This is a genomic window from Shouchella shacheensis, assembly GCF_001484965.1.
GTDB lineage: Bacteria > Bacillota > Bacilli > Bacillales > Bacillaceae_D > Shouchella > Shouchella shacheensis.
This window is the reverse complement of the sequence record NZ_LLYY01000036.1, coordinates 1-44,297: the sequence shown is the minus strand read 5'-3', so window position 1 is coordinate 44,297 and position 44,297 is coordinate 1. Positions and strand designations below refer to the sequence as shown.

Genomic DNA, 44,297 nt, shown 5'->3' with positions numbered 1-44,297 from the left:
TAAGTAATTCCCGTCCTTTTATCGGTTTGATATACAATTGCAGGCATGTATAGATAACGGCGATCATGATTGTAGGTGTCGGTCTACTCGTTGTCTGGTTCTACGTCAAACTAGGGCTGATGTTTCCCGGTAAGACGTTTGTCGGAATGAATGAAACTTTATTTGGAAAATGGTTCGGCAAAATGATTTCTGTTGGCTTTGTTTACATGATGCTGCACTCTGCGGCTTCTCTGTTGTTCTACTCAGGGAATTTTATGGCACTCCATCTCTTGCCGGAAACGCCGATGGAAGCGATTGAGGTTGTCATGGCGATGGTGATGGTGATAGGTGCACGTCTTGGAATTGAGACGTTCAGCGGTACCGCTGAAATTTTCATTTTCTTTTTTTCGATTCTTTTTATCCTCTTGACCGTATTTCTTCTTCCTGAAATAAAGATTGAAAATCTCCAGCCCATCTTTGAAACGGACATGAAAGCGATGCTAAGAGCAACCTTTATCTCTGCAGAAAGTATTATATTTCCTGTGGTGGCGTTATTCATGATTTTCCCTGCGTTTGTGAACCAAACGAAAACCGTAGGAAAGCATTTTCTCACTGGGTATTTGATCGGGGGGCTTGCGATCATCGTCATTATCTTATTAAGCGTACCCGTACTTGGCGCTGATGTCACGGCCAGGCAACAATATCCAAGCTATGTATTGGCACGGAAAATCAATGTCGGCAACTTTTTTCAACGGGTTGAAGCGTTTTTAGCGCTCACGTGGTTTATCTTGGTCTATTTTAAAATGCTTCTTTACTTTTATGCAGGGGCATTAGGTCTCTCGCAAATCTTGAATTTAAAAGGGTATCGTCCTCTGACGTTCCCTTTAGGGATGATTGTCGTTGTTCTATCAACCATCATCTATCCTACTGTCACATATCAACAGAATTGGGATCGGGATATTTCAACGATGATTTGGTTTCTACTTGGGATAATATTGCCCCTTATTATGTTGACAGTGGGAATCGTTAAAAAGAAGAATAAACGCCCATAAATTGAAGAAGATCTTCAAGAAAGAGGTTTATTTATGAAGATAATCATGGGCGGAATGATGTAAATTGGCTAACAGCAGAAGCCTATTAATTCAACTAAAAGCAATTGAAAACCTTTATCGCACAAAAGGGTGCTAGGTAGGAAAAGATTATCTTCAATTATGAGAGCAGTCAGTTATGGCTGTTGCACAGTATGGTAGGACTATTTATTTTCATATTTGTGAAAAATCAAGAAGTAAAGCAAGCTTCGTACGCTGGTTCGAATGTTATTTTTATAAATAATTCGCTTATAAGTAAAATGGAAAGTAAGTTCTTTAAATATCTTTTCGAAGTGGAATTCTTAGGGGGAACCTTAGTAGAGGTTTCTAACAGTGTGTCTGTAAGCAGAAATTAGATATTAAAGAGAAGTTCGAGGGAATGATGGATTACCTTTTTGCCTTTTTCTAAAAAAAATATCGAACATTAATGTTTTTGTTAGTGTTCGTTTCAGATAATAACCGAGGGCTTAGTGGGAGTTAAATCCCGTAGAGGTTCGAGTCCTTTCAATAGCACCAACCCCAAATATAACAATACCAAGGGTTTCACGACCTTTGGTTTTTTTTTATGCGTTCAGATGGTTATGATGATGATAATGTGGTATTGTCAAAAGAGCCGGATTATCAGGAGCATAAGGGCGAGGAAATATAACTAAGCAACTTTAGTGGATGCCTAGTTATACATTTACCATACCTTGCGTAACTGAAGGGCCGTATTGTAGAACAACGATTAGATTTGTTATTAATTGTAAACGTCGCACAAGCTCGATATACGAAATGGCTCTGCAAAATAATAAGACTTGTCTAAACTATGGACGGCATGATATAAATCATTTATTAGTAAAAGAGAACCGAAAAATCATTAGTAAAACAGCTCCATATCGTTTTATTTAGGGAGGTGCCTGTTGTAGTGACACCTCATTTTTATCCTTATATCCACCGTGTTTAACTTGTCCGTTTTTTGCCCGGTTTGATTTGAATTTTTTTGATACGTTCTGATAAACTGATCTCTGAAACCCTCATTTTAATAAGGATTTGAGTCGTGCTTGATGTTCTTTGAATACTATATTTAAGTTTTGAAATGGAAGGTTCAATCGGTTAAAGTGGGGAAAGCGAGCCTTTATGAGGTTCGCTTTTTCTCTTTAAAAGGGAATCATGAGGATGTAGAGCGTAAACTAGCCCCTGGCGGATGGTGTAGATGGAGAATGTTTGTTACCAGAGGGAAGGGCTCTCGCTTTTCTCTACATAAAATTAAAAGGTTTTGCAAGAGAGGTGATCGCAGATGATCTCCATTGGGTTGACTGGATGGGGAGATCATGATTCGCTGTATGAGAGTGCTGGGTCGTCTGAGAAGCTGCAGACATATGCTGGACATTTTCCAATTGTCGAGCTGGATTCTTCGTTCTATGCAGTGCAGCCCCTCTCCAATATGAGAAAGTGGGTGCGGGAAACGCCGGCCTCGTTTCAATTTATTGTCAAGGCGTATCAAGGGATGACAGGGCACCAGCGCGGGGAGCCAACCTTTGAAACAAAGGAAGAGATGTTCACGGTATTTAAGGAATCGCTTAAGCCACTCATAGAGGCAGGGAAGCTAGCAATGGTCTTATGTCAATTTCCTCCCTGGTTTGATCTGCAAAAGAACCATGTGCAGGCCGTTCGCTATGTGCGCGAGCAGCTTAAAGGCTTCCCATGCGCGCTGGAATTTCGGCATCAGTCTTGGTTTTCGCCGCAGTTCAAGGAGCGAACGCTACAGTACATGCGTGAAGACAACTGGATTCACAGCGTTTGCGATGAGCCTCAAGCTGGAGCTGGCTCAGTGCCAACGGTGCTTGAGCCTACGTGTGTGGAGAAGACGCTTGTCCGTTTTCACGGGCGCAATGTACACGGCTGGAGTGGTCCAAGGAATGGCGAGAATTGGCGGGAAGTGCGGTATTTGTATCAGTACAATAAGCTTGAGCTCGAAGAATGGAAGGAAAAGATAGCGTATCTTAATGAACGCAGCAAGCATATTTATGTCGTTTTTAACAACAACTCCGGTGGACATGCGGCAGGAAACGCCCGACAGTTTATTGAGATGCTCGGCATCGAATATACGGATCTCGCGCCTCGGCAGCTCGACTTGTTCTAGAGAAAGGAACGACGGCATGGAATGGATACTGCTTGTTATTATGGGGCTCGTTGCTGGTACATTTGGCAGTTTGCTCGGACTTGGAGGGGGACTTATTGTTGTCCCTGCGCTCATTATGCTTGGCAGTCAATTTGATAGCCTGGCGTATACCCCTCCACAAGTGGCAGCGGGTACCTCTCTTTTTGTAATGATATTTACAGGGATCTCCTCAACGCTTTCTTATTTGAAGCAAAAAACGGTGGACTATAAAAGTGCCTTTCTCTTCTTTGTCGGCATCGCTCCAGGCACAGTGCTTGGCGTCATCGCCAGTCGCTTTGTGGATACGGAGCTTTTCTTTTTATACTTTGGGCTTTTCATGCTGGTGGTCGTCGGAAGTTTGTTTTTGCGCGGAAACCTTCGGCAGGGGAGCGGGATGAGCAAAGGGGTCACACGCAGCTACATTGATGAAACGGGCGAGAGACAAACGTATGGTTACCGTCCAAGCGTCGCCATTAGTCTCTCGGTTTTTATTGGCTTTGTTTCCAGTCTTTTCGGTGTCGGTGGTGGGGCGTTGGTCGTGCCTGTGATGATCGTATTATTCGGGTTTCCGGCCCGAACGGCAGTGGCTACCTCCATGCTCGTTATTTTCCTTTCGGCTGTATCAGGGTCCGTGAGTCATTTGGTTGCTGGTCATATCGCGTGGCTGTATGCACTCGCGCTCATTCCCGGTGCTTGGTTCGGAGGCCAGCTTGGTGCGTGGATGAACCGAAAACTATCAAGTGCCATGCTTGTTCATGTTTTGCGCGTCATGTTTTTATTACTGGCACTCAGGTTTGTGTATCAGGGAATCACAGGGAGCGGACTTTGACGAGTTGAGATGGTATCATTAATGGTAGAGAGATTTTTGGAGGGAGTCACACATGTCAAAGCGGCTGAAATTGTATTACAGTAACGATATTCACAGTGGCTTTGACTACTGGCCGAATATTGTCGGGCATGTGAGAAAAAACCGAGATGCTCTAACGCGTTTTCTCGATTTGGGTGACCATGCGGATCGCGTCAACCCGATGACTGAGGCGACGGCTGGGCTCGGGAACATTCGTCTTCTCAATGCGGCAGGTGTTGACTATGCGACGCTTGGCAACAACGAGGGCGTAACGTTCTCGAAGGAAATGACCCACGCGATGTATGAAGCTGCCAATTTTCCTGTCCTCGTTGCGAACATGATTGATACGAAGACGGGAGCTAGGCCTTCGTGGATGGAACCTTTTGCGACAGAGACGATGCCAAACGGAATAAAGGTAGGGTATATTGGCTACACCGCGCCAATGGTCGATTTCTACAATGAGATCGGCTGGACATTGGAGGCTAGCTTTGAGATTTTGGAGCGTCTTGTGGCAAAGTTGCGTCCCGAGGTCGACGCGTTGATTATGCTCTCCCATCTCGGTCTATTTCGCGATGAGGAGATCGCCAAGACGATCCCGGAGATTGATATCATTATAGGAGCCCACACGCACCATGTGTTAGAGAGAGGAAAGCGGGTGGGCCATACACTCATTACGCAGGCTGGTAAACACGGACGTTACTTAGGAGAGCTCAACCTTTTCTTCTCCGAGACCTCCCATAAACTGCAGCGAGCGGAAACGGAGCTCTTAGAAACGTCCGTGCTAGCACCTGATGAAGCAACGGCAGCCCTTTTGGCAGAGTTGACGGAGGAAGCGATGATGGCGCTCAATCAGCCAGCAGCAGAGCTCGCACGGCCGCTTCCTGTTTCCTGGCAAGAGGTATCGGAAGGGGGACAACTCCTCTGTGATGAGCTTGTGAACTGGTGTGAGTGCCAGCTTGGCATGATGAGTTCGGGCGTATTGCTTGAAACGTTGCATGCAGGAGAACTCACATATGGGGATTTGCACCGAATTTGCCCGCATCCCATTAACCCATGTGTCGTTGAACTGACAGGTGCTGAGCTAAAGTCGACAATTGAGCGCGCTCATACCGATGAAATACGAGAGCTCGAGCTTAAAGGCTTTGGTTTTCGCGGAAAAGTTCTTGGGGTCACGCTCTTTACAGGATTTGATATCGAACTCTCGCCGAGTGGGAACGTGATGGACATTCGCGTTTTTGGAGAGCCGTTGAAAAAGGAAAAGACCTATTTGCTTGCGACCCTTGACATGTACACCTTTGGTTTTTTGTTCCCGGATATTGCTGCTGCGAAAAAGAAGGAATACTTTCTCCCTGAGTTTCTTCGCGATGTTCTTCTTTCGATGGTAAAAAAACAAGCAATGTGATGCACGCATGCGCCCATTGCATCATAGTCTGTGAGGAATCAGATGAAAAGGAGTGGTCGTAATGGTGGAAATGTCGCCAATCGTCGTCAATGGAGAGCAGTTTGTAGCCATAACCGTGAAACTTCCAAAGACAAACTTCATGGCGGTTACGTGCGAAGCAGGCTACATTATGTGTGGGGCGCTTGATGTCGGCCTTTTAAATGAAAAGTTAGCGGATCGCGGAATTATGGCGGGGAGGGCCGTAGGCGTTCGTACCATCGAGCAGCTTCTTGACGCTCCATTAGAATCGGTGACATATGCGTGTGAAGACATTGGCATCAGCGCCGGGACAATGGGAAGAGACGCGCTTGTGAAAATGGCAAAGTCGCAGTAAGATGACTGTCCAAATATGAACTAGAAAAGGTGAAAGTAGAGATGAAGCAGTATTTGCAACTATGCGAGCACGTGCTAAAGGCCGGCTCGCAAAAATCTGATCGGACAGGCACTGGCACAGTGAGCACATTTGGCTATCAAATGCGCGTTGATTTGCAAGAAGGGTTTCCTCTTGTGACAACAAAAAAACTGCATTTACGCTCGATCATTCATGAACTTCTTTGGTTTCTGAAGGGAGACACGAACGTTCGTTATTTGCAGGAAAACGGTGTGCGCATTTGGAATGAATGGGCGGACGAAGACGGGGAATTGGGGCCTGTCTACGGAAAGCAGTGGCGCTCGTGGGAAGGGGCAAACGGGGAGGTTGTCGACCAAATTTCGGACGTGCTCCGACAAATTAAGACCAACCCTGATTCGAGGCGCCTGATTGTCAGCGCATGGAATCCGGCAGAAGTGGACCAAATGGCACTCGCCCCTTGTCACTGCCTGTTTCAGTTCTACGTGAATGATGGCAAGCTTTCCTGCCAGCTTTACCAGCGCAGTGCCGACATCTTTCTTGGTGTGCCTTTTAACATTGCTTCGTATGCCTTGCTGACGATGATGATGGCGCAAGCTTGCGATCTTGAGCCTGGCGATTTCGTTCATACGCTTGGAGACGCGCACTTGTATTCCAACCACTTGGAGCAAGCGAAGCTTCAGCTAACGAGAGAGCCGCGGCCACTGCCGAAAATGGTCCTCAATCCGGAAGTGAAGGACCTATTCGCGTTCACATTCGATGATTTCAAACTCGAAGGCTACGATCCCCATCCGCATATTAAGGCACAGGTGTCAGTATGATTTCTTTTGTGTATGCGATGGATCAGGAAAGGGCAATTGGCAAGAATAATGAGTTGCCCTGGTATTTGCCTGCGGACTTGCGCCATTTCAAGCAAGTCACGACCGGGCACACCATTGTGATGGGAAGGAAAACCTATCAATCGATTGGCAAACCGTTGCCAAACAGAAAAAACGTGGTTCTCACCCGCGATGCTAATTTTACAGCGGAGGGCGTGAAAGTGATCCATAGTAAAAAAGAGCTGCTGGATCTTGCCTCCAGTGAGGAAGAGACGTTTGTCATTGGTGGGGCTGAACTTTTTAAACTGCTTTGGGATGTAAGTGACAAGCAATATGTGACCGTGATTGAACATGTGTTTGACGGTGATACATTTGCTCCAGGAATCGATGAACGTAAATGGGAACTTGTCGAATCCGTGCGTGGGACGATGGATGAGAAAAATCGCTATCCTCACGAGTTTCGGACATATATAAGGCATTAGCTCGTGTAATTTTTTGGTCAAACTCCCAGCGCCACTGCATAAGAATTGTAGTGGAGGTGGTGGAAGTGAAAAAGTGGAAGACACAGCCAATCAAGCAGCAGCGACAAAGAGGGCCGCTTCCTTTTCGCTATGTGCTCCTCATTTCCTTGCTCGTTTTTGCCATACTTACAGTTCTAGGGCTTCGGTACGTCGACCAACAACTTCGTCCAGTTCTAACAGAAATTGCTAGTGTGGAAATCGACCGAATTGCTAACCATGCCATTCATGAAGCGCTCTCCCATCAGTTGGGGGACTATGATATGTCTGAAATGATTCTAATTGACGAAAACGGTACCTTCCAGGCTGACTCTCGTATGTACAATGAAGTTATGGGCAACGCGATTGGAGAAGTTCACAGTGTGTTGAATCAAATTCAAGCTGGAGAGATGAATAGCGAGGGGGGCGAAGGGGATATCGTCTATAGCATCCCGCTTGGCCGTGCGCTAAATAATGCGCTCTTAAACGATCTTGGTCCACCGATTCCGATTCGCTTTCAGACGGTTAGTGATGCGAAAGTTGATATGGTGGACGAAATAGAACGAGTCGGGATTAATAATACGAGAGTATCGTTAAGTATGGAAGTGGATGTAAGGGTGCAAGTGATTCTTCCTTTTAGCGTGGCAACAGAAAACGTAAGCGTCACGCTCCCTGCGGGTCTTGCGGTTATCCCAGGGGAGGTACCGAACTATTACATGGAAGGAGGGCAGGGCGGATCGATTCTCCCGCCCGCTCCAGCCATTCCTGCAGAAGAAATAGAACAGGAAGAAAATAACGGCCCGTAATCCATTGATGCTTGCCTAGATCTGTGGTAGGATCAGTTTGAAAAATGAATAGAACGCCTTGTCTAGATGATGAGGTAGAGGTGCAAAAATGAAGAGTATGCTTTCGGAGCCAGGCAGCGACGAGGGAAGCAGAAAGGCATTTTTGCCGAAGCAGGAAAGGGGCCACTCTTTTCTCAGCTGGGACGGCATTCAACAGGTGCCGGACTGCCACAAATAGTTGTGGAGAACTACAAGCGACGGGGCTGTTTGTTGCATGACAATGACAGAGTTCTTCTGTGATTGTCTTTTTTTTGTCTAGCTATGGCGAGTGATCGACCCGCCTGAACTTTTGTGACAACCTCTCTTGAAAGGAGAAACTATGACTGAAACGATCTATTCACTTATTCCACCAGTGCTTGCGCTGCTGCTAGTCATTGTAACGAGGCGTGTCTTTCTATCACTTGGCATCGCGATTCTCGTCGGGGCGCTAATGGCCTTTGACTTTCAGCCGTTCAAGGCGCTTGCAGGCATTTTTCAAACCATTGCCGGATTTATCTTTTCGTTTGAAGCCGTAGACGCACCGAGGTTTGGGGGTGTGGTGTCGGCAATCGCTGAAAGTGGATTTGCGCTCAACGACTGGGAGCTCTTGATTATGCTCTTCCTGCTTTTTCTCGGAATGCTTGCAAGCCTCGTCACCTTTTCGGGCGGCAGCAAGGCGTTTGCGGACTGGGCTGCAAAGCGGATGCAGACGCGTAAAAGCTCGCTTTTTCTACCGGTGATTTTAGGAATCGTTATTTTTATTGATGATTATTTTAACAGCTTGACGGTAGGAAACATCAGCCGTCCGGTGACTGACCGCTTTCGCGTGTCGCGGGCGAAACTTGCTTACATTGTCGACTCCACAGCGGCGCCTGTATGCGTCATAATGCCGCTCTCAAGCTGGGGGGCTTTTATCATCGGAACGATGGCTTCCATTCTCGCCACATATGGCATTACCGATTATAGCGGGTTCCAGGCCTTCCTTTATACGATCCCGATGAATTTGTATGCCATTGTCGCTCTTTCGCTTGTTGTCCTTGTGATCGTGTTTAATTTGGACGTAGGGCTAATGCGAACGCATGAGGAAAGAGCGCAGTCGACGGGGGCGTTAACCGATCCGAAAAAAGGTAGGCCTGCGGGGGATGTTGGCGAAACGGAGACACTCAAAGGCGGGCGCATTGGCCATTTGTTTTACCCGATTCTCGCCCTCGTTATCTCTACTGTTTCGCTGTTATTCTATACGGGAGCAGTGGGGGCTCGAGGAGATGGTGTGACTGTATCGCTCCTCTCGATGCTTGAGTATACAGACATCGGGCTTTCCCTTGTGATGGGAGGAATCATTGGTTTTGTGGTAGCCTTGCTTTCTATCCTGTTTGCTAAGCCAACAACCTCTAAGTTGAACGCTGCGCTCTTGGCTGGTCTGAAGTCGATGATGCCTGCCATTGGGATTTTGCTCCTTGCCTGGACAACGATTGAGATGATTGACCGTCTTGGGACAGGCGCGTACCTTGCTTCATTAGTGGATGGCAGCGTCGATGTACGCTTGCTTCCGGCAATGATTTTCGTTGTTGCTGGAGTCACGGCAGTTGCAACAGGAACCTCGTGGGGAACGTTTGGGATTTTGCTCCCCATTGCGGGAGAGATGGCGAACACCCTTGATGTAACGATGATCATTCCAATGTTTGCAGCGGTTCTCGCAGGCTCGATCTTTGGTGATCATATTTCTCCGATATCGGATACGACGATTTTATCCTCAGCCGGATCCGGGAGCGATCATATGGATCACGTTATGACACAGCTGCCGTACGCGATTCTAGCTGCTGTGATCTCCTTTTTCGCCTTTATTGGCCTGGGCTATGGTAATGTCTGGACAGGTCTTGCGACGGCATTCGTTTTGCTGCTAGTAGCGATTCTAATTCTTCTTGGCATCAACAAACAAGCAAAGAAAAGCGTTCCTTTTTAGGGCGCTTTTTTGTCTAGCTTCGGTGCCGACTCCGTTTCTTCACCAAGACCGGGCTTAATCCTGCCGTCGCTCCAGAACTTGTCGCTCGTGTGCAGGGCGCCTGCGCCTTTCTTGATCCAGCTGCGGCGGGTAGGAGCTCGAGATTTTTCAGTCCTGACACGAAATTCTCGCTCCTGCCCAACCCGCCTGCGCTTTTTCTTCTTTTTATTTTTTGACAAATAGGACGGGATTAATTATAATCAAGAGAATGTTCGACAATTCTCTACAATTTAATCACTTGAATGTTCAAATAGTTTTGATTCATTCGAGATAAAGTGTGGAATAATTCGAACTACATAGCACTATTATAGTAGCAAAGGAGTGATGAGACATGGCTCAAAGGGAACAATGGGGGACGCGTGCAGGGTTTATTTTAGCTGCGGTCGGTTCTGCCGTCGGACTTGGAAACATCTGGCGTTTTCCCTATGTTGCGTATGAAAACGGAGGAGGTGCCTTTTTAATTCCGTATTTGTTTGCCGTTCTTACAGCAGGAATTCCACTTCTGTTAATGGAGTTCTCAATCGGGCAAAAATACAGAGGCTCCGCACCGCTTTCCTATGCACGTTTGAACAAGAAGGCTGAGTGGATTGGCTGGTGGCAAGTCGCCATTTCGTTTGTCGTTTCAACGTACTATGCTGTTATTGTTGCGTGGGCGCTATCCTATGCAGTCTTTGCTTTTAATCAAAGCTGGGGGAGCGACACCGAGGCGCACTTTTTTGGTAATTATTTGAGCGCCACGGATGCTGGTGTTCTTGGAAGTTTAAATCCAAACGTTCTTATTCCATTAGTAATTGTCTGGGGAGCCGTTTTTGCCATTATGCTTGCTGGCGTGAAGAAAGGGATTGAGTGGGCAAATCGTATTTTCATCCCGTTGCTAGTTATTATGTTTTTAATTATTGTTATTCGCGCTCTCACACTTGACGGGGCCCTTGACGGGTTAAACGCTTTTTTTGAACCGAATTGGGAAGCGATGGCCGCTCCGGGGGTTTGGATCGCTGCCTACGGTCACATTTTCTTTAGCTTATCGATTGGGTTTGCGATCATGATCACGTATTCGAGCTATTTGCCGAAGAAAACAGATCTGAATAACAGTGGGTTTATTATGGCTTTTAGTAATTCAAGCTTTGAACTTCTCGCCGGGATTGGGGTCTTTGCCGCTCTCGGGTTCATGGCGGCGACTGCAGGAGTCGCCGTTGATGAAGTGGTGGCGAGCGGAATTGGGCTCGCGTTCATTGTTTTTCCGGAAATCGTAAACAACATGCCTGGGTTCGGCAGTGCCTTTGGCGTCCTGTTCTTTAGCTGTTTGGCCCTAGCAGGAATCTCGTCACTCATTTCGATTTCCGAAACGTATGTTTCCGGCGTGAAGGACAAATTTAACGTCTCCCGAACCACATCCGTCTTGATGGGCGTTGGTCTTGCGGCTCTTATATCGCTTGTCTACGCCACGCAAGGAGGGATCAATGTCCTTGATGCAGTTGATTACTTCATCAACCAATTCGGAATTGCTTTTGCAGGACTTATCTCTGTTGTCGTGGTCGCGTGGTTCTTGCGTAAGCTGCCAACGTTACAAAACCATATGAATGAGGTTTCTGATTTTAAAGTTGGGTCTTGGTGGAAAATTTGCTTGTTGTTCGTCACACCAATCGTTCTTGGGGTTATCTTTACGCTTAATTTGGTCGAAAACCTTCAGTCTAACTACGGTGATATGCCGACATGGTTCTTATTAGTAAGCGGCTGGGGTGTAGCTAGTGCAGCACTAATCGTCGGTCTCGTTTTCTCGGCGATCAAATGGCCAACAAGGACGCTTACGCCTAACCAAGATGAAGAGGAGGGCTAAAAATGAGCGCAAGTGCGATAGTGATGATGATTGTTGGGGTTGGCATTCTATGGGGGGGTCTGGTTGCAAGCATGCTCTATGCACACAAAGTCGGAAAACAAAAAAAACAACAACAGTAAAACGAGAAAGAACCGATGAACATGATGTTCGTCGGTTCTTTCTGAATTCGAGGGCTGCTCGCCGTCTCGTTTTTCCTGGTTATTTTTCCGCTTTTGCTGCGCGCTCCCACTGTTTTAGTGATGAATACGGGTCAAACGACCATTCGGTCACCCCGTTATCACGATACATGCCGTAGTGGAGGTGAGGTGGGAATTTCCCTTGTGTGCCAGGTTTCCCATAGCCGGAGCTTCCGCAATAGCCAATGACTTGTCCGGCTTCGACAATGGAGCCTTCTTCGAGTCCATCTTCAAAGCCACTCAAATGGGCGTAATAGTGATAAACATTGTCTAAATCGCGAATGCCGACGCGCCAGCCACCATAGGGGTTCCAGCCCATTGTCTCCACAATCCCGTAAGAAGAAGATTGAATGGGAACGTTGTAATTGGCAAAAATGTCTGTACCTTCATGGATTCGGCGCCCGCCCCAGCCACGACGATCGCCCCATGTGCTTCTGTAGCTGTAATTATGGTGCAAAGGCATGACAAACGAATGCTCATGCAAGTTAAGATGCTTATATTTTTTAAAGACCTCAGCATGTCCGGAGATAATGTTAACGGATTGCTCTCGCTCGTAAAAGTGCCAAAGCGCAATGCGAAAATCTTCCTTTGAATAGCCGTACGATTCTAAGAAACGGGCGAATGTGTAGAGAACGTCCTCATCATCCTCAAGGCTTGCAGTGCCGTCCCCATTCCCGTCTAGCCCAATGCCGTCAAAGAGACTTATCGAAATGGGATCTTCGTCATTTGGGTTTGGATTGATGGCCCCGACCCAATGCTCAGGCTCGTAATAAATCGATATGAGCCCCTCTGCCTCCGGGCGGTCGCGTAGTGCCTTCCGCAGTCCACGCTCATACGTATCAACGGCCGCTAGAAAATACCAGGGGACGCTCGTAATGGTTTCCATTTTTTGATACAGCGCCATGCGTTCACTGTCGAGTTGCTCCTGGTCCTGCTCCGAAGAAGCGCGGGCTTCGGGGATAAGAGATAGGAAAAGCAGAAGGAAGGCGAGGAAGGCCAAGCAAAAGCGTTTTAACACGGAATACCCCTTCCTTTCTTATTGATTGTGCTGTTAGTGTTGACTTCAGATAGTGGAAATACAACTGAAAATCGTTGGCAAGTTTATGAAAAAGGATGCAAATAGGGAGAGCGGAGTCATAGGCCTCTCTGGTCAGTGCCCCTGCGCCCTGAGTCTTATGAGAAATATGAGCTCGTACCTCTCTAAGAAGAAAAACTTGAGCATGGGCTTGGTCAATAGCTATTATTCGTGGTACGATTTATAGGAAGTAGAGCGATACTTTTTTGTGGAAAGGATGGGAAAGGCGAATGGCAAGCAATAGCAAAGAAACGAAAGAAGAACACCAACGCAAGCCAGAATGGTTGAAAATTAAGCTAAACACGAATGAATCGTATACAGGTTTAAAGAAAATGATGCGCGAAAAGAAACTACATACCGTGTGTGAAGAAGCGCGCTGTCCAAATATACACGAGTGTTGGGCTGTACGAAAAACGGCTACATTTATGATTTTGGGAGACATCTGCACCCGGGGCTGTCGTTTCTGTGCTGTTAAAACCGGATTGCCAACGGAACTCGACCTCGAAGAACCAGAACGTGTAGCCGATTCTGTTGAGCAAATGGGCTTAAAGCATGTCGTGATCACAGCTGTAGCACGTGACGATCTGAAAGACGACGGCGCCAGTGTCTTTGCAGAAACCGTGCGCGCGGTTAGACGAAGAAACCCGTTTTGCACGATTGAAGTGCTGCCGTCCGACATGTCTGGAAATGAAACCAGTCTACAAATATTGATGGACGCGCGTCCGAACATTATGAATCACAATATCGAGACCGTACGCCGTCTAACACCGAAAGTACGTGCTCGGGCAAAATATGACCGCACGCTTGAATTTTTGCGTCGTGCCAAAGAAATGCACGCAGACATTCCAACGAAATCTAGTCTTATGATCGGGCTTGGAGAGACAAAAGAAGAAATCATCGAAACCATGGATGATCTTCGGGCGAACGATGTCGATATTATGACCATCGGCCAATATTTACAGCCGACGAAAAAACACCTAAAAGTTGTTAAATACTACCACCCTGACGAATTCGCTGAACTAAAGGAAATCGCATTAAGCAAAGGCTTCAGTCACTGTGAGGCTGGACCACTTGTACGTTCCTCCTATCACGCCGACGAGCAAGTCAATCAAGCACAAGTAAATGAAGAAGCCAAAAAAGTCCAAAGCGAACACGTGTGATACGAAAAGCGAAGGCGGGTTGGGCAGGAGCGAGAATTTTGGAGGCCTGACAAAAGAAATCCCGGTATTGGATTTCGTTTTCAGGGCGAAAAATCTCGAAGCTCCCTACCCGCCGCAGCTGGATCAAGAAAAGCGAAGGCGCCCTGCACACGAGCGACAAGTTCTGGAGCGACGGCAGGATCAAGCCTGGTTTTGGCTTGATCTGGCGGTGTGAAGAAACCTCGAGCGAGTGGGCGCCGCAGCTGGACAAAGAAAAGCGAAGGCGGGCAAAATAAAGCAGAGAAGCGACAGCAATCGCTTCTCTGTTTTTTAATTGTTCTCCAATTCTTGATGTTTTTTCCTCATGATGTTCATATCGCGGTCTTTGTCTTCCTCGACGTTGCCTTGAGGGTGCTGTTTCATCTCCTCAATCGTTTCTTCAATCATGTTGGCGTAGTCGTTGTTATTAGAGGAGAGGGTTTGGTAGCGTTCAATATCATCGACCATTTCATGATCATCGGCAACATACACTTGGTAATAGCTGGGCAAGGCCGATAATGCCGTTCGCTTTACTTGGTCGGCAGCAAGTTCCTCTGATTTTTCCTCGTGGTCGGCGCTGTAAACGACGAGTGCGTATTTGTCCGTAATTAATGTAGCGGCTTGTTCAATTTCTTCGTTCGTAAGGACAAGACGTGAAATGCCATCAGCCAACATATCGCGGTCAAACGCCATGGCAAGTCCGTGTTCGTTATCCTCTTCGACTTCTGAACGATCATAGCGAGCGAAGCCGAAACTGTCGTTCATATGGTCGGTGTCGTAGGCAGTACCTCTTGCTGTTTGTCTAGGGTGATTGGTTTGAGTGATGGACTGACTGCTTGTGTTCCCGTCTTGTCCACATCCTGCTAAGAGGAGGAGAACGCTTAAAACGACGAACAGTGGTTTTTGAACAACTTTCATGTATGTGTAACCTCCTTTTACGATGTAGGGTGACCGAAATAATTGAGGCTTACCCGTGTAATAAATGGGAGAAGGAAAACAGGCGTAATCTATGATAAACTGGGGAAAAGCACGCTGAATCTGGGGTGAAAACATGGTAACGATTTATGGCGCTGAATTCGAGGTCCTTCAGAACGAGCGAAATGGCTGGGATGAGGAAGCTTTCAAAGAACGATATAGTGATATATTGAATAAATACGACTATATCGTTGGCGATTGGGGGTATAATCAACTGCGGCTGCGCGGGTTCTTCGATGACAAAAATAAAAAGTCGACCTTTGATAAAAAAATCAGCACATTGCCCGATTACTTATACGAGTACTGCAATTTTGGTTGCGCTTATTTTGTTGTGAAACGAATGAAGAAGCAGGACGGGAAAAAATAAGAAGCGGAGCGAGAGGGCTCCACTTCTGGTGAGATGCCCTTATTTGGGCGGGTGATGGTTTGGAAACTTTCTCGGGCGTCCTTCGTGAAACGCTTTGTCTTCGTAGTTGAAGGCACTGTAGCTACGCTGACCAGGCTCCCAGGGCGTTTGTTTGCTCTTAACAGGAGTGTCTTTTTTAATCGGAGACCCGTAAGGACCTTCGGGCGTATGTTGAGCGCTGACGTAATCATGCATGACTTCAACATTCGAAAAATCATGGTACGTATCGTCTTTGGATTTCTTCTCCATTAGCGAACACCTCCTGTATTTAGGTTTCTCAAGGGCAGAGTAGAAATGCGTTTTAAACATTTCCAACCAGCATGCCTGAATTTTAATAAAGAGGGAGAATGTGGATGTACTTTGTAGATCGCAAAAAGATGGAAGCGACGCTTTTGTATATGGAAAAGCTGACACCACTTATGGGCACTATGGACGACGATCAAACGATGAAGAATGCCCTTGCGTCTGAACGACTGGCGATGGTGATGATTGAGTCCGTCATCGATGTTGGCAATCAAATGATTGATGGCTTTATTATGCGAGACCCTGGCGGCTATGAGGATATTGTTGACATTTTGCATGATGAGTCGGTGATAGAAAAAAATCAGGCCGAGGAGTTAAAAACGCTGATTCGCTTTCGCAAAAAGCTCACGTATGAGTTTGTCGATCTAAAGCCAAGTGAAGTTGTCGCTGTGCTAAAGGAGAGTGCGTCAGGAATACAAGACTTTCCAGAGGCTATTCGTGCTTATCTGCGCAATGAGCTTGGCCCTGTCTCCGCTTTTTTGCCTTCGGAAGAAGAAGTCTAGACGCTCCTTTGGCTATCCTTTAAAATGGAGGGCAAGGATGGTGATTAGGGTGGCTGACACAACGCTCGTTTCTACGCGGGGCGTCATTTTAAACATGTTGAAGCGGAACCGTGAACAAACCGTTGCGGAGTTAGCAGTAGGCCTGAACGTTACCGAAATGGCTGTAAGGCGTCATCTGGGGGGACTTGAACAAGAAGGACTCATAGCCGGGGTGACCATACGTCAGGCGATAGGGCGTCCCAAGCAAAAATATAGCCTGACGTTTAAGGGAGAAGAGCAGTTTCCAAGGAAGTACGGAGACCTCTCTCTTGGGTTGCTGCAAGACCTTGAAGAAATGAGTGGAACAGACGTTGTAAACCAGCTTTTTGAGCGCAGAAAAGAAAAGCTGTACGAGCAGTACAAAGGGTTGATGAAAGGCTCGTTTGAAGAACGCGTGGCCGCCCTTGCGGCAATTCAAGATGAGAATGGGTACATGGTGGAATGGGAGCAGGCCGAGGGTACCATTACCTTTGTGGAGCGCAACTGTCCCATTGCCGTTATTGCCAAAGAGTTCCCGATCGCCTGTGTGTGTGAACGCAAGCTCTTTGAGGAGCTTTTAGATACGGAGCATGTCAAGAGAATTTCGTGCATTGCAGAAGACAATGGCGATACGCGCTGCGAGTACATTGTGAAACGCGCATAAGAAAGGCTCCTGCATGAAAAACGCCCTTGATCCTGCTATCACTCAAGGGCGTTCATTTTTCCCAAGAACAGGGGGAGACAGAATGTCAACCTATAAAGGCTATATGTTTGATCTGGATGGAACGGTCTATCATGGGAATAAAGCAATTGAGAGTGCCATCTCGTTCATTCAAGATCTTGCAAGAATGGAGATTCCCTACTTATTTGTCACCAATAACTCGACGAGACGTCCAGAAGACGTTGCTGTCAAGCTGAGGGAAATGGGCGTCTGGGCTCAAGCGAATCATGTGTACACCTCAAGCATGGCGACAGCCGCATTGCTTGCTCGGACCCATTCGAGTGCACGCGTCTTTGCCGTTGGTGAAGAAGGGCTCCTGCATGCTTTGCAGGGAGCAGGCATGAAGCTTGTAGAGGATCAACCAGATGTGGTTGTGATGGGGCTTGACCGCGACTTTACTTATGAGAAGCTAAGCCGTGCTGTTCGTTTTGTGCATCAGGGCGCTCGCTTTTATGCGACGAATCAAGACACCATGCTTACTACGGAGGCGGGGCGTGTGGCGGGCAACGGGGCGCTCGCGGCGGCGGTCGCCTTTGCAACGCAAACAGAGCCTACAGTGGTTGGCAAGCCACAAGCGCATATTATGGACGGGGCACTGGAAGTGCTCCATCTTTCCAAAAAGGAAGTGGTGATGGTTGGCGACAATTATGCCACGGACATTTTGGCAGGCATTCGAGCGGGCATTGACACGATTCATGTACAAACCGGAATCTCACCGAAAGAAGAGGTTGCCCTCATGCCAGAGCAGCCCACGTTCTCGATTCGCTCGCTTGGCGACTGGATTCTGTAACTGCTATTCTGTTTTTGCTTCGCTGTGAGCGAGGCGGCTAGAAGCGGCAGCGGCGATGGCACCAACAATATCGTCCAAAAACGTATGACAAGAGCCTTGAGATTTGTCGTTTAGTTTCTGCAGAATCCCTGGTTTTAATTTGTCGATATACCCATAGTTCGTAAAGCCAATCGACCCGTACACATTGACAATGGAAAGTGCAACAATTTCATCCACCCCGTACAATCCCTCGTCCCGCTCTAAGATACCAAGAAGCGGAGCATCCATTTTTTTCTCCTCGGTCAGAACATCCAATTGAATTCCCGTCAAAATTGCGTTCTGTACTTCGCGTTTGGACAGGACACGGTCAACGTTATGTTCACATACCTCCATAGTTAAGCCGGGGTGGTACTTTTCCTGCAAGAAAAAGACGAGCTCGGCTAGATCTTTCATCGTCACGCCTCGCTCGACCAGTCGTTCACGTGCTCGTTTCTCGACCTCTCGTTGCAGCTGCTCTTCGTTCATGTGAACACTCTCCTTAAAAGAAAACGTCCTCCTGAGTGTTAGGACAACCATTCGATCAGACATTTCGCTCTGGCTCAGGGTTCTTGTTCGTTTTCTTTCTAGTCTACGAGCTGGATACACATTTTATGCGGCTGGGTCATAGACTAGAAAACAAAGTCCCCGAGAAGGAGGAGAGGACGTGCTTGAACGGAATGTGTATGACCACTATCTTTTGTACTGTGAAGAACGGTTCGCTGTAGGCCCCTATGAAGGATTTCAAAGCGGTGGGCAGTCCTACTTACTTATCCCGAAAGAAGAGTGTGCAACAGAAGAAAACGAAATGGTCGCCTTTTCCTCTTATATGCGCGAATCTGGCGACGATTCCGTACTGGAACTTGTGCCAACACGACACAATCAGAGATCCGCTTTTCTTGATGGTCAGGAGATGTATGTATTTGCGCTTCCGCAGCCGGAAAGAGGAGGTTTAAGGACACCGCGTATCGAGTCACCACGGGATCTAGGCGGACAGCTACACTCTTGGCATAGCTCAGGTCAGCAAGGGAAGATGAAGTGGAAGAAGGCCGCGGTGAGTCGCTGGCCGGATTTGTGGGAGAGGCGCTTAGAGCAGCTGGAAGAATGGTATGGAGCCATACTTAATCAGGGACCAGAGACGGAAGTAGATGAAGCGTTTTTGCTCACGTATCCATACTTCATGGGAATGGCGGAGAATGCCATACAGTATGCGGTCGACACAGAGCTGGACGTTCGCATGACCGATCAGGACGCGGCAACCATCTGTCATCGGCGTTTTTCTGAGGCAACCTGGCTTTATGTAGACGAACGGGGGCATATTGTCAAACCACCGACCGCATTCATTTACGATCACCCGGCGAGAGATATCGCTGAGTGGCTCCGCGAGCAGCGCACTCTTGAAGGGCGTTCCGAAAAATGGCAAAATATCACCACTTTTTTGGCTGGCTACGAAGAGACACAGGACATTACGCCTTTTACCTGGCAGCTTACCTATGCTCGCCTTGTTTTACCGCTACCTTATTTCGAGATCATCGAGGATTACTACCGTTCTCAGCTTCCGAATGAAAAACGGGAAATCGCTGAAAAATTTACAATGCTTCTAAACGGCGAAAAGGAAAATGAACAGTTTCTTGGGGAACTGGCAGAGGAAGGGAAAATCAGACGTACGGCGGGAATGCCGTACTTGAACTGGACGCCGACAACACGAGCAATAGAGTAAAGCCACCTGCCTTTATGGGCCAGGTGGTTTTTTTAGACTCTTCATTGCAAGGGAAGTGGCGCCTTGGGCGACCAAATTTTTTGCTTTTCCCGTTGCCTAATTTTTAAGATTCTCTTGTTTTTGCTGACGGTGAGGCTTATAATGTCCTTTATAAGAATACATTTGTATATCTAAAAGAGACAAAACTATTCATTAGGAGTGGAGAGTATGGAGCAGCCCGTTCGCGTTGGGCTTTTAGGACTTGGTACAGTGGGAACAGGAGTTGTTTCCATTATCACACGGCATCAACATGAACTCAGTCACCAAGTAGGTAGACCAGTGGAGATTACGAAAGTACTTGTTAGGGATTTGGAAAGAAACCGGGGCGCCAACCTTCCGAAAGACTTGCTCACTGAGCATGCGGAGGAAGTCGTGACAAGTGAAGACGTCGATGTTGTCATTGAAGTGATGGGTGGGATCGAGTACACAAAGGGACTGATGGAACAGGCCCTTAAAAATAAGAAGCATGTGGTGACAGCCAACAAGGATTTGATGGCAGAACACGGGGCTGATCTGCTTGCGCTGGCCGCGAGGGAAGGCTGTGACCTATACTACGAAGCGAGCGTCGCCGGGGGAATCCCCATTCTCCGTAGTCTGACAGAAGGCCTGTCGGCGGATCGTATTACGAAAATGATGGGTATTGTCAATGGCACAACCAACTACATTTTAACGAAAATGAGCGGGGAAGGCCGTGCGTATGAAGACGTTCTTCAAGAGGCCAAGCAGCTTGGGTTTGCCGAAGCCGATCCCACCGCCGATGTGGAGGGGCTGGATGCGGCAAGGAAAATGGCGATTTTAGCGACGCTTGGATTCTCTGCCCCAGTTCAGCTAGAGGACGTGACCGTTAAAGGGATCTCCGCTGTGACCAAAACCGATCTTTATTATAGCAACCAGCTTGGGTACACGATGAAGTTGATTGGCATTGCAAAACGAGATGAAGGGCGACTTGAAGTGAGCGTAGAACCTACCTTGCTGCCAAAGGAGCATCCGCTTGCAAGCGTGCAAAACGAATACAACGCGGTTTACGTCTACGGAGAAGCGGTAGGGGAGACGATGTTCTACGGCCCTGGCGCTGGTTCTTTGCCGACGGCGACAGCAGTTGTTAGTGACCTTGTATCGGTGATGAAGAACATGCGCTTTAGAGTGAACGGACATTCTGGAACGAAACCGCTGTACGAAGCAGACTTAAAGGCAGAGAAAGAAAAACAGTCACAGTTCTTTATCAGGCTTTATGTTGCAGATCAAACAGGAACATTCAAAACGATCACATCCTTATTTGCAGACTACGATGTAAGCTTTGAGAAATTGCTGCAGCTCCCGGTGGAAGGTGAGGAGCTGGCTGAGATTATCATCATTACGCATCAAACCAATCGTGAAGCTTACGGAGAATTACTTGAGCGACTAGCAAGCCTAGAAGTTGTCAGGAATGTAGCCAGTTGCTACCGAGTTGAAGGAGGGAATTAATCGTGGCACAGTGGAAGGGACTTTTGCACGAATACCAATCATATTTACCTGTGAGTGAAAAAACACCGAAACTTTCGCTTTGTGAGGGGAACACACCACTCATCCCGCTTGAGCGTCTTTCCGAAGAGTGGGGCGTGGAGCTCCATGTTAAATACGACGGTGCCAATCCTACCGGTTCCTTCAAGGACCGTGGGATGGTGCTAGCTGTTGCGAAAGCGAAGGAAGAAGGATCGAAGGCGATTATTTGTGCGTCCACAGGCAATACGTCCGCTGCGGCCGCAGCGTATGGGACGCGCGCAGGTTTGAAAACCATTGTCGTCATTCCAAAAGGGAAAATTGCCCTCGGAAAGTTAGCGCAGGCGGCCATGTACGGCGCCGAGATCATTGAAATCGACGGCAATTTCGATGAGGCGCTCAAGCTGGTGCGTGAGCTGAGCGAGACGGAGCCGATTACGCTTGTGAACTCGGTTAACCCGTATAGGCTTGAAGGACAGAAAACAGCGGCTTTTGAAGTTTGTGACGCCCTTGGTCAAGCACCGGATGTGCTTTGCATTCCGGTCGGAAACGCTGGCAATATTTCGGCCTACTGGAAGGGCTTTAAAGAATACAACGACAAGAAGGGCACAGGATTGCCAGAAATGCGAGGTTTTGAAGCTGAGGGAGCGGCGGCGATCGTCAAGGGTGAGGTCATTAAAGAACCGGAAACGATTGCGACGGCGATCCGCATTGGAAATCCAGCAAGCTGGAGCCTGGCTGTTAACGCCGCAAGTGAATCCAAAGGCGGGATTGACTTTGTGACCGATGACGAAATTGTTGACGCGTACAAAAAAATGGCCAGCACGGAAGGCGTCTTTGCTGAACCGGGCTCGTGTGCATCGCTTGCTGGCCTGAAAAAAGCGATAGATGCAGGGGCGATTGCGAAAGGTTCAAAGGTGGTGTGCGTGCTGACAGGCAATGGACTCAAAGACCCGACTACAGCGATCGATGTTAAAAACGTTGAGCCAACGACGATTGAGGCAAGCAAGGAATCCTTGCGAAACTATTTGCTTTCTGGTGAGGCGGTACGATGATGTTTTTTATTCGCGTTCCCGCTAGTTCAGCAAACCTTGGACCCGGTTTTGATTCCATAGGCTTGGCCGTGAACCGCTACTTGCACTTGGAGGTGGAGGTTGCCGATAAGTGGCAATTTCATAGCACGTCTCCGGGACTTGAGAACATCGGAGACGACAACCTAATTACGGATGTGGTCCATTTTGTGGAAGTAAAGTATGGATTTTCTGTTCCTCCGTGCCGAGTGAAGATGGAAAGCGACATCCCACTTGCAAGAGGACTCGGCAGCAGTGCTGCGGCAACGGTGGCTGGCATTGACCTCGCGCTTTATTTTTATGATCAACCGGTCTCAAAACAAGAAAAAGCAAGGCTTGCAAGTGTGTGGGAAGGCCACCCTGACAATGTTTCCGCATCGGTATACGGAGGGCTAGTCATTGGGACTCACGCTGAGACCGAAACCCATGTTCTTTCCGTTGGAGCCCCAGATGTGGAGCTCGTTTGTCTTGTGCCGGGAGAGGAATTGAAAACACGGCAGGCCCGCTCCGTGCTTCCTGACGTTCTTGCCTACAAACATGCGGTACGCGCTAGCAGTGTCGCCAACGTCTTAACAGCGGCCATTTTGCAGGGAAACTGGGAGCTTGCCGGAGAAATGATGATGCGTGATGAGTTCCATCAGCCACATCGCGCCGCTCTCGTGCCGATGCTATCCGATGTATTTCAATTCGTCGAAGGAGATCAAGATGCCTACGGAGCAGCGCTCAGCGGCGCTGGCCCTGCCATTTTATGCTTTGCGAGAAAGGGAAGTGGAGCGAGACTCGCTCGTCGTCTGAAGAAAGCATTTGCCGTTGAAACGGTTGATGTTCTTAAACCCGCCTCCGTTGGCTCTGCTGTCACGGTCGCCCAGGGGATAGGAAAAACGTAGGGGGGCTGGTCAGTCTTGAAGGTTTGACAAAAGAAATTCTGACCTTGGATCTCGTTGTCTAAGCGAAGGAACCTCGGACAGTCGCGCTGCATCTACATCACGATTTAACGACAATCACATCAAAAAAGCGCCCCACTGATACCAGCGGGGCGCTTTGTATTAAAAGACTTGTTCGATCTCCGTTATTCCTGGCACCTCTTCGAGAAGAGCGCGCTCAATTCCTGCTTTTAATGTGATTGTGGAGCTTGGGCAAGAACCGCATGCGCCGAGTAGACGTACTCTGACAATGCCGTCTTCCACTTCAACAAGTTCTACGTCTCCGCCATCACGCAGCAAGAAAGGACGAAGCTTATCCAACACTTCTTGTACTTGCTCAAATTCTGTTGTTGTTTCCATCACTAACACTCCTTTCTTCCTTTCCTCTTATTATAATAGCCTTTGCAGAAAAAATCCATGCCTGTGCTCAATTCTTTTTACGAAACGTATCATTGTCAAGGCGATCAATTGTAAGGTAAGATTTCTATAAATGTTCTGGAGGTGCAAACATGAGTCCTATCCAATTAACGGTCTACGGCGCAGAACAAAAATGCGCAAGCTGTGTGCATTTGCCAAGTGCACTTGAAACAAAGGAGTGGCTGGAAGCGGCCTTGCAAAGAAAGTTCCCAGTCAAGGGTTTGCACGTAACCTATGTAGATATCGAAAAGCCTGAAGGGGAAGAGCAAACGCGTTTTTCAAAGGCCATTTTAGATGAAGAGTATTTTTACCCGCTTGTTGTTTTAAATGGCGAGGTGATCGCTGAAGGGAATCCAAGTTTGAAAGTGGTGTCTGGAAAAGTCGAAGCGATTGAGGCTTAAAACGACGAGACGGACACGCCTCGTCGTTTTTCCTTTTATACAGTCCTTGCTCGCTTCTGCCCCCCGTCTCCGCCTTTCTTGATCCAGCTGCGGCGGGTAGAAGCTCGAGATTTTTCAGTCCTGACAACGAAATCCAAGTTCGGGATTTCTCAGTCAGGCCTTCCAAAATTCTCGCTTCTCCCAACCCGCCTCCGCCTTTCTTGATCTAGCTACGGCGGGTAGGAGCTCGAGATTTTTCAGTTCTGACACGAAATCCAAGGTCGGGATTTCTTAGTCAGACCTTCCAAAATTCTCGCTTCTGCCCAACCCGCCTCCGCCTTTCTATCAACCTGAGTAATATTTATACATCCACAGCACGCCGCTTTTGAGAATCCGTGCAACTCTGCCGGTGAGCGGACGTTCGCCCATCATGCCAAATCCGTGCTTTTTGCCGAGGGAGCCGAGAACGCCTTTTAGTTTAATGCGCGGCATTTCTTCCGGTAGAGCATCGCCTTTCCACTGAGCCTTGAGAATGGTGACGATTTGCTCTGCTTGCCCTTCGGCGAGCTGTGCACTGGGCGCTTGGCTCAAGCTGGCGCAGTCACCAACAACAAAAACGTCAGGGTAGTTAGGAATAAAGTGTTGAGGCGTTAGCTTGATGCGGCCGCCTTGGCCTTTTTCCACATCGAGCGCCCGTACGACGTTAACGGGCTGGACGCCAGCGGTCCAAATGACGGCGTCAGTTTCAATGCGTTCGTCGTGATTGTAGATCGCGCCTGGTTCGACTTTTGTTATATTGGACTTGCTTGAGACGTCAACGCCGTGATCGATGAACCAATTTTGCACATACGTGCTAAGCTTTTTGGGAAACTGGGAAAGAATAATCTCGCCTCGATCAAACAGTCGAATGCTCAGGTCCGGGCGGCTTTCTCTCAGTTCACTGGCAAGCTCTACGCCGCTTAGGCCAGCGCCGACGATTGAAACAGTGCCTTCCGGTCGTACGTTATTTAACGTCTCATACGTCCGCCGCGTAGCGCCCATGGTCTGAATGCTATGGGTATACGTGTCTGCGCCAGGCACGCCGTGGTACTTATCTGTACAGCCGAGGCCGATGATCAATTTGTCAAACTCCACCGCTTCTCCTGTCTCTAGGGAAACTTTATTTTCATCAATATCAATTTCACTTATTGTCGCATATTTCACTTTCAGTCTGGCATCTTCAGGAAACGAAACACGAAGATGGTGGTCCGAAGCTGTTCCTGCCGCAAGTGCATAATACTCCGTTTTTAAGCAGTGGTAGGGCAACTGGTCAATGAGAATGATTTCCCAGTCTTTCGGTAGATCATTCGGTAGAAGGCGCTGCATGATGCGCATTCCTCCGTATCCAGCTCCTAGTACGACGAGTTTCTTCATATGAGAAGGTCTCCTTTTTTGTAAAATGGATTCAAAGCTTGCTTCAACGAGCGTCATGACTTTATTAACAAGCGCGATTCGCGTTGGTTCGTTTCCGTAGGCGTGCAACCCATAAGAGAAATGGCTATTTAAAATATGGACCCACGTATCCAGTGACAGCGCCTCCTTTAACTCATCTTTTGCATCCGAAAGAAGCGTATACCAATGTATAAAAAGCAACTGGTCATTCTCGGCCGCATGCTTCCAAATATGAATGGTTAGTTTCGGGTGAACATCGTAGTCGCTTAGAAAATAAAGGAGACTGGCGCGCACACGAGGAAGCAAGGCGAGCGAATCGAGAGGAGGGGCTGCTATGTAGGATTTCACCCCTTCAAGACGTTCCTCTGCGAGCGCATGCATAATCGATTCCTTCGTTGGAAAGTGGTTAAAGAATGTGCCTTTGGCAACGTTTGCAGTTTGGGTGATTTCTTGAACGGTAGTACTTTGAAAGCCTTGATCGTGAAACAAGGACTCGGCCGCTTGTAAAATAGTCTTCCTCGTCTTTAACTTTTTGCCTCGTTCACTCATAGTTATGCCACGTTAGCGTGAGGTGGCAATCTCACCTCATTCCTAGCCAAAAAAATGACCCTGGTCAGTTTTGATTATAACGAGGATTTGTGATTTCGACAACCGGTAGTGACGTTTTGTTACAAAAAACAGCGCGATTAGTAGACTATTCCGCAGTAAGCGAGATATGAAACATTGCTGATGCCGTATTTTTCTTGATGCCGAAGCAGTGCTTGTCATTGACAAAAGCTCTTCGGTCAGAGTAGCATATGGCTTATGAGGTGAGGCCATGTGAGACCCATTATTGAGTTTTGCTTAAGCAATTTGGCAAGTGGTTCACATGAGGCGATGGAAGAGCTTGAAAAGGACCCGAACCTTGATATTATCGAGTACGGATGCTTGAATCATTGCGGAACATGTGCCCTTGATCACTTTGCTCTTGTAAATGGTGACTATGTTTCGGGCGAGACTCCAGAGGAGCTCGTCACGAACATTTATCAATATTTAGAAGAAAATCCGATGTTCTAATCGGGTGCGAGGCTGCCAAAAAGGCTCGGGTTCTTAGCGTTCACCCGCCCTTTGTGGTGGCTTTTTTTCTAGCTCTGACGCCCCCTTCGCTCGAGGTTTCTTCACGCCGCCAAATCAAGCCAAAACCGGGATTGATCCTGCTGTGGTTCCAGAAGTTGTCGCTCGTGAGCAGGGCGCTACGCTTTTCGGATGATTACTCTAGAAGGAGTTGAGTAAGTGGACGTTCTTCCGTTTTCTCATACATGGCCATATGATGTGCAAGGCAAAGATATTTATTTTGAATCCTGTCCGTTCTGTGGAACAGACCATGTGTTAACGCACATGAAAATGCGTGATTTAAAGCTCGCTAAAGAGCATCGAAAAGTCAATCTCGTCATGCCTTGCTGCCATGAGGTGATGACGATTCTTGAAGCGGACAATGATTACATGTGGGCCAATCGGCCACTAAGAAGGTGAGAGGAAGGAAACGGTGAAATTTACAAAAATGCATGGGCTCGGCAATAGCTACATTTATGTTGATTTGTTCCAGGAGACAGTGCAGGAGGAGAGCTTAAGTGAACTAGCCATAGCCGTTGCCGATAAAAACCGTGGCATTGGCGGAGATGGAATGATTTTGATTGGTCCTTCTATGCAGGCGGCTGTGAAAATGCGCGTGTTCAATAACGATGGGTCGGAAGCAAAGAACTGCGGGAACGGCCTGCGCTGTGTGGCGAAGTATGCCTACGAGAAGGGTTACGTCAACAAAAAAACGTTCCAGATTGAGACGCTCGGTGGGCTTGTGGAAGCAACGGTTCACCCTACGGAAGAACAAGTGCCGATGGTGACCATCAACATGGGTCAGCCGGTGCTCGCGCGCCAGGAGATTCCAATGACGGGGGAGAACTTAAGCCATGTGATTGGTGAGCATGTGAGTTTGCCAGGTGGAAACGTTGCGCTCACCGCGTTGTCCATGGGGAACCCCCATGCGGTGATGTTTGTCGACGATATCGAGAAAGCGCCTGTTGAGACGATCGGGCCGGAATTGGAAAAGCATGAACGGTTTCCTGAATGGGTAAATGTGGAATTCGTCGAGGTCGTGAGCCGTGATGAGATGCATTTCCGCGTGTGGGAACGCGGCTCTGGCATCACACAGGCTTGCGGGACAGGGGCCTGTGCGGCCGTTGTGGCAGGAGTGCTAAATGGATACGTTGACCGCGATAAGCCTGTCGTTGTTCATCTGCTCGGCGGCGATTTAACGATTGCTTGGCAGGAAAATGGCGATGTGCTTATGAGCGGTGCGGCAGAGACCATTTGCACAGGAGATTATCTGTAAGAAATCGAGCAAGCAATGGTCCCTAGAGGGGACGATTGCTTTTTTTTGGGTGCTAAAAAAGAACGACAGACATCTGTCGTTCTTGAATCAATGTTAATACTCTTTGATGATGTTATAAAATGTATCGCGTTCAACGGGTGTTTTGCCAGCGCTTTTGATCATGTGAATCAGTTCCTTCCGCGTAATCCCGGCGGAAGTGAGGGCGCCAACTGAGTGGGAAATGCGCTCTTCAATTAACGTGCCGTGGATGTCGCTTGAACCAAAGGTAAGCGCCATTTGCGTCAGCTGCACGCCGATGTTAATCCAGTACGCTTTAATGTGATCAAAATTGTCAAGCATCAAACGGCTAACAGCGATCGTGCGCATGTCATCATACGCGGACGTGCGGCGATTGAGTCCGGCTTTAACATTTTTTGGCTGCATCGCAAGCGGGATGAAGACCATAAAGCCATTGGTACGATCTTGCAGTTCACGAACACGTTCCATATGAATGAGTCGTTCTTCTTTAGACTCAACAGAACCATAGAGCATGGTAGAGTGTGTACGGAGCCCAAGGTTATGAGCGGTCTCATGCGCCTCAAGCCACTCATATGTCGAAGCCTTCTCAGGGCTCATAATCGCACGGTAACGCTCCGTTAAAATTTCGGCACCTCCACCGGTTAAGGTGGAAAGTCCAGCCTCCATCAATGTTTGAATGACTTCTTTCATTGAAATGCCAGCAAGGCGAGAAAAGAATTCAATTTCCGCGCCCGTGTATGCTTTCACTGTTACTTGTGGGTAATGTTTTTTCAACGTTTTGACGGTGTTGACGTAATAGTCAAAACCGACTTCGTTGTTGTGGCCCCCAACGATGTGAAATTCACGAATATTGTCGTTCCACCGTTCAGCGACATAGTTTAAAAGTGCTTCCTCATCCATTGTGTACGCGCCTTCGTCACCAGGCTTGCGTTTAAATCCGCAAAATCCACAGTTGGCTTCGCAGACGTTTGTAGGGTTAATGTATAAGTTTTCAATAAAATACACGTTATGTCCGTTTTTTCGTTCGTTCACTACGTTCGCTAACTGGGCGACGCCAAGTAAGTCGGGGGTTTCATAGAGCTTCAACCCATCTTCAACCGTCAAGCGCTCACCGTTTAGTACCTTAACTTTAATGTCTTCAAGCTTCGTGTCCGCAAGTAATACACTCATCTTCATGCTCCTTCCTTGTTGCTGATTCAAATCATTCATCTATTTGCTGTACGTATGTTATTAGCCTATACGCTATTATACTACTAGAAAAACATGTTGCATAGGAGAGTGTCAAAGGAATTTCGTTTGACGAAAAATAAGGCAATGTTTCAAGTGGAAAACAAAGCAATTAAAGTTTCGTGACAGTTGTACATACAGGTTGCAACCAATTCCCCATATTTATAAACTGGAGGACATGCTGGAAATGAGCGAAAGGGAGCGGTAAGGATGAGCAAAGCGTACCAGGCGTGTAAACAAAAGATGGAGCGGGTACGTGAACAGATGGTACAAGCAGCCTCTCTCCATGGACTCAATCATCCCCTTGTACAAACATACAGCGAAGAACTAGATCGTCTGCACAACTGTCTGCTTGCGATGGAATGGGAAAAAGACCGATTGAAGCAGGGTACTTGAGTCCTGGTTAGAATGAGCGTATACTGTAAGCAAACCATATGCTAGGAGGAATTGCCATGATTACTTTAACAGATGCAGCAGTCAGCCAGATTAAAGACATGGAGGCTGAGGAAGGCGAAGAAGGCCTTAAGCTTCGAGTTGGTGTCAAAGGTGGCGGATGCTCAGGTCTCTCCTATGGGATGGGGTTTGACACGGAAAAGAACGAAGACGACCTTGAAATTGAAGTCAACGGTTTAAATGTGCTCATAGATGGAGAAAGTCAGCCGATTGTTAAAGGACTGGTCATTGATTATAAGCAAAACATGATGGGTGGCGGGTTTACCATCGACAACCCAAACGCCATCGCTTCTTGTGGCTGTGGAACGTCCTTCCGTACGGCGGCAAACGTGGGCACGCCGGAGGATTGCTAACGGGTAGGCAGTGATGTTGAACGCGGATAGAGTTAATAACGGACCTTCTTGACGTAAAACCAACGTTAAGAGGGTCTTTTTTATGTAGAGAGTGGATAGGCTGCTTTAATTTTGTCGCAAAGACCATGACGAAAATGCATTTTCCTTTCATTGCCGGGCAAACTAGCAGCGCCTTAAGATAGACATACACACATTTTATCAAAAGGAGCTGTTTGGCTGATGGCCAAAGAAAAGAAGAGCATTCGCTCTCGCGTGCAGAAGTTTGGAAGTCATTTAAGCGGGATGATTATGCCGAACATTGGTGCATTCATTGCCTGGGGAATGCTTACAGCGATTGCTGTGCCTTCAGAGATAGAGCTATTTACTGCATTTGTTGATCCAATGGTTCTGTATTTACTGCCGTTGCTCATTGCCTTTTCGGGTGGGCGGATGATTCACGATTTTCGTGGCGGGGTCGTTGGGGCTACTGCTGCCATGGGCGTGATCGTTGCCGCGGATATTCCAATGTTTATTGGCGCGATGATTATGGGCCCTTTAGGCGGTTGGTTGATTAAGAAATTCGACCAAGCTGTGGAGGGGAAGGTGAAACAAGGATTTGAGATGCTCGTCAACAATTTCTCCGCGGGAATTTTAGGAGCCCTTTTAGCGTTGTTTGGTTCCCTTGCGATTGGCCCTCTCGTGACTGTGTTTACGGAGATTCTCGAAGCAGGTGTACAACTGATGGTGAACTGGGGGGCGCTCCCGCTTGTCAGCATTTTTATAGAACCAGGAAAAGTCTTGTTCCTAAACAATGCCATTAACCATGGAATTATTAGTCCCATTGCTAGTGGTCAGATTGCAGAACAAGGGAAGTCCATTCTGTTCCTTCTTGAAGCCAATCCTGGTCCAGGGTTTGGAATTCTATTAGCCTATATGGTTTTTGGAAAAGGGGCATCGAGAGCTTCCTCTTACGGGGCGGGTTTGATTCACTTTGTAGGAGGGATCCATGAGATCTACTTCCCTTATGTTCTAATGAAACCAATGCTAATTATCGCAGCGATTCTCGGCGGGATGAGCGGGATCTTCACACTTGCGCTATTTGATGCAGGTCTTGTCAGCGTGCCCTCTCCTGGAAGTATTATATCGATCTTGCTTCTAACAGCTACAGATAGTTATCTCGGTGTCATTCTTAGTGTGCTGATGGCAACGACGGTGTCCTTCATTGTTGCTTCCCTCATTATGAAGCTAGATCGTAGGGGAGATAGTGAAGACATCGCCGAGGCTACCGAAAAAATGCAGTCGATGAAAGGCAAGAGGACCAGCGTTGCCTCGAATTCTGCTGGCGCTACGGAGAAAACGTCAAGCTATGCCGACGTTTCCAAGATCATCTTTGCTTGTGATGCGGGAATGGGCTCCAGTGCGATGGGTGCTTCAATCATGAAAGACCGTGTGAAGAAAGCAGAGATTCACGATGTTAATGTCTCGAACACGTCTATCAGCAATATCCCTGATGATACTGACTTGATTATTACCCATAAAGATTTAACGGATCGTGCCAAGCAGAAGAAACCAGAGGCGATTCATGTCTCCGTTGACAATTTTATGAACAGCCCCCGTTATAACGAGATTATTGAAGGACTAAAGGGGAATGAAGAGAAAGCAGGGGCCGTGACAGAAGCGAGACCCGAGAATATCGATACGATTGTTTTCGCTTGTGACGCAGGAATGGGTTCCAGTGCAATGGGGGCCTCTCTGTTAAAAGACAAGTTGAAGAAAGCGGAAATTGCGGACATTCACGTTTCGAACACAGCGATTAACAGCTTGCCTGAGGGTGCGGACATCATCATTACGCACAAGGACTTAACAGACCGTGCGAAAGAAAAGCGGCCGGATGCAGAACACATTTCGGTGGAAAACTTCTTAAACAGTCCTAAGTATAATGAACTAATCAATCGCTTGAAGTAAACGGAGGGAGGGGTGACGGTGCACATCTCAGCGAGAGAGCGTCTCATTCTACTTGCGCTCTTTGAGAGTGATGAAGGCCTGACGCTTTCGGAGCTGGCAACATCGGTTGCTGTCAGCCCCCGCACCATTCAGCGAGACTTGAAAGGTTTGAAAAAAATCGCAGCAAGCTACGGTTTGATGTTGAAACGAGATCAACGAGATCAATGGCGGGTAAACGGCCCCTTGCATAAACAGGATCAACTGGAGAATGTGTTGCGTTATGCGCATCCGGCTGATTTTACACCGGAGGAGCGTCAGAGCTTGTTAATTGCGACGTTGTTGGATAACCGTGAACCGATAAAGCTATTTGCGTTAGCCAAAGAGTTGAACGTGACCCAGGCTACAGTAAGCAATGATCTTAGCAAAGTGGTGGAGTGGCTCGAGCTGTTCGGCTTGCAGCTTGTACGCAAGCGCGGATACGGGGTTAAGATCGTTGGCTCAGAAACGAATCTACGCCGAGCAATGAGCAGGATCATCGCCGATAACGTAAATGAGGGGACCTTTTACCAAACGGTCTACGCCTCGACTGAAAAAGAGCTGGAACATGAGATCGCCAGTCGTCTATTACACTTCGTTGACATCCACACGATTCGCCTTGTGGTGAAAACGGTCGAGCCGTTGAAGCCACAAATGCTTGGACCAATGGCCGATCAGTCTTATATTGGCCTGATTGTACACCTTACGTTAGCAATTGAGCGGATTCGGCAAGGGGAACGGATCCAAATGGACACCAGCCAGTTGGAAGCTCTGGAGCATGAAGAGGCCTATCCAGTAGCGGTAGAGCTAGGCAAGAAGCTAGAGCGGGTGTTTGCCATTTCCATCCCACCTGCGGAGATCGGCTACATTGTCATGCATCTTCGCGGAGCCAAGAGCGCAGAGGCGAGACCTTTGCACTTTGAGGAATCAAATGCGGAACTCGTCGGCCGAATTAAGAAGATGATCGCCGGCGTTGAGGAAGAGCTGGAAGTAGTCCTGGATGACCCGACGCTGTTGCAAGGGTTGCTTGCCCATTTAAAGCCTGCGCTCTATCGACTTCGTCAGGAAATGAAAATCACCAATCCATTACTGGACAGAATCCGAAAGGACTACCAGTCATTGTTTGCAAGTGTTGGGAAACAAGTTCAAAAAGCCTTTGCCCCTCTCCTTGTTCCAGATGAGGAGGTGGCCTATATTGCCCTGCACTTTGGAGCCGTGTTGGAACGACGCAGGGAGTCCGGCTCTTTCTCTGCGCTTGTTGTTTGCTCGAGCGGGATAGGGTCGGCGAGAATGCTCGCGAGTCGGATAGAACAGGAGTTTCCGGAAATTACTAAGGTTACGAACGTGTCACTGTTTGAAATGGATCGCTATCGGCTTGAGGATTACGATTTATTGCTCTCAACCGTTCGGCTTGAACAAAACAAGCAGGCTCTCCATGTAAGTCCAGTGTTAACGACAGAGGAAGTGAGTCGAGTTCGCACTTTTATTGATTCGCTCAAGCCGAGAGAAAAAGGGAGTCGAGCGTACAATTCGGAGATAAAACGGACGGGTCCTTCTACCTTCGTACATGTAACTTCGGTCAGCAAAGCGATCTACGACGTACTCACCTCGTTCATGATAGAAGAAGCAGCAACCGTGCGCGAGGGTGTACAGAAATGTTTGGCGGATCTAGAAAAAAGAGGTCACATTCTGCAAGCGGAAGCTGTGTATCAGGCGCTTCTAAAGCGGGAGACACTAGGAGGACTGGCAATCCCCGAAACCGAGCTCGCCCTTTTTCATACACGCACGACTGATGTGCAAACGCCTGTAATTCGCATCATAAATCTCAATCAATGGGAATTCGTCTCCTCGATGGGCTCTGAGGAGGAGAGGGTGCGGCGGATCATTGTGATGCTCGCTCCAGAGGAAACAGGGGAGCAAGCACTTGCGTTTATGAGTTATGTGAGCATGCTGCTCGTCGGCTCAAGGGAACAAACATCTCTTTTTGAAACCGGCTCAGAGCAAGAGGTCTACGGATTTTTAGAACAGAAATGCCGCGACTATATCGTCGCGCTTATACAAGAAGGAGTGGAATCTATATGAGTTCAATTTTAAAAGCAGCCAATATTCGACTATCGGCAACAGCATCTTCGAAGAAAGAAGCCATAACAGAAGCAGGCGAACTACTCGCGGAACAAGGCTATATTACCGAAACCTACATTGACAAAATGCACGCCCGTGAAGAGGTGACGTCCACGTACATGGGCAATCTCCTCGCCATTCCGCACGGGACAGAGGATGCGCGCGAAGAGGTGCTAGAGTCTGGATTGTCTGTACTTTTATATGACCATCTAATCGATTGGGGCGGAGAAGAGGTTCGCCTTGTGATCGGAATCGCCGGAAAAGGAGACGAGCACCTCGCTATTCTTTCCAAGATTGCGATCGCCTGCTCAGAACAGGAAAACGTTGAAAAGCTCCTGCGAGCGAAATCAGAAGATGAGGTTCTTGACTTCTTCTCAGAGGTGAACGCGTAATGAAGGCTGTTCATTTTGGGGCTGGGAATATCGGACGCGGGTTCATCGGTGCCCTTCTTTCGGAGGCCGGTTATTCGGTGACTTTTGTCGATATCAAAGCGGACGTGATTGATGCGCTGAACGAACGAGGAAAATACGAAGTCACAGTCGCTGGGGAAAAGAAAAAGACGAAGAAGGTAAAAAATGTGCGAGGTCTCAACAGCGCTGAGGACGAAGAAGGTGTTCTCGCCGCACTGAAGGAGGCAGACATTGTCACAACAGCCGTTGGTCCGACCCTTCTAAAGGGGATCGCCCCAACGATTGCCAAAGGCTTGGCTGAGCGTACAGGGAGCAAGGAAGTGAATGTCATCGCCTGTGAAAATGCGATCCGCGCGACTTCAGGTTTAAAAAAAGAGATTCTAGCTGCTCTTTCTGATGAAGAAGCGAGCCGTTTAGAACCATTTGTTGGATTCGCCGATGCCGCTGTGGATCGAATTGTACCCAATGTCGCTTCAAGCGATATCCTAGCAGTCACCGTCGAACCGTTCTTTGAGTGGGTGGTCGAAGGACCTGCACTTAAAGGAGAGCTAAGGGTGAAAGAAGCGCTAGTGGTGGATGATCTCGATCCGTACATCGCACGAAAGTTGTTCACCGTGAACACTGGACATGCTGTGGTTGCCTATGCCGGCCATCATGCTGGGTATAGAACGATTAGAGAAGCACTGCATGATGATGAGATCAAGCATCTGATGCGCGGAAGCTTAACGGAAACAAAAGCAATGCTTGTTGATGAATACGGAATCGACGGCGATGAGCACGAATCGTATATCGACAAAACGATCACTCGGTTTCAAAATCCACATGTAGAGGATTTAATTGATCGTGTCGGGCGCGGTCCGATCCGCAAACTCGGCGCTAATGAGCGACTCGTTAAGCCTGCGCGCGTACTCTGTGAAAAAGACGAGTATCCGCAAGCGCTTGTACAGTCGATCTACAATGCCCTTGATTTTGCCGTTGAAGGGGACGAAGAAAGTGAGAAGCTCCAAGAAATGGTGCGTGATCGTGGATACGGACCAACACTTGCTTCAATTGCGGATCTAGATGAGGATCATCGGTTAGTGGTGAAAGTTGAAGAGCTAGCAAAGAGGTTTGCATAGAGGGGTGGCGATCGGCCATTCCTTTTTTTATTGTCTAGCTCCGGCGGGTAGAAAGCACCAAGATTTTTCGCCCTGACAACATAATCCAAGTGCGGGATTTCTTTTGTCAGGTCTCCAAAATTCGGTATGCACAAAAAAACCGCGCACTCTTCGTACGCGGCCAAAATTAAAATAGACTTGTACTATGTCCCGGGAAGACGCGGGCTTTAGGGTCAACATATACCTTCGAATTGTTAACGGCGGTTGGGGCTTCCCCAAAACCGGTAGCGATCAATTTGACTTTACCTTCATAGGTGCTGACATCGCCGGCGGCATAGACGCCCGGAATATTCGTCTCCATCTTAGAATTAACGGTAATGGCATTCTTGTGAATGTCGAGCCCCCATTCCTTGATGGGACCTAGGGAGGAAACGAACCCGAAATTGACGACGACTTCATCAACGTCGAGCTTCTTGGTCGTCTCGCCCTTGACTTCTTGGAACGTTACGGAGGAAATCGCATCGCCGTCTCCTTCAAGCTCTACAGTTTGATAAGGCGTCAGTGTTTGCACGCTTGATTTCTTCAAAAGTTCAACGCTGTGTTCATGGGCACGAAACTGGTCGCGGCGGTGAACGAGCGTTACCTCTTTGGCAATTGGCTCAAGCATAAGCGCCCAGTCGACAGCTGAGTCGCCGCCGCCAATGACCGCTACTCGTTTGCCGGTGAAGGCTGTTAAATCTCGAATGAAGTAATGCAAGTTCTTCTCTTCATACTCTGCTGCGTTATCAAGCTGAAGCTTCCTTGGCGCAAAAGCTCCTGCTCCTGCTGTAATAAGAACGGCTTTTGTTGTGTGCGTGGCTTTGTCCGATGCCAAAGTGATGGTGCCATCGTCTGCTTTTTCTAGCAACTGAACCGCTTCTTCCAGCACAATTTCAGGGTTAAATTGCTGGGCTTGTACAGTAAGTTGATCGACGAGGTCCTGGGCCTTCACTTTCGGAAAGCCTGCGACGTCGTAAATGTATTTATCAGGGTAAAGCGCAGAAAGCTGCCCCCCAAGCTGTGGCATGCTTTCAATGACTTTCACCTTCATTTGCCGCATGCCTGCATAAAAGGCTGCGAACAACCCTGCAGGTCCGCCGCCAATAATCGTTAAATCAAATGGCTCTGTTGTTTCAGGCAAAGTTCCTGCACCTCCGTGTCGAAATTGAGATTCTTTCTCATTATACATGTCACGCCCTAGAAACACAAAGTTTGTATGAAAAAGGTGATCTTTTGTTGCTGAAAGAGTTGATCTTTGTTTGAAAAACGAATATCATGGAATAGGTGAGATTGTGTCGTTTTTTCGAATAATAACGTGTAAGATTTTTTTACAATTAAACGTGAAAAAGATCACAAAGAATCGTTAGTGTAAAATTACAAGATGGAAGTGATAAGGATGAACAAAGCGAAAATTGTCATTGCCGGCGCTGGGTACGGGGGCATGAACGCCGCAGTTACTCTTTCTAAGAAGCTAGGCGCAAATGATGCTAGCATCACGCTCGTGAATAAACATGATTACCATTACCAAACCACATGGTTGCACGAGCCAGCGGCTGGGTCCATGGAGCCCGACCGTGCGCGCGTGAAAATCTCAAGTCTTCTTAATACAAACCGCGTCAACTTTGTAGAAGACGAGGTTGTGGAAGTGAAGAAAGAGGACAAGAAGATAATTCTGAAAAACGGTGAGTTGGACTATGACTATCTTGTCGTTGCTTTGGGTGCGACTGCTGAAACGTTTGGCATTCCTGGGGTCCACGAACACGCATTTACCAAGTGGACACTTGATGGCGCGCGCCAAGTGAAGGAACATATTGAACTGAAATTTGCTGATTATAATAACGTTCTGGACAGGACGGAAGGAGTGCTCACGTTTGTTGTTGCAGGGGCTGGGTTCACGGGCATTGAATTCATTGGCGAATTGTCGGAGCGCGCTCCCGAGCTCTGCAAGCGTTATGACGTCCCGCGTGAGGCCGTGCGTATGTATGTGGTTGAAGCGGCACCAAGTGCACTTCCTGGTTTTGACCCCGAACTTGTGGAGTATGGCATGAACCTCCTTGAAAGCCGTGGGGTTGAGTTCAAAATCAATACACCGATTAAAGAAGTTACAGCTTCTGGTGTGATTGTCGGCGAAGGCGAAGAAATTAATGCGGACACGATTGTTTGGGCTACAGGCGTGCGCGGAAATCCAGTGATTGAGAAGTCTGGGTTTGAAGCGAACCGTGGTCGGGTGAAAGTCGAGCCTGATTTGCGAGCACCTGGTCATGATGACGTCTTTATTATCGGTGACTGTGCGTTGATCATTAATGAAGAAGCGAACCGCCCGTACCCGCCGACCGCACAAATAGCGACACAAATGGCGAAGACGACAGCGAAAAATATTGAGTCACTTCTTAAAGGCTCAAGCAATCTTGAAGCATTTAAGTTTAATAATCAAGGAACAGTTGCTTCGCTTGGAGGCAAGGAAGCCATCGGCGTGGTCGGTTCGAGGAAAATCTACGGTGGGACAGCAAGCTTTATGAAGAAAATGATTGATAACAAAGCGTTACTCACGGTTGGCGGGCCTATGCTTGCCTTGAAAAAAGGAAAGTTTCCTCTATAAAACAAGCTATGAGCAGCGGTCGCTAAGCGGCCGCTGCTTTCTCTAGCTCCGGCGGGGAGAAGCTCGAGATTTTCAGCCCTGCACCGACACACAAAAACTAGGATTGCTAGTGAAGGCCTTCCAACATCTGTGCTTTTATTCGACCCGCCTCCGCTTTTCAAGATCCAGCTGCGGCGCCCACTCGCTCGAGGTTTCTTCACGCCGCCAGATCAAGCCAAGACCGGGCTTGATCCTGCCGTCGTTCCAGAACTTGTCGCTCGTGAGCAGGGCTCCTCCGCTTTTTAGGTTTCTTTGACGAAAAACGCACACTGTTTTAAAGGAGTTGACGGGGAAAGCGCTTTTTCGTACAATAACGGTTGATAGAAGGAGCGTGTAACATGAATATCGTTCAGTTTGTTATCTCAATCTTGCTGTTTCTCGTTTTGTTTTTTGGGATTGGCTTCTTATTAAATATGGTTTTGCGTGCCACGTGGGTGATGGCTTTTATTTATCCGATTATTATTCTGTTCATTGTGAATGACGTGCCTTACGGTGAGTTTTTCACAAATCCGGGGCCTGCGTTCTCAAGCCTTGGCGAAAGTCTCCGCTCGCTTCATCCTGTAGATGTCGTGGTGCTCCTGAGTGGATTTACTGGAGCAATTGTTTCCGGCGTCGTGATGAAGATGCTGCGCAGGGCAGGGTATCAAATGTTTTAACAGACGTGCCAGACCTTTGAGGAGGTCTGGTTTTTAACATAGGGGCAAAATCATCCGCCTCCGCTTTTCAAGATCCAGCTGCGGCGGGTAAAAGCTCGAGATTTTTCAGTCCTGACGCGAAATCCAAACCCGGGATTTCTTTGTCAGGACTTCCAAAATTCTCGCTTCTGTTCGACCCGCCTCCGCTTTTCCTGATCCAGCTGCGGCGCCCACTCGCTCGAGGTTTCTTCACGCCGCCAGATCAAGCCAAGACCGGGCTTGATTCTGCCGTCGCTCCAGAACTTGTCGCTCGTGAGCAGGGCGCCTCCGCTTTTCACTCTTTAATGAATAAACCTTCCAGGACTGGAGATGCTCTAGGTAGAGGAGTGTGGTCCTGTGAAAGGAAATCTAGACATGCGGGTGTTGGCTCGTCGCTCGTTTATGACAGTCTTGGTGATTGTCGCTCTTGTCGCAACACTGCATGTGTTTACCAACATTGGCTTGAAAGAGCTCGATCTTGCTAGCGATCCACCAAAGTATGTGGAGAAGGCTAAAAAGGAAACCAATTTAACACAAAAAGAAATTCCGGCAACTCCTTTAGACATGGGAGGTACAGAGGTGGATCAATCCCCCAACCTTGAGGAGGCCATCGATGTAACGAGGTATCCAGCAGAAACGGTTGTGGCCACTGGTTATACAGCCGGAGCGGAGTCGACAGGTAAAGTGCCTGGAGACGAAGCGTATGGCATTACATACTCTGGGTTAGAGGTAAGACGAGACCTCTATTCAACGATTGCCGCTGATCCCTCTGTTTACCCAATCGGAACCGTTCTTTTTGTGCCAGGTTACGGATACGGCGTCGTTGCCGATACGGGTTCTGCCATTAAAGGAAATAAAATTGATTTGTTCTATGATACGGTGGATGACGTCTATGAGCACTGGGGCATACAGGAGTTGGATGTGTATGTCATCAAGCGTGGCGATGGGCATATTACGAAGGAAGAGCTCGATGCTCTTAATGAAGATGAGGCACAGCAAGTCTTTCGTCAGCAAATTTTAGATTAAGAGCGCGGGACATCAAAAGAAGTCCTGCAATAAAAACACTCCCCTCTGCAAACTGGAGGGGAGTGTTTGGCTATGCAACGATCGCGTGGAACGCAAGCGCCAGGACAATGCCAAGCAAGGCGCCGAAAAAGACTTCAATGGGCTGGTGCCCAAGGAGCTCCTTTAGCTTTTGTTCGTTCTCTTTTTTTGGCCATGTTTTGACTTCATCGACAAGGCGGTTAAAATCCGTTACAAGCTGATTCAAGACGGTGGCATGGTACCCTGCGTGGCGACGAACGCCCGTAGCGTCAAACATGACAATTACACCAAGAACAGCGGAGACGGCGAAGATGGAAGAATCCAGTCCGTGCTCAAGCGCCACGCCGGTGGAGACAGCCGTCACCGCGGCGGAATGAGAGCTTGGCATCCCTCCTGTGCTCGTGAAGAGCGACCAGTTGAGTTTACGAGTCGCAAAGAAAGCGAGCGGAATTTTAATAAATTGAGCAACCAATATGGCGAGGAGTGCCGACCATAGAGGGAAGTTATAAAGGATGTCCATGTTCTCGCCTTCTTCCTAAAAGTATAGCAATAAGGGAAGCATACGCTTACCGATCACGTGTGGAATGAATGTATAGTATATCATACGTCCAGAAAACATTCATTTCTTGACGGGTGGAAAGGTACGAATCACTGAAGAGAAAGATCGTATGATATACTTAAAGAAAAGGAAGGAGTTGGAATCATGTTTAAGTGGAGCAAAGAGTGGCAGGCATCAGCGGAGAATGACGCGCTGATTGTCGGTCTTTGGAAAAAACAGTCGTTTGAAGGCTTATCGAACGCGCTTGATGAAGCACTTGCAGGAGGGCTGTCTACGCTTAAGGAAAATCAGCAGTTGCCAACCAAAGAAGGGGAATGGACCTCTTTCTTTTCCCTCGGACACGTGAACACGAGCGAAATTTATGTGGTGTATCTTGGTGATGGGAAGGAATTCGATGTCCACGAGCTGCGCGAGGCTGCTGGGAAACTAGGCCTTGCCCTGAAAGGTAAGAAAGTGAGAAGCGTTGGAATTTTCCTTGATAGCTTCACAGGGGATGAGGTCGACCTTTCGGAAGCGGCGTTTACATGGGGCGAAGCGATCGCGATGACTACGTATGAAAAGCTTGATTACAAGGAAAAAAAGAACGAAACTAGAAAATCATTACAAGAGGTCCATTTTTACGCAGAGGAAGGGGCGGAGTCACTCACATCGGATGCAGGAAGTGGATATACATATGGAAAAGGGACAAACGCGGCTCGCCGTCTCGTCAACATCCCTGGCAATATGATGACGCCAACGGATCTCGCTCATGAGGCGAGTGAGCTTGCTGCCACGTACAACTTTGAGTTAGACATCCTTGAGCGCGCCGATATGGAACGTCTTGGGATGGGCGCGCTTCTTGGCGTGGCCGAGGGCAGTGACCAACCTCCGAAGATGATCGTTCTTCGCTATCAAGGCAAGAAAACGTGGGAGGATGTAACCGCGCTTGTTGGGAAAGGACTTACGTTTGACTCGGGCGGCTATTCGCTGAAACCAGGAGCAAATATGCACGAGATGAAAGGGGATATGGGTGGATCGGCAGCCGTGCTTGGCGCAATGGCGATCATTGGTGAAGAAAAGCCGGCAGCCAATGTGCTTGCTGTGATCCCATCCAGTGAGAACCTCATTAACGGTTCCGCGATGAAGCCCGGCGATGTGCTCCGTTCGCTAAGTGGCAAGACCATCGAAGTCCGTAACACTGATGCGGAAGGGCGTCTGATTCTTGCGGATGGAATTACGTACGCAAAGCAGCTGGGCGCAGAACGCATCATTGATGTCGCCACGCTGACAGGGGCTTGTGTAGTGGCCCTCGGTCACGAGACGACCGGGGCAGTGAGCAACAATGATGCCCTCATGGCAGACGTGAGTGTGGCGAGTGAAAAAACAGGAGAACCGGTATGGCGCTTCCCTACAGGAAAGGCATACGAAAAGCTTGTGAGATCAAGCGATGTCGCGGATTTGAACAACGCCCCTGGCCGTCCAGCTGGAAGCATTACCGCTGGATTATTCCTAGCCGCTTTTGCTGAAGATACGCCATGGGTTCATCTTGACATTGCTGGTACATCCTGGTTGAACAAAAGCACCAATCTAGGACCGGCTGGCGCGACAGGCGTCATGGCCCGTACGCTCGCTCGCTACGCTTGTGGGCTCGAGAAGTAAATTCTTTTTTTGCGTGGTGGTCCCTTGTTGTGCGTTGCTTCTCATTATATAATAGCGATACACATGTCCTCCCGAGAGTCTGTTAATCGTAAACCCAATAGACATATGTACCATAAATAATGGGGAAGGAGAACGAAATGATTGATACTGCCTATGTGGAGATAAAGTGCGCAAGAGAAATTTATGCACTTACCCGCAAGTACCGTGTTTTTATCAACGATCATTTTGTAGGAGCGCTTAAACGCAGGCAAGTGATGACGATTGAAGTACCCGCAGGAACGCACACTCTTTTTGCGACCAATGACGGCATCAACACAGAACCGCTTGAGCTTTGTGTGAAATCGGGCGAAAAACTGACGTACTTGCTAAAGGGATCACGGAAGAAATCGATAACGTTTACGGAAATACCAGCAATGTGAAGTGTCCGCTACGAGGTGTGGTACCTTGTGGCGGCTTTTTAATGGACGGGCACTTAATACGCCAAAAGCTCTGGATTTAAGGGGTAGGTTGGATCTAGGGTTGATGAAGACTGAACCTTTTAAGGTAGCGGGTCTGCGTCAAAGCGCGCAAAAAGCCGGTGCAAAGAATAATTTTACACCGGCTTTCCAGGTTAAGAAAAACGCTGGATTGCCTGTTATTATTTAACGGCATCTTTTAATTGTTTGCCCGCTTTAAACGCAGGGGTTTTCGTTGCAGCTATGTCGATCTCTTCACCTGTCTGCGGATTACGGCCTTTACGTGCCGCACGCTCACGAACTTCAAAATTGCCAAACCCGATGAGTTGCACGGTTTCGCCTTTTTCTAGCGATTCAGTAATGAGGTCAAACATCGTATTCACGGCTTGCGTCGCATCTTTTTTGGAGAGTTGCGTACGCTCGGCCAGTGCATTGATCAATTCCGTTTTGTTCATCGTCTGTGTCACTCCTCTAGTAAGCGTTAAGTAAGTTCTGATACCATCATGCCCATTGGATGTGGTTTTATACCTTTTTCTTTTCTGTTTTTCTCATATGCCGCAGCGTCGCGTTGATTTCGGCCCCAACAATGAGGATGATGCCTGTAATAAAGAACCAAAGCATGAGAATGATGACACCGGCAATACTTCCGTATGTACTTGCATAGTTGCCATAGTTGCTAACGTACAGCGAAAACAAAAAAGAGATGGCCAGCCAGCCAAATGTTGCGAATAAGGCTCCGACAAACCCGTCCTTAAACTGCACCTTCTTGTTCGGTGAAATCCAGTATAAAAACATGAGTGTGACAATCATAATCGCTGCTCCGATCACCCAACGGAGATTGTTTAATAAGCCGCCAAGCTCCGGCGGGATAAACAAGTACTCTTCCAGAAATGAGAGAATCACTTGTCCAAAAACAGGAAGGACGAGTGTGATTACGACTAAAAGTACCATGCCAATCGTTAAAATGATGGACGTTCCTCTTAGTTTAAGAAAGTGACGGGTTTCCTCAATATTATAGGCACGGTTCACGGCGCGAATGAAGGCATTGATGCCGTTGGAAGCGGACCAGAGCGTGCCGAGAATGCCAATGGTAAAAAGAGCGCCTTGAGGTTCGCCAACGGTATCGAGGACGATCTGAGTAAAGGTTTCCCCAACCTCGCCAGGGAAGTAGTCATTAATCAGCACATAGACTTCGTCGTAGTCAATATCGACAAAGGAGACAATCGCAAGAACGAAAATCATCAGTGGAAAGATGGCAAGCATAAAGTAATAGGCGAGCGTTGCAGCTAGGTCTGGGATTGGGTCTGTTTTCAGTTGATGAAACAATTTCTTAAAGAAATCTGTGTTGAACATAGTTATCCGTTGCCAAAAACTTATAAAAATCTATAAGCATTGTTTCGTTCCTGTTTCTCCGTGTCCGATTTCGCTGGATTGCTACTCTCGTTTGCTATAACACTCCACAGGCGTAAATTCGGGTACAACGAACCCTACATAGGAGTAGTGTCTTGGTAGTGACTAGGCTGCTCCTGTTCCAAACGTAGCTAAATTTAAAGCCGCGTTCATATCTCGGTCTATTTTTAGCCCACACTCGCAGTTGTAGATTCTGTCGGATAACTTCAAGTTCTTGTTGATCTCTCCGCACGAACTACATGTTTTCGAGGATGGATAAAACCGATCCACTTTAACGAACTCAATTCCAGTCTTCTCACACTTGTATTCCATCTGTCTGAGAAATTCGTTGAACTTTTGCCGGGATATCGCTTTAGCTAAGTGACGATTCTTCATCATTCCGCTCACATT

The 44,297-nt window shown here is 48.0% G+C and carries 47 protein-coding genes, 1 pseudogene and 1 riboswitch; of the genes and pseudogenes, 35 read left to right on the top strand and 13 right to left on the bottom strand.

Translation table 11 applies throughout. From position 1 onward, the window contains the following. The first annotated feature begins 65 nt into the window (after window positions 1–65). The 11 genes from AVZ68_RS17555 to AVZ68_RS20360 all read left to right on the top strand — a co-directional run bounded on the left by AVZ68_RS17555 (window position 66) and on the right by AVZ68_RS20360 (window position 11,944). Window positions 66–1,031 carry a GerAB/ArcD/ProY family transporter gene (locus tag AVZ68_RS17555; RefSeq protein ID WP_059105883.1) on the top strand — a complete coding sequence of 322 codons (966 nt, stop codon included), beginning with the start codon at window positions 66–68 and terminating at the stop codon, window positions 1,029–1,031. A 1,315-nt stretch (window positions 1,032–2,346) separates the two neighbouring features. After that, window positions 2,347–3,192 (top strand): DUF72 domain-containing protein, encoded by an 846-nt coding sequence (locus tag AVZ68_RS17550; protein WP_059105882.1) that lies wholly within the window; start codon window positions 2,347–2,349, stop codon window positions 3,190–3,192. 16 nt (window positions 3,193–3,208) lie between these two features. Continuing rightward, window positions 3,209–4,039, top strand: a complete 831-nt coding sequence (locus AVZ68_RS17545; protein WP_059105881.1) for a sulfite exporter TauE/SafE family protein — start codon at window positions 3,209–3,211, stop codon at window positions 4,037–4,039. Between the two features lie 52 nt (window positions 4,040–4,091). After that, the gene (locus AVZ68_RS17540) at window positions 4,092–5,459 is read left to right on the top strand and encodes a bifunctional metallophosphatase/5'-nucleotidase (RefSeq protein ID WP_059105880.1); all 1,368 of its coding nucleotides are present in this window, start codon (window positions 4,092–4,094) and stop codon (window positions 5,457–5,459) included. Between the two features lie 61 nt (window positions 5,460–5,520). Continuing rightward, the gene (locus tag AVZ68_RS17535) at window positions 5,521–5,832 is read left to right on the top strand and encodes a YunC family protein (protein ID WP_059105879.1); all 312 of its coding nucleotides are present in this window, start codon (window positions 5,521–5,523) and stop codon (window positions 5,830–5,832) included. Window positions 5,833–5,873: 41 nt separating this feature from the next. Continuing rightward, window positions 5,874–6,668 (top strand): thymidylate synthase, encoded by a 795-nt coding sequence (locus AVZ68_RS17530; protein WP_059105878.1) that lies wholly within the window; start codon window positions 5,874–5,876, stop codon window positions 6,666–6,668. Next, on the top strand, window positions 6,665–7,147 hold the full coding sequence (locus tag AVZ68_RS17525; protein ID WP_059105877.1) for a dihydrofolate reductase: 483 nt from the start codon (window positions 6,665–6,667) through the stop codon (window positions 7,145–7,147). Before AVZ68_RS17530 ends, AVZ68_RS17525 begins: the two co-directional genes overlap by 4 nt. 65 nt (window positions 7,148–7,212) lie before the next feature. Beyond that, window positions 7,213–7,968, top strand: a complete 756-nt coding sequence (yunB, locus tag AVZ68_RS17520; RefSeq protein WP_059105876.1) for a sporulation protein YunB — start codon at window positions 7,213–7,215, stop codon at window positions 7,966–7,968. Window positions 7,969–8,035: 67 nt separating this feature from the next. Next, window positions 8,036–8,206: riboswitch (Lysine riboswitch) on the top strand. A gap of 120 nt (window positions 8,207–8,326) precedes the next feature. Continuing rightward, the gene (locus AVZ68_RS17515) at window positions 8,327–9,949 is read left to right on the top strand and encodes a Na+/H+ antiporter NhaC family protein (RefSeq protein ID WP_059105875.1); all 1,623 of its coding nucleotides are present in this window, start codon (window positions 8,327–8,329) and stop codon (window positions 9,947–9,949) included. 370 nt (window positions 9,950–10,319) lie between these two features. After that, entirely contained in the window at window positions 10,320–11,825 is a 1,506-nt protein-coding gene (locus AVZ68_RS17510) for a sodium-dependent transporter (RefSeq protein ID WP_059105874.1), read from the top strand. Between the two features lie 2 nt (window positions 11,826–11,827). Next, window positions 11,828–11,944 carry a methionine/alanine import family NSS transporter small subunit gene (locus tag AVZ68_RS20360; protein WP_157404700.1) on the top strand — a complete coding sequence of 39 codons (117 nt, stop codon included), beginning with the start codon at window positions 11,828–11,830 and terminating at the stop codon, window positions 11,942–11,944. Between the two features lie 79 nt (window positions 11,945–12,023). Here the strand turns inward: AVZ68_RS20360 and AVZ68_RS17505 are convergent, their stop codons facing one another. Next, complete coding sequence (locus AVZ68_RS17505; protein ID WP_059105873.1) at window positions 12,024–13,019, bottom strand: M23 family metallopeptidase; 996 nt, start codon at window positions 13,017–13,019, stop codon at window positions 12,024–12,026. Between the two features lie 287 nt (window positions 13,020–13,306). Here AVZ68_RS17505 and lipA point away from each other — a divergent pair, with 287 nt between their 5' ends. Beyond that, a complete protein-coding gene (gene lipA, locus AVZ68_RS17500; protein ID WP_059105872.1) occupies window positions 13,307–14,236 on the top strand; it encodes a lipoyl synthase in 930 nt (309 codons plus the stop codon). Window positions 14,237–14,545: 309 nt separating this feature from the next. On the opposite strand, the gene AVZ68_RS17490 is transcribed toward lipA, so the two are convergent. Further along, on the bottom strand, window positions 14,546–15,172 hold the full coding sequence (locus tag AVZ68_RS17490; RefSeq protein ID WP_059105870.1) for a YhcN/YlaJ family sporulation lipoprotein: 627 nt from the start codon (window positions 15,170–15,172) through the stop codon (window positions 14,546–14,548). Window positions 15,173–15,305: 133 nt separating this feature from the next. On the opposite strand from AVZ68_RS17490, the gene AVZ68_RS17485 reads away from it, so the two are divergent. After that, complete coding sequence (locus AVZ68_RS17485; RefSeq protein WP_059105869.1) at window positions 15,306–15,596, top strand: YutD family protein; 291 nt, start codon at window positions 15,306–15,308, stop codon at window positions 15,594–15,596. Between the two features lie 39 nt (window positions 15,597–15,635). Here AVZ68_RS17485 and AVZ68_RS17480 read toward each other — a convergent pair whose 3' ends face one another. After that, window positions 15,636–15,884: a hypothetical protein gene (locus tag AVZ68_RS17480; RefSeq protein ID WP_059105868.1), complete on the bottom strand. Its 249-nt coding sequence runs from the start codon at window positions 15,882–15,884 to the stop codon at window positions 15,636–15,638. Between the two features lie 104 nt (window positions 15,885–15,988). Between AVZ68_RS17480 and AVZ68_RS17475 the strand changes: the two genes are divergently transcribed. The 3 genes from AVZ68_RS17475 (at window position 15,989) to AVZ68_RS17465 (ending at window position 17,970) form a co-directional block, all read left to right on the top strand. After that, the gene (locus AVZ68_RS17475) at window positions 15,989–16,441 is read left to right on the top strand and encodes a DUF86 domain-containing protein (RefSeq protein WP_059105867.1); all 453 of its coding nucleotides are present in this window, start codon (window positions 15,989–15,991) and stop codon (window positions 16,439–16,441) included. A gap of 37 nt (window positions 16,442–16,478) precedes the next feature. Further along, window positions 16,479–17,123, top strand: a complete 645-nt coding sequence (locus tag AVZ68_RS17470) for a helix-turn-helix transcriptional regulator (RefSeq protein ID WP_059105866.1) — start codon at window positions 16,479–16,481, stop codon at window positions 17,121–17,123. An 82-nt stretch (window positions 17,124–17,205) separates the two neighbouring features. Beyond that, a complete protein-coding gene (locus AVZ68_RS17465; RefSeq protein WP_059105865.1) occupies window positions 17,206–17,970 on the top strand; it encodes a TIGR01457 family HAD-type hydrolase in 765 nt (254 codons plus the stop codon). Window positions 17,971–17,973: 3 nt separating this feature from the next. Here the strand turns inward: AVZ68_RS17465 and AVZ68_RS17460 are convergent, their stop codons facing one another. Beyond that, a complete protein-coding gene (locus AVZ68_RS17460) occupies window positions 17,974–18,474 on the bottom strand; it encodes a phosphatidylglycerophosphatase A family protein (RefSeq protein ID WP_059105864.1) in 501 nt (166 codons plus the stop codon). 178 nt (window positions 18,475–18,652) lie between these two features. Here AVZ68_RS17460 and yutH point away from each other — a divergent pair, with 178 nt between their 5' ends. The 4 genes from yutH to thrB all read left to right on the top strand — a co-directional run bounded on the left by yutH (window position 18,653) and on the right by thrB (window position 23,180). Continuing rightward, complete coding sequence (gene yutH, locus AVZ68_RS17455) at window positions 18,653–19,705, top strand: spore coat putative kinase YutH (RefSeq protein WP_059105863.1); 1,053 nt, start codon at window positions 18,653–18,655, stop codon at window positions 19,703–19,705. A 207-nt stretch (window positions 19,706–19,912) separates the two neighbouring features. After that, window positions 19,913–21,208 carry a homoserine dehydrogenase gene (locus AVZ68_RS17450; protein WP_059105862.1) on the top strand — a complete coding sequence of 432 codons (1,296 nt, stop codon included), beginning with the start codon at window positions 19,913–19,915 and terminating at the stop codon, window positions 21,206–21,208. Between the two features lie 2 nt (window positions 21,209–21,210). Next, window positions 21,211–22,278 carry a threonine synthase gene (thrC, locus tag AVZ68_RS17445; RefSeq protein WP_059105861.1) on the top strand — a complete coding sequence of 356 codons (1,068 nt, stop codon included), beginning with the start codon at window positions 21,211–21,213 and terminating at the stop codon, window positions 22,276–22,278. Then, the gene (thrB, locus tag AVZ68_RS17440; RefSeq protein ID WP_059105860.1) at window positions 22,275–23,180 is read left to right on the top strand and encodes a homoserine kinase; all 906 of its coding nucleotides are present in this window, start codon (window positions 22,275–22,277) and stop codon (window positions 23,178–23,180) included. Before thrC ends, thrB begins: the two co-directional genes overlap by 4 nt. Window positions 23,181–23,339: 159 nt before the next feature. Here the strand turns inward: thrB and AVZ68_RS17435 are convergent, their stop codons facing one another. Next, window positions 23,340–23,576 (bottom strand): NifU family protein, encoded by a 237-nt coding sequence (locus AVZ68_RS17435; RefSeq protein ID WP_059105859.1) that lies wholly within the window; start codon window positions 23,574–23,576, stop codon window positions 23,340–23,342. Window positions 23,577–23,725: 149 nt separating this feature from the next. Between AVZ68_RS17435 and AVZ68_RS17430 the strand changes: the two genes are divergently transcribed. Then, complete coding sequence (locus AVZ68_RS17430) at window positions 23,726–24,034, top strand: DUF1462 family protein (protein WP_059105858.1); 309 nt, start codon at window positions 23,726–23,728, stop codon at window positions 24,032–24,034. A 324-nt stretch (window positions 24,035–24,358) separates the two neighbouring features. Here AVZ68_RS17430 and AVZ68_RS17425 read toward each other — a convergent pair whose 3' ends face one another. Together AVZ68_RS17425 and AVZ68_RS20785 are read right to left on the bottom strand one after the other, a co-directional pair. Next, on the bottom strand, window positions 24,359–25,426 hold the full coding sequence (locus AVZ68_RS17425) for an NAD(P)/FAD-dependent oxidoreductase (protein WP_059105886.1): 1,068 nt from the start codon (window positions 25,424–25,426) through the stop codon (window positions 24,359–24,361). Between the two features lie 399 nt (window positions 25,427–25,825). Continuing rightward, window positions 25,826–25,993 (bottom strand): annotated as a pseudogene (locus tag AVZ68_RS20785) (TetR/AcrR family transcriptional regulator); the annotation flags it as partial. 270 nt (window positions 25,994–26,263) lie between these two features. Between AVZ68_RS20785 and AVZ68_RS17420 the strand changes: the two are divergent. The 3 genes from AVZ68_RS17420 (at window position 26,264) to dapF (ending at window position 27,812) form a co-directional block, all read left to right on the top strand. After that, on the top strand, window positions 26,264–26,500 hold the full coding sequence (locus tag AVZ68_RS17420) for a YuzB family protein (RefSeq protein ID WP_059105857.1): 237 nt from the start codon (window positions 26,264–26,266) through the stop codon (window positions 26,498–26,500). A 216-nt stretch (window positions 26,501–26,716) separates the two neighbouring features. Next, complete coding sequence (locus tag AVZ68_RS17415; protein ID WP_059105856.1) at window positions 26,717–26,956, top strand: hypothetical protein; 240 nt, start codon at window positions 26,717–26,719, stop codon at window positions 26,954–26,956. A gap of 28 nt (window positions 26,957–26,984) precedes the next feature. After that, window positions 26,985–27,812 carry a diaminopimelate epimerase gene (dapF, locus tag AVZ68_RS17410; RefSeq protein ID WP_059105885.1) on the top strand — a complete coding sequence of 276 codons (828 nt, stop codon included), beginning with the start codon at window positions 26,985–26,987 and terminating at the stop codon, window positions 27,810–27,812. A 93-nt stretch (window positions 27,813–27,905) separates the two neighbouring features. Here the strand turns inward: dapF and mqnE are convergent, their stop codons facing one another. Then, on the bottom strand, window positions 27,906–29,000 hold the full coding sequence (gene mqnE / locus AVZ68_RS17405) for an aminofutalosine synthase MqnE (RefSeq protein WP_059105855.1): 1,095 nt from the start codon (window positions 28,998–29,000) through the stop codon (window positions 27,906–27,908). A gap of 267 nt (window positions 29,001–29,267) precedes the next feature. On the opposite strand from mqnE, the gene AVZ68_RS17400 reads away from it, so the two are divergent. The 6 genes from AVZ68_RS17400 (at window position 29,268) to AVZ68_RS17375 (ending at window position 35,471) form a co-directional block, all read left to right on the top strand. After that, complete coding sequence (locus AVZ68_RS17400) at window positions 29,268–29,453, top strand: aspartyl-phosphate phosphatase Spo0E family protein (protein WP_059105854.1); 186 nt, start codon at window positions 29,268–29,270, stop codon at window positions 29,451–29,453. Between the two features lie 56 nt (window positions 29,454–29,509). After that, entirely contained in the window at window positions 29,510–29,863 is a 354-nt protein-coding gene (locus AVZ68_RS17395; RefSeq protein ID WP_082676761.1) for a HesB/IscA family protein, read from the top strand. A 219-nt stretch (window positions 29,864–30,082) separates the two neighbouring features. Continuing rightward, complete coding sequence (locus AVZ68_RS17390; protein ID WP_059105852.1) at window positions 30,083–31,807, top strand: PTS mannitol transporter subunit IIBC; 1,725 nt, start codon at window positions 30,083–30,085, stop codon at window positions 31,805–31,807. 18 nt (window positions 31,808–31,825) lie between these two features. Continuing rightward, the gene (locus tag AVZ68_RS17385) at window positions 31,826–33,904 is read left to right on the top strand and encodes a BglG family transcription antiterminator (protein WP_059105851.1); all 2,079 of its coding nucleotides are present in this window, start codon (window positions 31,826–31,828) and stop codon (window positions 33,902–33,904) included. Continuing rightward, entirely contained in the window at window positions 33,901–34,335 is a 435-nt protein-coding gene (locus tag AVZ68_RS17380; RefSeq protein ID WP_059105850.1) for a PTS mannitol transporter subunit IIA, read from the top strand. Before AVZ68_RS17385 ends, AVZ68_RS17380 begins: the two co-directional genes overlap by 4 nt. Then, window positions 34,335–35,471: a mannitol-1-phosphate 5-dehydrogenase gene (locus AVZ68_RS17375; protein WP_059105849.1), complete on the top strand. Its 1,137-nt coding sequence runs from the start codon at window positions 34,335–34,337 to the stop codon at window positions 35,469–35,471. The genes AVZ68_RS17380 and AVZ68_RS17375 overlap by 1 nt, the downstream gene beginning before the upstream one ends. A gap of 166 nt (window positions 35,472–35,637) precedes the next feature. On the opposite strand, the gene AVZ68_RS17370 is transcribed toward AVZ68_RS17375, so the two are convergent. Next, the gene (locus tag AVZ68_RS17370) at window positions 35,638–36,630 is read right to left on the bottom strand and encodes an NAD(P)/FAD-dependent oxidoreductase (protein WP_059105848.1); all 993 of its coding nucleotides are present in this window, start codon (window positions 36,628–36,630) and stop codon (window positions 35,638–35,640) included. Window positions 36,631–36,885: 255 nt separating this feature from the next. Here AVZ68_RS17370 and AVZ68_RS17365 point away from each other — a divergent pair, with 255 nt between their 5' ends. The 3 genes from AVZ68_RS17365 to spsC all read left to right on the top strand — a co-directional run bounded on the left by AVZ68_RS17365 (window position 36,886) and on the right by spsC (window position 39,827). Then, complete coding sequence (locus AVZ68_RS17365; RefSeq protein ID WP_059105847.1) at window positions 36,886–38,088, top strand: NAD(P)/FAD-dependent oxidoreductase; 1,203 nt, start codon at window positions 36,886–36,888, stop codon at window positions 38,086–38,088. Window positions 38,089–38,465: 377 nt separating this feature from the next. Next, complete coding sequence (locus AVZ68_RS17360; protein WP_059105846.1) at window positions 38,466–38,783, top strand: YuiB family protein; 318 nt, start codon at window positions 38,466–38,468, stop codon at window positions 38,781–38,783. 393 nt (window positions 38,784–39,176) lie between these two features. Further along, window positions 39,177–39,827: a stationary phase survival protein SpsC gene (spsC, locus tag AVZ68_RS17355; protein ID WP_059105884.1), complete on the top strand. Its 651-nt coding sequence runs from the start codon at window positions 39,177–39,179 to the stop codon at window positions 39,825–39,827. Between the two features lie 70 nt (window positions 39,828–39,897). On the opposite strand, the gene AVZ68_RS17350 is transcribed toward spsC, so the two are convergent. After that, window positions 39,898–40,365, bottom strand: a complete 468-nt coding sequence (locus tag AVZ68_RS17350) for a divergent PAP2 family protein (RefSeq protein WP_059105845.1) — start codon at window positions 40,363–40,365, stop codon at window positions 39,898–39,900. A 183-nt stretch (window positions 40,366–40,548) separates the two neighbouring features. Between AVZ68_RS17350 and AVZ68_RS17345 the strand changes: the two genes are divergently transcribed. Together AVZ68_RS17345 and AVZ68_RS17340 are read left to right on the top strand one after the other, a co-directional pair. Continuing rightward, the gene (locus AVZ68_RS17345) at window positions 40,549–42,042 is read left to right on the top strand and encodes a leucyl aminopeptidase (RefSeq protein WP_059105844.1); all 1,494 of its coding nucleotides are present in this window, start codon (window positions 40,549–40,551) and stop codon (window positions 42,040–42,042) included. Window positions 42,043–42,179: 137 nt separating this feature from the next. Continuing rightward, window positions 42,180–42,461, top strand: a complete 282-nt coding sequence (locus AVZ68_RS17340; protein WP_059105843.1) for a hypothetical protein — start codon at window positions 42,180–42,182, stop codon at window positions 42,459–42,461. Between the two features lie 218 nt (window positions 42,462–42,679). Here AVZ68_RS17340 and AVZ68_RS17330 read toward each other — a convergent pair whose 3' ends face one another. From AVZ68_RS17330 to AVZ68_RS17320, 3 genes are all read right to left on the bottom strand, one after another. Next, window positions 42,680–42,952: an HU family DNA-binding protein gene (locus AVZ68_RS17330; protein WP_059105841.1), complete on the bottom strand. Its 273-nt coding sequence runs from the start codon at window positions 42,950–42,952 to the stop codon at window positions 42,680–42,682. 67 nt (window positions 42,953–43,019) lie between these two features. Further along, entirely contained in the window at window positions 43,020–43,850 is an 831-nt protein-coding gene (locus AVZ68_RS17325) for a YihY/virulence factor BrkB family protein (RefSeq protein ID WP_059105840.1), read from the bottom strand. Window positions 43,851–44,012: 162 nt separating this feature from the next. Further along, the coding region (locus tag AVZ68_RS17320) for an RNA-guided endonuclease InsQ/TnpB family protein (protein WP_157404699.1) at window positions 44,013–44,297 on the bottom strand (285 nt) is incomplete at its 5' end.

Bases quoted from the DNA above. Each gene is read 5' to 3' on its own strand.
- AVZ68_RS17555 (WP_059105883.1), top strand. From the start codon at position 66: ATGATTGTAGGTGTCGGTCTACTCGTTGTCTGGTTCTACGTCAAACTA.
- AVZ68_RS17550 (WP_059105882.1), top strand. From the start codon at position 2,347: ATGATCTCCATTGGGTTGACTGGATGGGGAGATCATGATTCGCTGTAT.
- AVZ68_RS17545 (WP_059105881.1), top strand. From the start codon at position 3,209: ATGGAATGGATACTGCTTGTTATTATGGGGCTCGTTGCTGGTACATTT.
- AVZ68_RS17540 (WP_059105880.1), top strand. From the start codon at position 4,092: ATGTCAAAGCGGCTGAAATTGTATTACAGTAACGATATTCACAGTGGC.
- AVZ68_RS17535 (WP_059105879.1), top strand. From the start codon at position 5,521: ATGGTGGAAATGTCGCCAATCGTCGTCAATGGAGAGCAGTTTGTAGCC.
- AVZ68_RS17530 (WP_059105878.1), top strand. From the start codon at position 5,874: ATGAAGCAGTATTTGCAACTATGCGAGCACGTGCTAAAGGCCGGCTCG.
- AVZ68_RS17525 (WP_059105877.1), top strand. From the start codon at position 6,665: ATGATTTCTTTTGTGTATGCGATGGATCAGGAAAGGGCAATTGGCAAG.
- AVZ68_RS17515 (WP_059105875.1), top strand. From the start codon at position 8,327: ATGACTGAAACGATCTATTCACTTATTCCACCAGTGCTTGCGCTGCTG.
- AVZ68_RS17510 (WP_059105874.1), top strand. From the start codon at position 10,320: ATGGCTCAAAGGGAACAATGGGGGACGCGTGCAGGGTTTATTTTAGCT.
- AVZ68_RS20360 (WP_157404700.1), top strand. From the start codon at position 11,828: ATGAGCGCAAGTGCGATAGTGATGATGATTGTTGGGGTTGGCATTCTA.
- lipA (WP_059105872.1), top strand. From the start codon at position 13,307: ATGGCAAGCAATAGCAAAGAAACGAAAGAAGAACACCAACGCAAGCCA.
- AVZ68_RS17490 (WP_059105870.1), bottom strand. From the start codon at position 15,172: ATGAAAGTTGTTCAAAAACCACTGTTCGTCGTTTTAAGCGTTCTCCTC.
- AVZ68_RS17485 (WP_059105869.1), top strand. From the start codon at position 15,306: ATGGTAACGATTTATGGCGCTGAATTCGAGGTCCTTCAGAACGAGCGA.
- AVZ68_RS17480 (WP_059105868.1), bottom strand. From the start codon at position 15,884: ATGGAGAAGAAATCCAAAGACGATACGTACCATGATTTTTCGAATGTT.
- AVZ68_RS17475 (WP_059105867.1), top strand. From the start codon at position 15,989: ATGTACTTTGTAGATCGCAAAAAGATGGAAGCGACGCTTTTGTATATG.
- AVZ68_RS17470 (WP_059105866.1), top strand. From the start codon at position 16,479: ATGGTGATTAGGGTGGCTGACACAACGCTCGTTTCTACGCGGGGCGTC.
- AVZ68_RS17465 (WP_059105865.1), top strand. From the start codon at position 17,206: ATGTCAACCTATAAAGGCTATATGTTTGATCTGGATGGAACGGTCTAT.
- AVZ68_RS17460 (WP_059105864.1), bottom strand. From the start codon at position 18,474: ATGAACGAAGAGCAGCTGCAACGAGAGGTCGAGAAACGAGCACGTGAA.
- AVZ68_RS17450 (WP_059105862.1), top strand. From the start codon at position 19,913: ATGGAGCAGCCCGTTCGCGTTGGGCTTTTAGGACTTGGTACAGTGGGA.
- thrB (WP_059105860.1), top strand. From the start codon at position 22,275: ATGATGTTTTTTATTCGCGTTCCCGCTAGTTCAGCAAACCTTGGACCC.
- AVZ68_RS17435 (WP_059105859.1), bottom strand. From the start codon at position 23,576: ATGGAAACAACAACAGAATTTGAGCAAGTACAAGAAGTGTTGGATAAG.
- AVZ68_RS17430 (WP_059105858.1), top strand. From the start codon at position 23,726: ATGAGTCCTATCCAATTAACGGTCTACGGCGCAGAACAAAAATGCGCA.
- AVZ68_RS17425 (WP_059105886.1), bottom strand. From the start codon at position 25,426: ATGAAGAAACTCGTCGTACTAGGAGCTGGATACGGAGGAATGCGCATC.
- dapF (WP_059105885.1), top strand. From the start codon at position 26,985: ATGCATGGGCTCGGCAATAGCTACATTTATGTTGATTTGTTCCAGGAG.
- mqnE (WP_059105855.1), bottom strand. From the start codon at position 29,000: ATGAGTGTATTACTTGCGGACACGAAGCTTGAAGACATTAAAGTTAAG.
- AVZ68_RS17400 (WP_059105854.1), top strand. From the start codon at position 29,268: ATGAGCAAAGCGTACCAGGCGTGTAAACAAAAGATGGAGCGGGTACGT.
- AVZ68_RS17395 (WP_082676761.1), top strand. From the start codon at position 29,510: ATGATTACTTTAACAGATGCAGCAGTCAGCCAGATTAAAGACATGGAG.
- AVZ68_RS17390 (WP_059105852.1), top strand. From the start codon at position 30,083: ATGGCCAAAGAAAAGAAGAGCATTCGCTCTCGCGTGCAGAAGTTTGGA.
- AVZ68_RS17380 (WP_059105850.1), top strand. From the start codon at position 33,901: ATGAGTTCAATTTTAAAAGCAGCCAATATTCGACTATCGGCAACAGCA.
- AVZ68_RS17375 (WP_059105849.1), top strand. From the start codon at position 34,335: ATGAAGGCTGTTCATTTTGGGGCTGGGAATATCGGACGCGGGTTCATC.
- AVZ68_RS17365 (WP_059105847.1), top strand. From the start codon at position 36,886: ATGAACAAAGCGAAAATTGTCATTGCCGGCGCTGGGTACGGGGGCATG.
- AVZ68_RS17360 (WP_059105846.1), top strand. From the start codon at position 38,466: ATGAATATCGTTCAGTTTGTTATCTCAATCTTGCTGTTTCTCGTTTTG.
- spsC (WP_059105884.1), top strand. From the start codon at position 39,177: ATGCGGGTGTTGGCTCGTCGCTCGTTTATGACAGTCTTGGTGATTGTC.
- AVZ68_RS17350 (WP_059105845.1), bottom strand. From the start codon at position 40,365: ATGGACATCCTTTATAACTTCCCTCTATGGTCGGCACTCCTCGCCATA.
- AVZ68_RS17345 (WP_059105844.1), top strand. From the start codon at position 40,549: ATGTTTAAGTGGAGCAAAGAGTGGCAGGCATCAGCGGAGAATGACGCG.
- AVZ68_RS17340 (WP_059105843.1), top strand. From the start codon at position 42,180: ATGATTGATACTGCCTATGTGGAGATAAAGTGCGCAAGAGAAATTTAT.
- AVZ68_RS17330 (WP_059105841.1), bottom strand. From the start codon at position 42,952: ATGAACAAAACGGAATTGATCAATGCACTGGCCGAGCGTACGCAACTC.
- AVZ68_RS17325 (WP_059105840.1), bottom strand. From the start codon at position 43,850: ATGTTCAACACAGATTTCTTTAAGAAATTGTTTCATCAACTGAAAACA.